Raw genomic sequence first — 53,686 nt, forward strand, 5'->3', positions numbered from 1 at the left:
ACGAAGACGAAGCGGGAATGCCCAACCTAAATTAAATGTAAGCGATATCTACGACATACTGATGCCCGAACCATCAGATCTCGTCGTTCAAGAGATCGCTGACATCGTGGAATGTGCAGAGCAGAGTGCGAATAAAGCCAATTTATATTACTCCCAGGCCAGGGATATAATTGAACTCGAGCTGGGGCTTGATAACAAAAATTATGATAAGTCCAGGGGCTACACAGCTCACTTGAGTGAGTCATTAGTCGAAGATCGGTTCGATGCTGACTATTTTCAGCCTCATTATCGCAACGTGGAGGCACTAATCAAAAATTATTACCAAGGCTACGAGCCTCTCATAGCTTGCTGCGATTCAATGAAACCCAATATCGATCCATCGTCGATTCCTTCCGGTCATTTTGATTACATCGAGCTTTCAAATATTAATTCATCACTCGGAATTGTTAATGGCAGCACTCAAGGTATGGGTTTTGACTTGCCTTCAAGAGCAAAACGGAAAGTTTCCAAAGGTGATATTGTCGCTTCGTCAGTTGTCGGGAGTATAGACAAGGCAGCTCTTATTTCTGAGGAACAAGACGGATTTATTGCGTCCACAGGGTTTTTTCATTTGAGGCCAAAATCGGTCACCTCTGAATTTTTACTCATGACTGTCAGATCGCAATGCGTTCGTACACAACTTCAGCAGCAGGCTACCGGAGGAATTTTGAGTGCGGTGCCGGACAATAGACTAAGGCACGTGATCATTCCAAAGGTGCCTGAAAAGCTGCAGCGAAGGATCTCAGATCTTGTGAAGAATGCTCATAGTGAGAAGTTGGCATCCCTTCAACTGCTCGATGAGGCTAAGTCTCGAGTAGCTCAGCTCATAGAAGAGGCGGTGCAGACATGAATGTTTCTGCGGAAGACAAGCGAGCCGGAGTTTGTTGTGATCGACCGCGTAAACAGCGATGCGTGTCTCGATTGGGGGCAGCTCAAGTTAGTGGCTGACGGCATGCTCAGCCCTGAGTGACCGGACCAGCGAATTGGAAAACAGAGAAGGCGCCGCCGAAGAGTTGTGGTGCTCTCAGAAAACTGCTCTCTGTTGCCACCTGCCCGGGATTTCGCGGGCCTAACTCGCGGATACTACGCGACAATCTCGCAAGGCTATATTTCTTAGCAAAAACAGGCGACTAGCTGGCGGACCGGGTAGGATTCGAACTCGTGGTCCGGTTAGCAAAATTAGCCTCTGATTTCACGAGAGAATTTCCGGCCTATCTCGCCAAATTGGCCTTTAGAGAAAATTGCCCGCGGTGGGTGCTAAGTCCAAGCCTTCAACTCAGTCTCTATGGTCCGCTTCGGCTTCCGTGTAGCCGAGCGATTAAGCGTCCGCATTCAGAAACGGGACGGCTGCCGCCAAAAGAGCATCTGGATTCTCTTCTGGTATGAAGTGTCCGGAATCGATCTCTGCGCCTGCGAGGTCATCGCTCCAGCCTCTCCAAAGCCCGAGCGGATCTCCCGTAATTCTCGGAAAGCCCAATTTCGACCAAACGAAAAGGAGTGGTGCCTTTATTTTTGTGCCTCGTGCTCTGTCGGCAACATCGAGCGACCTGTCTATGGACGCGCCAGCCCGATAGTCCTCACACATTGCATGGACCCTCGCAGGGTCGCGCATCTGTTCTCGATAGCTTTCCAGAGATCGCGGATCAAATACGTCGAGGTCATTGCCCTTCGCCCAGCTTCGAAGTGTCCACTCAAGGTAGAAGACTGGATCCCCTCCTATGAGGCTCTCGGGTAAGGGAGACGGCTGGGCCAAAAACGACCAATGGTAGGCCTTCATGGCCATCTCGGCGTCGAAAGCGCTCCACATATCGCTTGTGGGAACAACTTCAATGATCAATACGCGTCGGATCTTTGTCGAATGATCCAGAGCCATCCGATATGCGACCCGCGCTCCTCGATCGTGGCCCATCACACTAAAGTCGTTGTGGCCCATCGACGCCATCACTGACATGAGAAGCGCCGCCATTCGGCGTTTCGAAAAAGTCTCGTGATCAGGCACGTCCGCGGGAATGGAACTCGCCCCGTAGCCGGGAAGATCCGCAATCACGCAGGTAAAATGCCTTGCTAAGGGAGCTGCCAGTTTAAGCCACGCGGCGTGGTTCTGTGGGTAACCATGGAGCAGCAAGAGTGGCGTTCCGCTTCCTCCGACATGAACACTAAGCCTTTGGTCTCCGATGGAGACCATTTGATGCTCGTATCCTGGAAAGATCGACTGCCCCATCCATCCGGCTCATAGGCAATCGATTGGCCTGGGAATGATCAAAACTCAACAACCCGGTCCTGACGCAGGATCCAGCCTGCCTCACCGGCCTCCAGCTTGTACTGAATCTGCCGAGTGCCGCCCGTAGGTTGGGCGTTGGGATCGCCGTCCTTGTAGATCGGGAAGCGGCGCAGGAAAGCTCCCTCGCCGACTGCGAACTCGTCGTGACCCATGTACCCCTGCGAGATCGCGGGATCATCTTCAATCGAGGGCAGATAGATCTGGCTCAGCGATTTGTTCTGGTTCGAAGCGTAAGCAATCAGTGATCCATAAGACCCGCTGCCCGCTGAAGTGACATAGACATAAATCTCAGGGTAGCCGTCGGCGTTGATGTCCTCGATCTCGACGTTGGTAATGGTGCCGTCGGCCTCGGCCTCCATCTGACCTATCGGGCCTTCGGGGCCCTCGGCCCGAACAGTAACCTGATTGATCGAACTGTCGTTTGGGCTCTCGACTTGGAAGGTGACATCTCCAAGCACCATCTGAGCGAAGAACGGCTCAGCCTGGGCGCTGGCCTCATCGTTGTTGCTTCCGGCGTCACCGGCGGGTGTCGGGTCAGGTGCAGCTGCCGGCGGTGCGGTCTCGGTCTTTGCGGGGGGCGCCGCAGGCGCCTCAGCTTGTTCCTCGGAGCATGCGGTCAAGGCGAGGGTTAGGGCAATTGCGAAAATGCCAGTGAGAGATCTCATATCTTTACCTGCAGCTCTGAGTGATCGGTTTGAGACCTATGCATACCCGGATTTGTTGCCATTAAGCGAGAGTGGCACTTGCAACTGATGCGACCCTCAGTGCCGCCCAACCGGACCGCCGAATTCGAGAACAGAGAATTCGCTGCCTGAAAGCCGTGGTGCTCTCAGAAAACTGCTCTCTGCTGCCACTTGTCGGGGATTTCGCGGGCCTAACTCGCGGATATTACGGGACAATCGAGAAAGGCAAAAATTCTTCGTAAAAACAGAGGACTAGCTGGCGGAGAGAGAGGGATTCGAACCCTCGGAACGCTTGCGCGCTCAACGGTTTTCGAGACCGCCCCGTTCAACCACTCCGGCACCTCTCCGAGGTGGGTCATGTAGCTTGCCGGGAGGCCCGCCGCAAGCCGGGCAAGACGCCGAAATGCCGCGTCCGCCGGGCTTTTTTGAGGGGGTCCGGCAATTGACTTATGGGCCTTCGCCTCTATATTGCGCCGCTTATCGCTCCTTTAGAGGCGTGCCGGCCCCACGAAATTGTGCTGGCAGATCAAGCCCCAAGAGACGGATTGGAAAAGATGTTCGCGGTCATTCGCACGGGCGGCAAGCAATATCGCGTGGCGCCGGAAGACATTATCGAGATTGAGAAGATCGCCGGCCAGCCCGGCGATATCGTCCAGCTGGGCGAGGTTCTGCTGCTGGGCGGCGACGGTTCGCCCAAATCGGGCAGCCCGACCATCTCCGGCGCATCCGTGGCCGCCGAGGTGCTGGAGCAGAAGCGCGACGACAAGATCATCGTCTTCAAGAAGAAGCGGCGCCAAGGCTACCGCCGGACCAAGGGCCACCGCCAGGCTCTGACCGCGCTCCGCATCACCGAGATTCTGACCGACGGCAAGAAGCCGTCGAAGGCCGCCGCCAAGCCGGCCCCGAAAAAGGCCGAGACCAAGCCGGCTCCGAAGGCAGAGGCGAAGCCCGCTGCCAAGGCTCCGGCGAAGAAGGCGGCTCCGGCCAAGAAGGCTGAGACTAAGGCCCCGGCCAAGAAGGCCCCGGCCAAAAAGGCCGCGACCAAGGCGCCAGCCAAGAAGGCAGCCGCCAAAAAGGCCGCGCCTAAGAAGAAGAGCTAAAGGAACACCACCATGGCACATAAAAAAGCAGGCGGCTCCTCGCGCAACGGGCGCGACTCAGCTGGACGGCGCCTTGGCGTCAAAAAGTCGGGTGGGCAGCAGGTCATCGCCGGCAACATCATCATCCGCCAGCGTGGCACCAAGTGGCACCAGGGTGACAATGTCGGCATGGGCAAGGACCACACCCTGTTCGCGCTCAGGGACGGTGTCGTCGAATTCGCGACCAAGCAGAAGGGCCGGGTCTACGTCTCGGTGAAGCCAAGCGAGGCGTCTTAAAGCCCTCGTTTCCCTTCGTGCTAACCGTTTGCCGCGCGCCATTGGGCGCGTATAGCCTTTTGTCCCGTGCAGATCAAAACGCAAAGACTCATCTTGCGGCCGCCGGCGCTCGCCGATGCGGCGCGTATCGCCATGCTTGCGGGCGACTACGACGTTGCGTGCATGACGGGCACCATTCCGCATCCCTATAGCGAGCAGATGGCGGCCGAGTGGCTTGCCGGCGCGCTGAACGGGGAAGAGGGCGTGGTGTTCATGATCGAGCGCGACGGCACGCTCGTCGGCTGCACAGGCTACCGGGCCTTCGGTGCCGATCACGCCGAGCTCGGCTACTGGATCGGCAAGCCCTATTGGGGGCATGGCTATGCGACGGAGGCAGCCCGGGCGCTTATCGCGCACGCGTTCGATGCCGATGGGTTCGCCTATCTCAAAGCGGGCTACCTCGCGGATAATCTGAGATCCGAGCGGGTCCTGCAGAAGCTTGGTTTCGTGGCCGATGACGAGGAAATGCGCGATTGCGCGGCACGAGGCGACACCGTCCACTGCACCACCTACCGGCTGAGCCGGGCCGATGCGCAAGCCAGCCTTCGTCAGCCATAGGCCGGCAGGCTCAAGGCCGGTCCCCATAAGTGCCCACGGCTAGTGCAACGGTAAGACCTCTAATGCTAAGCCCTTCTGATGCAGTTTCTTGATTCCGCAAAGGTCTTTGTCCGCTCCGGCGATGGCGGCAACGGGTGCGTGAGCTTCCGGCGGGAGAAGTTTGTCGAGTACGGCGGCCCCAACGGCGGAGACGGCGGCAAGGGCGGCGACGTGATCGTGGAATGCGTGGCCAATCTCAACACGCTGCTCGACTTCCGCTACCAGCAGCACTTCAAAGCCAAGAAGGGCGGCAATGGCATGGGCCAGAACCGCACCGGGGCGAAGGGCGCGGACATCGTGCTGAAATTGCCGCCGGGGACGCAAATTCTCGATGAGGACGGCGAGACGCTGATCGCTGATCTCACTGAGCCTGGCCAGCGCCTTGTCTTGCTGACAGGCGGCAATGGCGGCTTCGGCAACGCGCATTTCAAGACGTCCACCAATCAGGCGCCGCGCCGGGCCAATCCAGGCCTGCCGGGCGAGGAGATGTATATCTGGCTGCGGCTCAAGCTGATCGGCGATGCAGGCATCGTTGGTCTGCCGAACGCGGGCAAGTCGACATTCCTTGCCGCGGTCAGCGCCGCGAAGCCGAAGATTGCCGATTACCCGTTCACGACGCTGCATCCCAATCTTGGCGTGGTGCGGGTGGGCGGCCTCGACTTCGTCCTCGCCGACATTCCCGGCCTGATCGAGGGCGCGCATGAGGGCGTCGGCATTGGCGATCGCTTTCTCGGTCACGTGGAGCGGACCGCGGTGCTGCTGCATCTCGTCGATGCGACGGCCGACGACCCTGTTGCGGCGTATGAGGTCGTGCGCGGCGAGATCGAGGCCTATGGCGCTGGGCTCGAAGTCAAGCCCGGAGTGTTGGCCTTGTCGAAAGTGGATGCCGTGGCTGACGACGAACTAAAGAAGAAATCGCGCGCGTTGAAAAAAGCCGCGGGCGTTACGCCGCTTCTCGTCTCCGCCGTCACGGGCGAAGGCGTGCAGGACGTGCTGCATGCGCTTGCGCGCGAGGTCGAGACGATGCGGGAACGCGAGACGGCCGACCTGTCGCGCAAGACGAGCCAAGGATGGCGGCCATGAGATCCGAATGGACAGGGGCGCGGCGCATCGTCGTCAAGATCGGCTCTGCCCTTCTGGTCGACAGCGCCGCCGGCAAGCTCCGCACCGAGTGGTTCGACGCCTTTGCCGACGACATCGCGGCGCTGCGTGCCGAAGGCAAAGAAGTGATCGTGGTGTCTTCCGGCGCCATTGCGCTGGGCCGCAATGCGCTGGGTTTGCCGAAAGGTGCGCTGAAGCTCGACGATAGTCAGGCGGCCGCTTCGGTCGGGCAGATCTCGTTAGCGCATGCGTTCGAGGACAGGTTCCGCGCGCGGGGAATGGTAGCCGCACAGATTCTTGTCACGCTTGGCGACACCGAAGAGCGCCGCCGCTATCTCAACGCGCGCAGTACCATGTCGACACTGCTTAAGCTCGGCGCGGTGCCGGTCGTAAACGAGAACGACACCGTGGCGACGAATGAAATCCGCTACGGGGACAACGACCGGCTGGCGGCGCGCATTGCCTCGATGATGAGTGCGGACTGCCTTGTGCTTCTATCCGACGTGGACGGGTTCTATACCGCGCCGCCCGGCATGGACGAGAACGCGCGGCGTCTCGACGAGGTGCCTGATATCACGGCTGAGATCGAAGCCATGGCCGGAGACGTCGGTTCGGAACTGTCGCGCGGCGGCATGGTCACCAAGATCGAGGCGGCAAAGATCGCGGTGCAAGCCGGTACGCACATGGTCATCGCCAGCGGCAAGGTGATAAAGCCTCTCCAGACGCTCGCCACCACTGGCGTTTGCACCTGGTTCCTGGCGCATTCCGATCCCGTTACCGCGCGCAAGCGCTGGATCGGCGGCTCTCTTGAGCCGCGGGGCGCCTATGTGGTCGATGCAGGCGCCGCGGCGGCCTTGGTCTCTGGAAACAGTCTCTTGCCCGCGGGCGTCACGCAGGTGGAGGGCGTGTTCGAGCGCGGCGATGCCGTGATCATCAGGACCGGCGATGGCGCTGAGGTCGGCCGTGGCCTCACGGCTTACGGGGCTGACGACGCCAGTGCCATTATCGGCCGCAAGAGCAGTGAAATCGCGGACATTCTCGGCTACCTTGGCCGCCCTGAGCTGATCCATCGCGATGATATGACCTTGAAGCGCAAAGGCTCTTAAGACATGCCACTGCCTGCCCAAGACCCGACTGTCAGCATTGAGCCCATGATGCTCTATATGGGAAGGCTCGCGCGCGAGGCGTCGACCGAGCTTGCGGTCGCCTCGACGGACGCGAAGAACGCGGCGCTCGGCCGCATGGCCGCGCGTCTTGATGCGGAGTCCGAGAAGATCATCGACGCCAACCACCAGGACCTGGAAGCCGCCGAGAAGAAGGGCCGCGACTCTGCATTTCTCGACCGCTTGCGGCTCGACCCTTTGCGCGTGGCGGCCATGGCCAAGGGCCTGCACGAGGTTGCCGCGCTGCCTGATCCGGTAGGCGCTACCATGGCCTCGTGGACGCGGCCCAACGGGCTTGAGATTTCCCGCGTGCGCGTGCCGCTCGGCGTCATTGGCATGATCTACGAGAGCCGGCCCAATGTGACGGCCGATGCGTCCGGTCTTTGCTTGAAGTCTGGCAACGCAGTGATTTTGCGCTCAGGCTCCGACAGTTTTCTGACCTCGCTCGTCATCGCCAATGTGCTGACCGAAGCGATCACGGCGTCCGGATTGCCGGCCGCATCGATCCAGATGGTTCCGTCCGTCGACCGCTCGGCGGTTGGCTTTATGCTCGGCGGTCTCGACGGCGCCATCGATGTCATCGTGCCGCGCGGCGGCAGGAGTCTCGTCGAGCGCGTGCAAGAAGAAGCGCGCGTACCGGTGTTCGCGCATTTGGAAGGCGTGTGTCACGTCTATGTGGACGAGAACGCCGATCTCGATATGGCGAAGGAGATTGTCGTCAATGCGAAGATGCGGCGCACCGGTATTTGTGGCGCGGCGGAGACATTGCTCGTTTCGCACGCAGCGGTTTCCACGCATCTAACGCCCATCGTCGATGCGCTGATCGAAGCGGGCTGCGAAGTGCGCGGCGATCCGGACACGCAGCGCACGGATAGCCGCGTCAAGCCGGCCACCGACGAGGATTGGGGTGCGGAGTATCTGGCGCCGATCATCGCGGTGAAAGTCGTCGACAGCCTCGACGACGCCATCGCTCATATTGCCGAATACGGGTCGCATCACACCGATGCCATCGTTACGAACGACCAAGACGCGGCAAGCACGTTTCTGTCGCGCGTCGACAGCGCCATCGTGCTGCATAACGCCTCGACCCAGTTTGCCGACGGTGGCGAGTTCGGCATGGGCGCGGAGATCGGCATCGCCACGGGGCGCTTTCATGCGCGCGGACCCGTTGGCGTCGAGCAACTCACCACGTTCAAATATGTGGTGCGCGGACAAGGCCAGACGCGGTCTTGAGCGTGAGCGGCCTCGCGCATCTCAAGGCGCCCGCCGCTGCATCCGGCATGCGGATCGGTCTCCTCGGCGGCTCATTCGATCCGGCACATGAGGCGCACCGGGAGATCAGTCTCGCGGCGTTGAAGCGCCTCGGGCTCGATCAAGTGTGGTGGCTGGTGACGCCGGGAAATCCCCTGAAGGACGTTTCCCAACTGCCGGATCTCAAGACGCGTGTGGCGGCGGCGGCGCGTGTGGCGAACCATCCGCGGATCGTGGTGACCGGCTATGACGGCTGCACCGGCAGCGGTTACACGATCGACCTCCTCAAGGCCCTGCGGCGGCGCTTTTCCGACGTCTATTTCGTGTGGCTGATGGGTGCGGACAATCTGGTGGATTTCCATCGCTGGAAGTCTTGGCCCGAAATCTTCTCGATGCTGCCGATCGCGGTGCTGGACCGCCCCGGCTACCGGCTGAAGGCAAAAGCGAGCCAGGCGGCCCAGCGCTTTGCGCCCTACTATGTGGACGAGACCGACGCAGGCGGCCTGGCGCTCCTCGAGCCGCCTGCCTGGACAATCCTCAGCCACAGACTGTCCGGCCTCTCGTCGACGGCCATTCGCGAAAATGTCTTGGAATCAGGGTAGATCGCTAGATAAGAGCAAGAAAAACCCCGGCAATACTAGCTATTGAAAGGCCCCGACCCAGCATACTATGTTTTAGGGGTGAAGCGGCAATCTAGGGGCTCCTCAAGCATTGTGCGCGAGACACGGCCAAGGCCGCTTCCAGGAGCAATGGTAGAAGGATACCCACGCAAACATGCGCACACCTAGAGAGGGTGCCACGCATGGCACGCCTCCAGCCGGACTTGCGTCATTCCGCGCCGATCCGGATAGACTGCTCAAGGTCGTGCTCGACACGCTCGACGGCTCGAAGGCCGAAGACATTGTCGTGGTTGACCTGAAAGGAAAGACCTCAATCGGCGATCACATGGTGATTGCCTCGGGTCGTTCGCAGCGGCATGTCGGTGCTCTCGCCGACCACCTCATCAAAAAGCTGAAGGATGAAGGTTATGGCCGCGCCCGCGTCGAAGGGCAGCCCCAAGGCGACTGGGTGCTGATCGATGCTGGCGATGTCATCGTCCATCTCTTCCGGCCCGAGGTTCGAGATTTCTACAATCTCGAAAAGATGTGGTCCGCTGACCGGCCCATGGAGCGGATGGTGGTCTGAGGAAAGACCGCCAGCGGCGGCATGTTCGCGAGGTGAGCCATGCGGCTCTTGATCGCCGCCGTCGGAAAGCTAAAGCAGGGACCTGAGCGCGAGCTCAGCACCCATTATCTCGGCCGCGCCGAGGCGCTTGGCCGGAGCCTATCTTTGTCACCCCTCTCATCGATCGAACTGGCCGAGTCCAGAGCTGCGAACGCGGCCCTACGCCGGGACGCGGAGGCGCAAGCGCTTCTCGCCAAGGTGCCTTCGGGCTCCAAGCGCGTCTGTCTGGATCCCGGCGGCAAGACGCTGTCGAGCGAGGATTTCGCTCAGGTGCTTGGCAGGCTCAGGGACGGAGGGGCCTCCGGTGCGGCCTTTCTCATCGGCGGCCCGGACGGCCTGGGGCGGGCGGCGCTGGATGGGGCGGAGCTGTCCCTCTCCCTAGGTCCGATGATCTTGCCGCACGGGCTTGCCCGGATCGTGTTGGCGGAGCAGCTCTATCGGGCCATGACGATTTTGGCCGGGCACCCCTACCACCGCGGTTGATCTCCTAAGGTTAAGGATTCGTAAGCGTTTTGCCTTGATTCTGCCGCTTCCCTCCGGTGCCATCGACGGAACGGCCAGGGCGTATGGCGCATTCCGATCTATTGGCTTTCACCAGACAAAAAACTCGGGTCGTCCTGCTCCTCGCCGGGCTGCTTTGCGTCTTGCCGTGGACCTCTTACGCGCAAGAAGATCTTTCGCGCGACGAGGCGAAGAAGCGTCTCGACGAGACCGAGCAGGAACTGCAGTCGAGCCGCGTCAAGGCGAAGGGGCTCACCAAGGACCTCACCGCCCTCGCAGAAGAACGCGCGCGGCTCAATAGTGCGCTGATCGAGGCCGGTACGCGTGTGCAGGCCAGCGAAGCGAAGCTGTCCGAGACCGAGGGCAAGCTGACCGAGCTGACCGAACAGGTCACGGTCATGCGGACCTCAATCGACGAACGAAAGGTCGCCATCGTTAAGATGCTGAGCGCGATGCAAAGGATTGGGCGAACGCCGCCGCCGGCCATCGTCACGCGCCGCGACAATGCGCTGGCCGTGGTGCGTGGCGCCATGTTGCTCGCCGAGGTGTTCCCCGAGCTGAAATATCAGGCGGACAATCTCTCGCACGAACTGGAGGGATTGGTCAGGCTGGAGAACGGCATCCGCACGCAGCGCGACGAGCAGAAGCGGGAGGCCGGCCGGCTCGCCGCTGAGCGTAAGCGGCTCGACGCGTTGCTCGAGGAGAGGAAGTCGAAGCAGGCGCAAGGCGAGATCGAGCTGACCCGGCTGGAGCAGTCCGCCGAGCAGCTGGCGACCGAGGTCACGACCCTGAACGAGCTCATCGAGAATCTCGACGTTCGAATTGCCAAGGCCGAAGTGGCGCAATACGACGCCGAGATCGCGGCTGAGAAGGCCTTGCGCGAGCGGTTGCAGCAGGAAGTCATGGCAACTCCGGCGAATGAGAATGTGATCGAGATCAAGCCCGAATCGACCAAAGTGGCCTTTGCCAGTCCCGATCGGCTGAAGCCGGCCATGCCGTTCGAGCGGGCCAAAGGCACGCTGAGGCTGCCCGCCCAGGGGCGCCAGACGCATCAGTTTGGCGACCCGGATGTCGCAGGTGCGGCCCTCCAGGGCCTATCTCTCCAGACCCGCAAGGAAGCGCGGATTATCGCGCCCTCGGACGGTTGGGTGGTCTATGCGGGGCCCTTCCGCTCCTATGGCCAACTCTTGATCATCAATGCGGGCGGGGGCTATCATATTTTGCTTGCGGGGATGAGCCGCATAGATGTGAGCCTTGGCCAATTCGTTCTAGCCGGCGAGCCCATCGCTGTAATGGGCAATTCAGCGGAGCCAGGCAGCAGCGGCGATACTAGTTCACGCCCCGTCCTCTATGTCGAATTCAGGAAGGACGGTCGGCCAATAGACCCCGGCCCATGGTGGGTTGGGGAATCCGGGAAGGTGCAAGGATGATGCGGAAAACCGAATACGCGCTTTTGGCGCTTCTGGTGCTGGCTGTGCTCGCCGCTGGGTCGACCATGGTGAGCTTTGCCCGAAGCCAGGCGGCATCCGCCACCAACTCCGAGATCTACAAGCAGCTCGACCTTTTTGGCGAGGTTCTGGAGCGCGTGCGCGCCGACTATGTCGAGTCGCCTGAAGACGCCAAGCTCATCGAGTCCGCGATCAACGGAATGCTGACCGCGCTCGATCCGCACTCCGCCTATCTCAATCCGAAGCACTTCCGTGACATGCAGGTACAGACCCGCGGCGAGTTCGGTGGACTCGGTATCGAGGTCACCATGGAGAATGGCGTCGTGAAGGTCGTGGCGCCGATCGAGGATACGCCGGCCGCGCGTGCCGGCTTGCTGAGCGGCGATCTCGTTACGCATCTCGACAAGGAGCAGATCCACGGTCTGACGCTGCAACAGGCGGTGGAGAAGATGCGCGGGCCGGTCAACTCGCCGATCACGCTGACGGTCGTTCGCAAGGGCGTCGAGGACCCCTTCGAGGTGAAGGTCGTCCGCGACATCATTCATATCAACCCGGTGAAGTACAACGTCGAGGGCGACGATGTGGGCTATGTCCGGCTCACCACCTTCAACGAGCAGACCACCGAGAACTTGCAGAAGGCCGTTGCGGACCTGAAGAAGAAGCTCGGTCCCAAGCTCAAGGGCTACATTGTCGACCTGCGCAACAATCCGGGCGGCTTGCTCGACCAGGCTATCTCGGTCTCGGATTCGTTTCTCGACCAAGGGGCCATCGTGCTTACGCGTGGGCGCAATCTCGAAGAGACGCAGCGCTCGAACGCGCGGCAGGGCGATATCACGGGCGGTGAGAAGATCGTCGTGTTGATCAATGGCGGCTCCGCGTCCGCATCGGAGATCGTCGCCGGCGCGCTGCAGGACCATCACCGCGCCACCGTCATCGGGACGCGCTCGTTCGGCAAGGGATCGGTGCAGACGATCATCCCGCTTGGCTCCAACGGCGCCTTGCGGCTGACCACCGCTCGCTACTACACGCCGTCAGGCCGTTCGATCCAGGCCAAGGGTATCGACCCGGAGATCGTGGTCGAAGAGGAGCTTCCCGAGGACATCAAGAAGAAGGAAAAGGTCCAAGGTACGCGCGGTGAGTCCAATCTGCGTGGCCACCTGAAGGGCGAGGTCGGCGAAGACAAGGAAGAGGAGCAGTCCGGAAGTTCGTCATACGTGCCCGAGGACAAGGAGAAGGACACGCAGCTACAATACGCCCTAGATATCTTGAGGGGCATCAAGTCGGTCGACACGGAAGTCAAAAAGCAAAAGGCGGAGGCCAAGCAAAAGGCCGAAGCCGAACAGAAGGCGGAAGCCAAAGCGGAAGCCAATTAGTCTTTCGGTGATCGAATTGCCCCGGAACGTAGGCGTGAGCCCCATAAGACGGCCGGGCATTGGGGGAGGACGAAGACGATGAAAGCCCTGGCCGTTGCTTCGGGGATTGTGTTTTGGACGTTGGTGCTGGGCGCCATCATTCTCATCTTTTTTCCCAGCGGCGATGAGGGCGAGCCCGTCGCCGTCCTGAACATCGAGACGGTTCCGAGCGCTGCGGCTCCCGTGACGACCGACGGTGTCGATCTTCCGCCCGGCTTTGCCGTCGCGCCGGCGGCACCTCAGCGCCCGGCAGCGCCGATGCTCGCGCCACCCGGCCAGGGCACGACGATGATGCCAACCATGCCTGGTCCTGGCACCACCATGACACCGCCGCCACCACCACCACCGCCGCCAGGTCCGAGCGGAGCGCTGGAGACGCCTGAGCGGCAAGGCGCACTGCCTGCGGCCAGCGTCGCAACAGCCAATCTCGCCGCTGGGATCGATCAGACCGGCGGTACGGCACTGGATGCCGTGGTCCCGGCGTTGATCGAGGAGTCGGACTACGGACCGCTTCCAAGGGTCGCGGCCGACGGCCGGCGGCCTGCGGATGTCTACGCCCGGCCGTCGCATTACGGTCGCGGCGCGGGCGGACCGCCGCGGGTGGCGGTACTGGTCAGCGGCCTGGCTGTTCCCGGTGCGCCGGACGCCGATATCATCAAGGGCCTGCCGCCGCCGGTGAGCGTCGCCTATGGCGCCTACGGGCGCGGCGTCCAGGAGTGGGTAGACAAAGCCCGCGCAGATGGCCACGAGGTCCTCCTCGCGCTTCCCCTGGAACCAAACAACTACCCGGCCGTCGATCCCGGCCCCCACACTCTGCTTACCACCCTCCCCACAGACGAAAACCTCAAGCGGCTGCAATGGCTGATGTCGCGCTACACAGGCTATGCCGGCGTGACCAACCATATGGGCTCGAAGTTCGTGACCACGCAGGCTGCGCTCCGGCCGGTGCTCAAAGAGATGAAACGCCGCGGCCTGATCTATTTCGACGACGGTAGCGTCGAAGGCTCCGCCGTCGGCGAGACCGCTGCGAGCCTGGGGGTCGACTATTCGACCGCTCATGTTCAGTTAGAGCCCGGCAAGATGGCGGAATCGCTCGCCGCGCTCGAAGCCGAGGCGAAGGCGCAAGGCGCCGCGATCGGCGTTGCCAAGGCCGAACCGTCTGCCGTGAAGCAGATCGCCAAGTGGGCCGGATCGCTCGAAGGCAAGGGTCTCGTGCTCGTGCCGGTAAGCACGGCCATGCGCTCCCGGCGGCAGGGCTAGTCGGCAAGGCTAATTGAACAAGGCAGATCTCCAACCATGACCGATCCGGCTACGCTGCCTTACCGTCCTTGCGTCGGCGTCATGCTTTTGAACGCACAAGGTCTGATCTTTGTCGGCCGCCGCGCCGAACGCAAAGGTGCATCTGAAGGCGAGGGCCAGTGGTGGCAGATGCCCCAAGGCGGCGTCGACGATGGTGAGGCGCCGGAGGACGCGGCCAGTCGCGAGCTTTGGGAAGAGACCGGCGTCCGCAGCGCTGTTTTCATCGCGCAAACCGAAGACTGGCTGCTCTACGACCTGCCGCCTGAACTGGTCGGCGTCGCATGGAAGGGGCGCTATCGGGGGCAGAAGCAGATGTGGTTCGCGGCGCGCTTCGAAGGCGAAGAGAGTGACATAGACTTGCGGCCCCGCCCCGATCACAAGGCAGAGTTCGACGCCTGGCGCTGGGTGCCCATGGCGGAACTGCCCGCGCTCGTGGTGCCATTCAAGCGCGACGTCTATGATTCGGTGGTCGCGGCATTCGCGCCGCTGATAAGGGGGTGAAACGTCAGCCTAGAGGTTCAGCGTCGCCTGAACTTGGCGAAGGTGCTCCAGCTTGGTCTGGGCCCGATCCTTGGCGTCGTTCTCCAAGTCGGCCACATCCTCCTCGGCATTCTTGATCGCTTGGGCCAGATCGTCGGCCTTCAGCTCATCGAGGTCGACGGCCGTCTCGGCGAGCACCGTCAGGCCCGCCGGGTTCACTTCGGCAAAGCCGCCACGGATGAAGAAGCGCTGGCTCTTCCCGCCGGGAAGCCCGATATCGAGCAGGCCGGGCCGGAGTGTGGTCAGCACGGGCGCGTGTCTGGCGAGCACGGTCATGTCGCCCTCGGCGCCCGGAACCAGAACCTGCTCCACCTCGCCGGAGATCAAGAGCTTCTCCGGCGACACGAGCTCGAATGTGAACGCATCGGGCATTAAGCGGCCTCGGCAGCAAGCTGCTCTGCTTTGGCGACGGCCTCTTCGATGGTGCCGACCATGTAGAACGCCGCTTCCGGAAGGTGGTCGTAGTCACCGTCGCAAAGACCCTTGAAACCCTTGATGGTGTCGGCCAGATCGACCAGCACGCCAGGCGAGCCGGTGAACACCTCGGCCACGTGGAAGGGCTGAGACAGGAAACGCTCGATCTTACGGGCGCGCGACACGGCAAGCTTGTCGTCTTCGGACAGTTCGTCCATGCCGAGAATGGCGATGATGTCTTGCAGCGCCTTGTAGCGTTGCAGGATCTCCTGCACTCGGCGGGCAACCTCGTAGTGCTCTTCACCGACGATGCGCGGGTCGAGCATGCGCGAGGTGGAGTCGAGCGGGTCCACGGCAGGATAAATGCCCTTCTCGGCGATGGAACGCGACAGCACGGTGGTCGCGTCAAGATGCGCGAACGACGTGGCCGGCGCAGGGTCGGTCAGATCGTCGGCCGGCACATAAATGGCCTGCACCGAAGTGATCGATCCCTTCTGCGTCGTGGTGATGCGCTCCTGCAGCGCGCCCATGTCGGTGGCGAGCGTCGGCTGATATCCAACCGCCGAAGGAATACGGCCGAGCAGGGCCGACACTTCGGAGCCCGCCTGCGTGAACCGGAAGATGTTGTCCACGAAGAACAGCACGTCCTGGCCTTGATCGCGGAAGTATTCGGCGACGGTCAGGCCGGACAGGCCGACACGGGCGCGGGCGCCGGGCGGCTCGTTCATCTGGCCGTAGACGAGGGCGCATTTGGATCCGTCGATCGAGCCCTTCTTCGGGTCCTTGTTCACGCCGGAATCGATCATCTCGTGATAGAGGTCGTTGCCTTCGCGCGTACGCTCACCCACGCCGGCGAACACGGAGTAACCGCCGTGCGCCTTAGCGACGTTGTTGATCAGCTCCATGATGAGCACGGTCTTGCCCACGCCGGCGCCGCCGAACAGGCCGATCTTGCCGCCCTTGGAGTAAGGCGCCAGCAGGTCCACGACCTTGATGCCCGTGACCAGAATTTCGGACTCGGTCGACTGATCGACATAGGCCGGGGCCGGTGCATGGATCGGCCGCTTATCCGTGGTCTCGATCGGGCCGAGCTCGTCCACGGGCTCGCCGATCACGTTCATGATGCGGCCAAGCGTGTTGTCGCCAACGGGAACGGCGATCGGCTCGCCGGTGTCCACGACCTCCTGGCCGCGCACCAGTCCGTCGGTGCTGTCCATGGCGACGGTGCGTACGGTGTTCTCGCCGAGATGCTGGGCAACCTCGAGCACGAGGCGTGTGTCCTGGTTGTCGGTCTCAAGCGCGTTCAAGATCTCGGGCAGATTCTCGTCGAACTGCACGTCGACGACAGCGCCGGTCACCTGAACGATGTGACCCTTCGCGCCTTTGCCTGCGGCGATCTTCTTCTCTTGCTTCTTGGTCTCAGCAACCACTGCTTTCCTTGCCATCGATACGTTCCTTTGAGGTGGCTAAAGCGCTTCGGCACCGGAGATGATCTCGATCAGCTCCTTTGTGATCTGGGCCTGGCGGGTACGGTTGTAGTTGAGCGTCAGCTTGCCGATCATGTCGCCGGCGTTGCGGGTCGCGCTGTCCATGGCACTCATGCGCGCGCCCTGCTCGGAGGCGCCGTTCTCAAGCAGCGCTTTGAAAATCTGCGTGGTGATGTTGAGCGGCAAAAGATCGGTGAGGATCTCCTCTTCGTCCGGCTCGTACTCGTAGACGGCGCCGCCCAGGTCAATGCTCGCGCCGTTCTCAGGGATGGAGGCGGGAATGACCTGCTGTGCGGTCGGGATCTGGCTGATCACCGATTTGAAGCGCGAGAAAAACAGCGTTGCCACGTCGAAGTCGCCTTCCTCGAACAGGGACCGGACTTTATAGCCGACCTGCTCCGCATTCGCGAAGGAGAGCTGCTTCACGCCGCGGAACTCGACCACGTCGATGATGAGAGGCTTGTATACGCGACGCAGCTGATCGTGGCCCTTCTTGCCGACGCAGAGGATCTTCACCTCTTTGCCCTCGGCCGTCAGGCGATTGACGTGCTCGCGGGCGAGCCGGACGATTGCCGAATTAAAGGCGCCGCACAGGCCGCGCTCGGACGTGCACACGATAAGAAGATGAACCTTGTCCTTGCCGGTTCCCACCATCAGCGGCGGGCCGCCTTCACGGCCTTCCAAGGCCGCAGCGAGGTTGGACAAAACCGCCTCCATGCGCTCCGCGTAAGGCCGCGCGGCCTCAGCGGCAGTCTGCGCACGGCGAAGCTTCGCCGCGGCCACCATCTGCATGGCCTTGGTGATCTTCTGGGTCGCCTTGACCGAGGCGATACGGTTGCGGAGCTCTTTCAGCGACGCCATGGATCAACTCACGCAAAGGCCTTGGAGAACTTGTCGACGGCTTTCTTCAGATCCTTGCCGGTCTCGTCCGAGATCTTCTTCTCGCTGCGGATCGTATCGAGAATGCCTTGATGCTCGGAACGCATGTAGCGGAGGAATTCTTCTTCGAAGCGGCCGACATCGGTGACCTTCAGGTCGTCGAGATAACCGTTCACACCGGTGTAGATCACGACCACCTGCTCCTCGACCTTTAGCGGCGAGAACTGCGGCTGCTTCAGCAGCTCGGTCAGGCGCGCGCCGCGGTTCAGTAGGCGCTGGGTGGTGGCGTCCAGGTCGGAGCCGAACTGCGCGAACGCGGCCATCTCACGATACTGGGCGAGTTCACCCTTAATCTTGCCGGCTACCTGCTTCATCGCTTTCACCTGGGCGGATGAGCCCACGCGCGACACCGAAAGACCCACGTTCACCGCAGGCCGGATGCCCTGATAGAACAGGTCCGTCTCAAGGAAGATCTGACCGTCGGTGATGGAGATCACGTTGGTCGGGATGTAAGCCGACACGTCGTTGGCTTGGGTCTCGATCACCGGCAACGCGGTGAGCGACCCGGAGCCGTTGTCGGCGTTGAGCTTGGCCGCGCGCTCCAGGAGCCGCGAGTGAAGATAGAACACGTCACCCGGATAGGCCTCACGTCCAGGCGGACGGCGCAGCAGAAGCGACATCTGACGGTAGGCGACGGCCTGCTTGGAAAGATCGTCGTAGTTGACGAGTGCATGCATACCGTTGTCGCGGAAATACTCGCCCATGGTGCAGCCGGTGAACGGCGCCAGGAACTGCATGGGTGCCGGGTCGGACGCGGTTGCGGCGACCACAATGGAATAGGGCAGCGCGCCGTTGTCCTCGAGCACCTTCACGAACTGCGCCACGGTCGAACGCTTCTGGCCAACAGCGACGTAGATGCAATAGAGCTTCTCGGACTCATCGCCGCGCTCGTTGACCGACTTCTGATTGAGGATGGTGTCGAGAATGATGGCGGTCTTGCCGGTCTGGCGATCGCCAATGATCAGCTCGCGCTGGCCGCGGCCGATCGGGATCAACGCATCCACAGCCTTGAGGCCGGTCTGCATCGGCTCGTGCACGGACTGGCGGGGAATGATGCCCGGCGCCTTCACGTCCACGCGGCGCTTCTCGTCCGCCTCGATCGGGCCTTTGCCGTCGATCGGGTTGCCGAGGGCGTCGACGACGCGGCCGAGCAGGGCCTTGCCTACCGGCACTTCAACAATGGCGCCGGTACGCTTGCAGATATCGCCTTCTTTAATGTTGCGGTCATCGCCGAAGATCACGATGCCGACATTGTCGACTTCGAGGTTCAGCGCCATGCCGCGCGTACCGTCGGCGAATTCGACCATCTCGCCGGCTTGGACGTTGTCGAGTCCGTAGACGCGAGCAATGCCGTCACCGACGGACAGCACTTGGCCGACTTCGGCAACTTCGGCGTCCTGCCCGAAATTTTTGATTTGATCTTTGAGGATCGCGGAGATCTCGGCGGCCCTGATATCCATTAGCCAACCTCTTTCATGGCGTGCTTGAGACTGTTGAGTTTGGTGCGAATTGAAGTGTCGATCATGCGGCTGCCGACCTTGATCATAAGGCCGCCGATTAGGCTCGGATCGACGAGCTGATCCAGCATGACGTCCTTGCCGAGCCCGGCCTTCAAGGCCTGCTTCAGCGCGGTAACTTGCGTGTTTGTCAGTTTCGATGCCGCGGTGACCGTGGCGCTCATCTCGCCGCGATGTTCGGCGAGCATGGCGCGATAGGCGCGGATCATGTCGGGTGTGGCGAACAGGCGCCGGTTCTTGGAGACAAGGAGCAAGAAGTTCTTGGTGAGGCCCTCGATTTTCAACTCATCGAGGATGGCGCCGAGCGCGCGGCCCTGTTCCTCGGTCGAGAACATCGGGCTTTTTACCAGGCGCTGGAGGTCGTCGGAGGCATCGAGTGCCTCGCCGAAGCGGCCCAGATCGGTCTCGATCTGTTCGAGCGCCTTCTCTTCCAGTCCGAGCTCGAAGAGGGCCGTGGCATAGCGTCCTGCAACGCCCGATACGGTATGCTCCTCGCTTGCCACTTCGTAACGCCTCTTGCTCAGGGGCGAGTTCTCACGTGAAGCCGTCCCACCCGTAAGACCCCGGAAAATGCTGGGATTGAAGCCTCCGCGTCGCCGGAGAAAACCCCCGAAAACAGTCCCCTCGGAAACCCCGCGGAGCCTGTAACACAGGGGTGACGGGCGCGCAATAAGTGGCAAGTCAACTGCGGCTCTGTGACCGCCGGATGACCTACAAGAAGCTGTACGGGTCGATGTCGACGGTGAGGCGAATGTCGCCCCGGGCCTTCGGGACTTGGCTCAGCCACAACCTCAAATAGGCCTGAAGATCGGCCTCGCGCGTCGCTTTCACCAGGAGCCGGTAGCGGTAGCGCCCCCGTATCACCGAGAGCGGCGCTTCCGCCGGTCCGAGGATCTGAATCTGGTCGGCGGGCGGAGCGGTGCGCGCCACCTCCCGCGCATAGCTTTCTGCCGCCAGCCGGTTGCCCGCGGTGACCAGGAGTGCGGCGAGGCGCCCAAAGGGCGGCATTCCGGCCTCCTCGCGGGCGGCGATCTCCTGGGCGTAGAACGTGTCCCGGTCGCCGGCGACGAGGGACGCGATCACCGGGTGCTCCGGCATATAGGTCTGCAGCAGGCCCCGGCCCTTGATGGCCTCACGTCCCGCCCGGCCCGTCACCTGGCTGAGGAGTTGGAAGGTGCGCTCGGCGGCGCGGGGGTCGCCTTGGGCGAGGCCGAGATCGGCGTCCACGACGCCAACCAGCGCCAGGCCCGGAAAGTGATGGCCCTTGGCCACGAGCTGGGTGCCGATGACGATGTCCACCTCGCGGTCCTCGATCTCGCGCAAGGTCTCGCGCAGCTCGGTGATGGAGGGGGCCACGTCGCTCGATAGGATCGCCCGGCGCGCCTCTGGGAATAGCTCTGCGACCTCCTCGGCGATGCGCTCCACGCCTGGCCCGCAGGCGACCAGCGACTCCTCCGCCCCGCATTCGGGGCATTCGTCGGGTAGAGGCGCGAACTTGCCGCAATGGTGGCATTCGAGGCGGTGGCGGAATCTATGCTCGACCAGCCAGGCGGAGCAGTTTGGGCACTCGAAGCGGAAGCCGCATTTGCGGCACAGCGTCACCGGCGCATAGCCGCGCCGGTTCAAGAACAGCAGCGCCTGTTCGTCGCGTTCGAGCGTCTCTGCCATGGCCTCGATGAGAACCGGCGACAACCATGCCCCGCGCTCGGGGGGGCTCTTTCGCATATCGATGGCTTGCAGCGCCGGCAGCCCCGCCGCCTTGTAGCGGGACTTGAGCTGGATATGCCGGTAGCGGCCTTGATCGGCGTTCACCAGGCTCTCAATCGAAGGCGTGGCCGAGCTCAGCACCACGGGGCAGTTTCCGAGATGCCCTCGCACCACGGCCATGTCCCGGGCCTGATAGGCGACGCGGTCCTGCTGCTTGTAGGCTTGATCGTGCTCCTCATCGACGACGATGAGGCCGAGATCGGGGAAGGGCAGGAACAGCGCCGAGCGCGCGCCGACCACGAGCTTCGCCTTGTTCTCGGCCACCGCGCGCCAGACGCGGCCGCGTACCGACGGCGTCACCCCGGAGTGCCACTCTGCTGGTCTTGCTCCGAAGCGCTCCTCGCAGCGCGTGAGAAAGGCGCCCGTGAGCGCGATCTCGGGCATGAGCACCAGCGCCTGCTTGCCGGCCTCCAGCGCTTTCGCAATCGCCTCGAAATAGATCTCCGTCTTGCCGGAGCCGGTGATGCCGTCGAGTAGCGTCACGGCGAAGCCGTCTGAGGTGTTAACGCAGAGGTCCTGCGCCGCGTCGCTTTGCGCTGCTGTGAGCTTGGCGCGCTCACGTGACGTGTCGAGTTGCTTGGCGTGCCAGTCGGGGAGGGGCTCTGCGACAAGCGTGCCCGCATCTACCAGGCCGTCGATCACGCCCGGGCTGACGCCTGCCGTCTGGGCCAGGGTGGACTTCACCCAGATGAGCCCGTTCTGCGCCGTCTCCAGCACCCGGGCGCGGGCCGGGGTCATACGTTCTGGGGGAGGGCCTTCGAGCCGCACCCCGTAGCGGGGCGCGGGCGGTTGGAAGGCGGCGCTTGCGCTCATCATCATGCGCAAGACCATGCCGAGGGGGCTCAAACTGTAATGCGCGACCCATTCGGCGAAATCCATGGAGACCGCCGGCAGCTTCGGCACGTCGTCGAAGATCTCAAGAATTTCCCGCAGTTTTTTGCGGGGTATCTTTGGCGCGTTTTCGCCGGCTGCGCGGCGCCACACTGCGGCGACATACTCGACGGTCCCCAGCGGCACGACGACGAACTCGCCCGGCTCCACATGGTCGCCTTCCGGCACGAGGTAGTCGTATGGCGCCGGCAGCCCCAGCGGCACGAGGACCGGCACGGTCTGGGGCGCGGCGCTCGACACAGGCAGCTTTGATTTGGAAGGCTTGGCCAGGGCGGGCTCTTCGGGGTTAAGTGGAGGTTAACGACTCACCGACCCATAGTAGCGCGGCAGCACTCTTGAGGGGCGGGATGGCCGGAAAGCCAAAGGCGAAAAAGGCGGCAAAGAAGGCGGCGGGGATTGGCGCCGCGCCGGACGTCGACCGCGCGGTCAACGCCTGGTTCGTCTATCTGATGACTGAGCGCCAGTTGGCGGCGCATACGGTCGAGGCCTATCGGCGCGACCTGTCGCAGTTCCTGCGCTTTCTCGGGGGGCATTGCGGCCGCCGGCCTGATCTCAAGCATCTCTTCTCTCTGTCGGCACGAGACGTGCGCGCCTTTCTCGCCGCCCGCCGCGCGCAAGATATCGGCAGCCGCAGCCTGTCGCGCACGTTGAGCGCGCTGCGCATGTTTTACCGCTTTCTCGAACGGCGAGGGTTAGGCAAAAACGATGCGATCCGCGCCGTGTCGCTGCCGAAGCTGCCGCACTCAGTGCCGAAGCCTCTCACCGAGCCGAAAGCGACCGCACTGGTCGACGGCACCGATATCGCACAGCCGGACGCGCCGGAATGGACGCTCGCCCGCGATACTGCGGTGCTGACGCTGCTCTACGGCTCGGGGCTTCGCATCTCCGAGGCCTTGTCGCTGCGTCTGAAGGATGCGCCAATCAAGGGCCGCGACATGCTGCGGGTCACCGGCAAAGGCGACAAGACGCGCGTCGTGCCGGTGCTGCCCGTCACGCGGCAAGCCATCGAGAACTACTTGAAGCTCTGCCCGGCGAAGCTCGGGCCTGACGATCCGCTGTTCATTGGTGCGCGTGGGAAGCAGCTTTCCCCCCGCATCATCCAACTGCGCATGGCGAAGGCCCGTGCCGCGCTGGGTCTGCCTGAGACGGCGACACCGCATGCGCTGCGGCACTCCTTCGCCACGCATTTGCTGGGCGCGGGCGCGGATTTGCGCGCCATCCAGGAACTGCTGGGTCATGCCAGCCTGTCGACCACGCAGGGCTATACGGAGGTTGACCGGGCGCATCTCCTGAAAGCCTACGATAGCGCCCATCCGCGGGCCTAAGCCTCACATATGGATGGGGCGTTTGTCGACGGCGAGCGCCGCTTCCTTGACCGCTTCGTTCAGCGTTGGGTGCGCGTGGCAGGTGCGCGCCAAATCCTCGGTGGAGCCGCCAAACTCCATGAGCACTGCGGCCTCGGCGATCATGGTGCCCGCGTCCGGCCCGATAATGTGCACGCCAAGCACGCGGTCGGTCGTCTCGTCGGAAAGAATTTTCACGAAGCCGTCCGTGGTGCGGTTCACCTTGGCGCGTCCATTGGCGGTGAAGGGGAACTTGCCGACTTTGTAAGACACGCCCTCGTCTTTGAGTTGTTCCTCGGTCCTGCCGACGGATGCCACTTCCGGCGCCGTGTAGACCACGGACGGGATCACCTCGTAATTCACGTGGCCGGCCTGACCCGCCAAGATCTCGGCGACGGCGACACCTTCTTCTTCGGCCTTATGAGCCAACATCGGTCCGTCGATCACATCGCCAATGGCATAGATGCCCGCGACATTGGTCTGGAAGTTACCGTCGACGACAACGCGGCCGCGGGTAAGCTCCACGCCAATATCGGCGAGCCCGAGGCCTTCGGTGTTCGGCACCCGCCCGATGGACACCAGCACCACGTCGCAAGTCAACTCTTCCGCCTTACCGCCACTGGCCAGCTCGATGGTGAGCTTCACCGTCTTGCCCTTGGTGTCGACCTTGGTGACCTTGGCGCCGAGTTTGAAGGTCAGCCCCTGCTTCTGCAGGATGCGCTGAAGTTGCTTGGCCACCTCGCCGTCGAGTCCGGGGGTGATCGTGTTCAGCATTTCGACAACGGTGACGTTGCTGCCGAGCCGCGACCACACGGAGCCGAGCTCGAGGCCGATATAACCGCCACCGATCACTACCATGCGTTTGGGCACTTCCGGGAGCGACAGTGCGCCGGTGGAAGAGACGATGCGTTTCTCGTCGACCTCGATGCCGGGAATGTGCGCGACTTCGGAGCCTGTGGCGATGACGACGGCCTTGCCCTCAACCACCTGTTTCTCGCCGTTGATGAACGTGACCTCCACCTTGCCTGTTCCCAAGATGCGGCCGGTGCCATGAAAATGATCGACCTTGTTCTTGTTCAAGAGGTACGCGACGCCGTCCACGTTGCCCTTTACGCCCTCGTCCTTAAAGGCAAGCATGGCCGCAAGGTCGAGTTCCGGTTTCACCTTGATGCCCATGTCGCCGAAGTGATCTGCGGCGTCGGCATAGGCCTCTGACGCATGCAGCAGCGCCTTGGAAGGGATGCAGCCGACATTGAGGCAGGTGCCGCCATGGGTGGCGCGCTTCTCCACCACGGCGACCTTCATCCCCAATTGCGCGGCGCGAATGGCGCACACATAGCCACCCGGGCCGGTACCGATAACAACGAGATCGAATTTGCTCATGCTTGATGTCTCAAAGATCCAGGACGAGGCGGGCGGGGTTTTCGAGAGACTCTTTGACGTTCACCAGGAAGGTAACCGCCTCTTTGCCGTCCACCATGCGGTGGTCGTAGGACAGCGCGAGATACATCATGGGCCGGGCGACGATCTGTCCGTCGCGGACCACGGGCCGCTCCTCGATGCGGTGCATGCCGAGAATGCCGGATTGCGGTGCGTTCAGGATCGGGGTGGACAGCATCGATCCATAGATGCCGCCATTGGAGATGGTGAAGGTGCCGCCTTGCATCTCCTCGAGGCCCAGCTTGCCGTCGCGGGCACGGGCACCGAAATCTGCAATTTGCTCCTCGATCTCGGCGAGGCTCAGCTCGTCGGCATTGCGCACCACGGGCACCACAAGTCCCCGTTCCGTGCCGACAGCGACACCGACGTGATAGTAGTTCTTGTAGACGATGTCCTGGCCGTCGATCTCGGCGTTCACCGCAGGAATTTCCTTTAGCGCATGAACGCAGGCCTTCACGAAGAAGCCCATGAAGCCGAGCTTCACGCCATGGCGCTTCTCGAACGCCTCGCGGTACTCTTTGCGTATTTTCAGGATCGCGCTCATGTCCACGTCGTTGAATGTGGTGAGCATGGCGGCGTTGTCTTGCGCTTCTTTGAGCCGCTTGGCGATGGTTTGGCGCAGCCGCGTCATGCGTACGCGTTCCTCGCGCTTCTCATCGGACTGCGCGACGGGTGCGCGGGGGGCAGGTGCCGGCTTCGGCGCCTTCTTGCGGGTCAGCAACGCCTTGGCGGCGCCCGCGATCACATCGCCTTTGAGGACCTGACCGCGGCGGCCTGAGCCCGCAATGTCGCCGGGCGCGAGCCCCGTCTCGGCCAGTAGCTTCCGTGCGGCGGGGGAGGGCGGCATAGCGTCGGGCTCGATCTCCTCGCGAATATACGGCTCGCGCTCCAGCGCCTTGAGCTCCACGTCGGGCAGGGGCGCCGGCGCCTCTGCCTTGGTAGTAGCTGGCGCTGGTTTGGCCGGCTTGGTTTTGGCTGCGGGGGCGGCGGACTTGCCGTCGCCGTCGGCGATGGCACCTAGAACGGCGCCCACCTCGACCGTATCGCCCGGGTTCACGGTGATGTCCGACAGAACGCCGGATACAGGGGCCGGGACCTCGACCGTGACCTTGTCGGTTTCAAGCTCGACCAAGGGCTCGTCGACGGCAACCGCGTCGCCCACCTCCTTGAACCATTGGCCGACCGTCGCCTCGACGACGGACTCTCCCAAGGCCGGTACCCGAATCTCTGTCGCCATGGCTTTGTTCGCCTGTTTCCTGACCTAACTCAGCGCCTCGTCGAGGAAGACCTTCAACTCGCGCTGGTGCTTACTCATCAATCCCGTGGCCGTCGCGGCCGAACTTGGACGTCCCGCATAGCGCGGACGTGTGTGTTTCGCGTCGATATGATCGAGCACCCAAGACAGGTTCGGCTCGACGAAACTCCACGCGCCCATGTTCTTCGGCTCCTCCTGACACCAGACCATCTCGGCGTCCTTGAAGCGGCTGAGTTCTTGAATGAGCGCGCGCGCCGGGAAGGGATAGAGTTGCTCCAGGCGCAGCAGGTAGATGTCATTGACGCCGCGCTTTTCGCGCTCCTCGTAGAGATCGTAGTAGACCTTCCCGGAGCAGATGACCACGCGCTTGATCCGATCGTCGGGAGCAAGCGTGATCTTCTGGTTGGGATGCGACTGGGCATGATCCCACAAGAGCCGGTGGAAGCTCGACTCCGGAGAGAAATTGTTCATCTCCGACACGACCTTCTTATGACGCAGCAGCGACTTCGGCGTCATCAGCACGAGCGGTTTGCGGAACTCGCGATGAAGTTGGCGCCGCAGCACGTGGAAGTAGTTGGCCGGCGTGGTGCAGTTGACCACCTGCCAGTTGTCCTCCGCACAGAGCTGTAGATAGCGCTCGAGCCTTGCCGAGGAGTGCTCCGGGCCCTGGCCTTCGTAACCGTGCGGCAGCAGGAGCACGAGGCCGGACATGCGCAGCCATTTGCGCTCGCCGGAGGAGATGAACTGATCAATGATCACCTGTGCGCCGTTGGCGAAGTCGCCGAACTGGGCTTCCCACAGCACGAGCGCGTTGGGCTCGGCGAGACTGTAGCCGTATTCGAAGCCCAACACGGCTTCTTCGGAGAGCATCGAATTGATGACCTCGAAGTCGCCCTGGTCCTTGGCGATGTGCTTGAGCGGCGTGTATTTGTTCTCGTTGGCCTGGTCCATCAGCACGCAATGGCGTTGGGAAAAGGTGCCGCGCTCCGAATCCTGGCCCGACAGCCTGACCCGGAATCCGTCGGCCAGGAGCGTGCCGTAGGCGAGCGACTCGGCAGTGGCCCAGTCGATTCCCTTGCCGTCCTCGATCATCTTGCGGCGGTTATCCATGATGCGGGCAATGGTCTTGTGGGGCGTGAAGCCCTCGGGGATCGTGGTGAGCTTGCAGCCGATCTCCCGCAAGACGTCGAGGTCCACGCCGGTGGTTCCGCGCCGCGCACCTTCCTCCGCAAAGCCAATGCCGGACCATTTGCCGTCGAGCCAATCGGCGCGGTTGGGGCGGTAAGTCTCGCCCGCTGCGAACTCCTCCTCCAGATAGGCTCGAAACTGGCCTTGGAGGCGGTCGATCTGCTCCTTGGTGTAGAGGCCTTCCTCGACGAGGCGGTCGGCATAGACATCCACCACGCGCGGATGCTTGGCAATGCGCCGGTACATCAGCGGTTGGGTGAAGGCCGGCTCGTCGGCCTCGTTATGTCCGTGGCGCCGATAGCAGAACATGTCGATGACCACGGGCTTGCCAAAGCGCTGCCGGAATTCCGTGGCGACCTTGGTGACGTGGACCACGGCTTCCGGGTCGTCGCCGTTCACATGAAAGATCGGTGCGTCGATCATCTTGGCGACGTCGGACGGGTAGGGCGAAGACCGCGAAAAGCGCGGCGCCGTCGTGAACCCGATCTGGTTGTTCACGATGAAGTGGATCGAGCCGCCCGTGCGGTGACCGCGCAGGCCTGACAGCCCCAAGCACTCAGGCACAACGCCTTGGCCGGCGAAGGCCGCATCGCCATGGAGCAGGAGCGGCAAGACCTTTTTGCGCTCCGCGTCACCAAACTGATCCTGCTTGGCGCGCACCTTACCCAGCACCACGGGGTCCACGGCTTCCAAATGCGAAGGATTGGCGGTGAGCGACAGGTGCACGCGGTTGTCGTCGAATTCCCGGTCCGACGATGCGCCCAAATGGTACTTCACGTCGCCGGAGCCTTCGACGTCGTCGGGCTGCGCCGAGCCGCCGCGGAACTCGTTGAAGATGGCGCGCCAGGGCTTCGCCATCACATTGGCCAGCACGTTGAGCCGGCCGCGATGGGGCATACCGATGACGATCTCCCGGACATCCAGCTGACCGCCGCGCTTGATGATCTGCTCGAGCGCCGGGACCATGGACTCGCCGCCGTCCAGCCCGAAGCGCTTGGTGCCCGTATATTTGACGTTGAGAAAGCGCTCGGCGCCCTCCGCCTCGATGAGCTTGGCGAGGATGGCCCGCTTGCCTTGCTCGGTGAAGCGCACCTTCTTGTCGACGCCCTCGATGCGCTCTTGGATCCAGGCGCGCTGCTCCGGATCGGAGATGTGCATGTACTCAAAGCCGATCGTGCCGGCATAGGTCTTGTTCAGAACATCGAGCACTTGGCGCAAGCTCGCGAATTCGAAGCCAAGCGCGCCGCCGATATAGATGGGCCGCGCATAATCCGCGGGAGTGAAGCCATAGGTTGCCGGGTTGAGTTCCGGGTGGTCGCCGCGCGGGTTGAGGCGAAGCGGGTCCAGTTGGGCGATGAGATGGCCGCGGGTGCGGTAGGCCCGGATCAGCATGCGGGCGCCCAGCGTGTCGCGCGCCGCATCGATGGCTTGCTGCTGGGTGAGGGCGCCAGCTTTGGCCGAAGCAGGCCGGGCGGGGGCTTGCGGCGCCCAGGAGGGGCCGGCTGCATCGGCCAACACAGCGGTCGCGTCATCGCCGAGGCTGGCGAAAAAGCTTCTCCATTCGGGATCGAGGGAGGCTGGGTCCGTCTCGTAGCGGGCATATAGCTCCGCCAAATAGGTGGCGTTCGCGCCATCCAGGAACGATGTGCGGGCAAACACTTCGTTCAGTTCGTGTCGTGTCATTGCACCAAAACCTGGCCGGTCAACCGTTCGACCACGAGCCTGCCGGGCAATTAAAGCGAGCTTTGGACGCCCGGCTCACCTTTTATCTAATAGCTGTGCAAGGGTCGTTCCAAGGGCTGCGGGGGACTGGGAAACGACAATGCCGGCCTCCTGCATTGCCTCAATTTTGCTCTTGGCGTCGCCTTTGCCGCCCGAAATGACGGCACCGGCATGTCCCATGCGGCGACCGGGGGGCGCGGTCGCGCCGGCCACAAAGCCCACGACCGGCTTCGTGTTGCCGGCATTGATCAGGAATTCGGCCGCTTCCTCCTCGGCGCTGCCGCCGATCTCGCCGATCATGATGATGGCCTCGGTGGCGTCGTCCTCCAGAAAGAGCGAGAGCGCATCGATGAAGTTGGTGCCGTTGACTGGATCGCCGCCGATGCCAATGCAGGTGGTCTGGCCGAGGCCCGTCGCCGTGGTCTGCGCCACGGCTTCATAGGTGAGGGTGCCGGAGCGCGAGACGACGCCCACCTTGCCGGGCGTGTGGATATGCCCGGGCATGATGCCGATCTTGCACTCGCCTGGCGTGATGATGCCGGGGCAGTTCGGGCCGATGAGCCGCGCGCCGCTGTCGCAAAGCGCCCGCTTGACCTTGACCATGTCGAGTACGGGCACGCCTTCGGTGATGCACACGATGAGGCCAATACCGGCGTCGATCGCTTCCAGGATTGCGTCGGAGGCAAAGGGCGGCGGCACGTAGATGGCAGACGCCTCCGCGCCCGTCGTCTCGACCGCATCGCGCACCGTATCGAACACCGGCAGATCCAAGTGGGTGGTGCCGCCTTTGCCGGGCGTCACGCCGCCGACCATCTTGGTGCCGTAGGCGATCGCTTGTTCTGTGTGGAAGGTTCCCTGCGAGCCGGTGAAACCCTGACAAATGACGCGTGTGTTCTTATCGACGAGAACAGACATGATGAAAGCTTAAGCCCATTCGTGGAAGGATTCGTGACAAATACTGAAAGTCGAAACTCAGGCGATAGAGGCGACGGCCTTCTTGGCCGCGTCGTCGAGGTCGTCAGCAGGAATGATTGCGAGGCCCGACTCCGACAGAAGCTCCTTGCCACGCTCCACGTTTGTGCCTTCGAGTCGCACAATCAGCGGCACGGCGATATTCGTCTCTTTCGCCGCGGCGATAACGCCTTCGGCAATCGTATCGCAGCGCATGATGCCGCCGAAGATGTTCACCAGCACGGCCTTCACATTCGGGTCGGACAGAATGAGCTTGAAGGCTGACGTGACCTTCTCCTTGGTCGCGCCGCCGCCGACATCCAAAAAGTTCGCCGGATCGCCGCCATAGAACTTGATGATGTCCATGGTGGCCATCGCCAGTCCTGCGCCATTGACCATGCAGCCGATATTGCCGTCGAGCTTGACGTAAGAGAGGTCGTGTTTGGAGGCTTCGACTTCCGCCGGGTCTTCCTCGTGGATGTCGCGAAGCGCCTCGATGTCGGGATGACGGAAGAGCGCGTTGTCCTCAAAGCCGATCTTGGCGTCGAGGCAGACAAGAGTGTCTTTCTTGGTCACGACCAGCGGATTAATCTCGATGAGGCTCGCATCCTTCTCAACGAACAGCGTGTAGAGCGTCTTGATGAGCTTGCCGCACTGTTTGGCCAGGTCGCCCTTGAGCTTCAGCGCGTCGGCGATGACGCGGCCGTGGAAGCCGCTCAAGCCGGAGGCCGGATCGACGTCGATGGTCGTAATCAACTCCGGCGTCTTCGCCGCGACTTCTTCGATGTTCACGCCGCCTTCAGTCGAAGCGACAAACGCAATGCGCCCCGTGCTCCGGTCCACCAGAAGCGACAGATAAAGTTCGCGGGCGATGGTCGTGTCTTCGACCAGGTAGACGCTGCGCACGACGCGCCCCTTCGGGCCCGTCTGCGGGGTGATCAGCGGCTTGCCGAGCAAGCGGTCGGACTCCGCGTGCAGCTCCTCGATCGTCTTGACGATCTTGATGCCGCCACCCTTGCCGCGTCCACCGGCGTGGATCTGCGCCTTCACGACGTAGATCTCCCCGTTCAACTCCTTGGCGAGCTCGGCCGCTTCGTCGGCGCTTTTGGCAACGACACCTTTGGCCACAGGGGCGCCGTAGGCCTTGAGCAGGTCTTTGGCCTGGTACTCGTGAATGTTCATGGAAGTCTCCGGAAGGCGCTCTTACGACGACGCGAGGTTTGGCGCGATCCGCTGGCACAGTTCGACGAGAGCTTTCACCGACTCGACGGAGTGCACGAAGGCGTCTTTCTCCGCCGACGACAGGTCAAGCTCGATGACGCGCTCCACGCCCTTGGAGCTGATGATCACGGGCACGCCGGCATAGATGCCTTTGACGCCGTATTCGCCGTTGAGATAAGCGGCGGCGGGCAGCACTCGCTTTTTGTCCTTGAGGTAGGACTCCGCCATGTCGAGCGCGGCCGCGGCCGGCGCGTAATAGGCCGAGCCGGTCTTGAGCAGGCCCACGATCTCGGCGCCGCCGTTGCGCGTGCGCTGCACGATCTCATCCAGACGCTTCTGCGTGATCCAGCGCATCTTGACCAAATCGCCGAGCGGAATGCCGGCAACCGACGAATAGCGGATCAGCGGCACCATGGTGTCGCCATGGCCGCCAAGCACCATCGTGTGAATGTCCTGCGGGCTGACGTCGAATTCCTGGGACAGGAAGAAGCGGAAGCGGGCGCTGTCGAGCACGCCGGCCATGCCGACTACCTTGTTGCGGGGCAGACCGGACGTCTTCTGCAGGGCCCAGACCATGGCGTCGAGCGGGTTGGTCACGCAGATGACGAAGGCTTCCGGAGCGTATTTGCGGAGCCCCGCGCCCACCTGCTCCATCACTTTCAGGTTGATCTCGAGCAGGTCGTCGCGGCTCATGCCGGGCTTGCGGGGCACGCCGGCGGTGACGATCACCACGTCGGCGTCCTTGATCTCGGCATATTCGTTGGCGCCTGCGAGTTTCGGCGCGTAACCCTCCACGGGTGAGGACTGCGACAGGTCGAGCGCCTTGCCTTGCGGTACGCCGTCCACCACGTCGAAGAGAACGACCTCACCAAGCTCCCGAATACCGGCCAGGTGGGCGAGCGTGCCGCCGATTTGGCCGGCGCCGATCAGTGCAATCTTACTGCGCGCCATGAAAACCCCCTGTTGAATACGCTGACTGAAATGGGCCGCATCTGAAGCAATTTCGGGCCCGCCTGAACTCGCTGGTTGGTTAAATGCAATTGGGCCGTCGCGCAAGGTGGCGAATCGTATGAAAGCGGGCGCCCAATCGGCTAGGCTGCCAGAGGAGCCGCAAGATTTGAGGGAGCCACGGGGTCGAGGAGCATGGGGGAGAAGCCGCTGGCCAAAGCTGCCCAAAGCCACAAGGACGCTGAGAGGTCAGTGCCCACGGACGAGGAGCTGGATGCGACCCCGCCTCTGCCGGCCGTGGTCTGGGCGGCGCGGTTCAGCGCCTATTTCCTGGCGTTGGGCGGCATCATGCTGATCACCTATCTTTTCTATGGCTTCGACACGGATCCGCGGAGCTTCCCGCCGGGCTTTCGGCTGAACCCCCTCCAGGCCGGGGTCAACTTCATCTGGGGCTTGGTAGGGACCGCGGTCGGCTTCTTCCGGCCGCGCTTCGCCACCGCCTTCGTGCTCGCCTTCGCGGCCTTCTACACGCTGGTTGCAGGGCTCGGCACGTTCGCCGGCTCCGCGCTCGGCATGGAGCTGGGCGCACCCGCCAAGGTCTATTACTGGATCGTGGTGGCGCTGGCCTGGGCCGCCGGCCTCTCAGGGCTGCTGCGCAAACGGCGCGCCTGACGGCTCAAGGCTCCGGATAGGCGCCTGCCTTGGGCACGTCGGGTTCTGCGGCCTTTGATTTCGGCCAAACCAGATCGGTCAGCGGCGCATCCTTCGGCTTGATACGGACCACGTAGATCTTGGCCGGCTCGGTCTTGCTCGCATTCCAGCCGCGATGCACCACGTCCGGAGCCAGATAGTTGGTCTTGCCGGCCTCCAGCGGGTAGGGCGGTTTGCCCTCCTCCTCGATCATCAGCGTGCCCTGGAGCCCATACTCGATCTCGTGCGCGCCGGGGTGGGTATGCCACGGCACCGCGCTCCCCGGAGGAAAGGTGTAGACCTGGATGTCGATCTGCTTGCCCGGCTCGCCTTCGAGCGGCTTGGTCAGAAGGTGCTGCGCCTCGACCTTGGGCGGGGGGACGTCCTCGCGCGCGAAGATCTCGGGGGCGCCACCAATACTTGCCAGCATTATGACAAGGAGGGCGGCAACAATCCGTTTTGCGGTCATGGGTGCAAGCCTACGTGCCGGGCTCCGCGCGGAACAGTGAATTTCGCGAGATGTGAAGGGGCCTCGCCGCCGCTGAGGCTGGATAGGGCGAGGTGCCCCAAAGCCCTCGCAATCTGGCGCTAGGGCCTTTTCCAGCTTATGAAAAGGGATGGATGTGCGTGGACGTGGGGCAAAGGACCTGATGAGGGAACTTTCCCGAGCCAAAGCTGCGGTTCTGGGCGCCCTTGGTGCGGCCGCCCTGCTGACCGCTTGCGGCGGTGGCGGGTCGGGCCCGGAGGACGCCATCAGGGAGCTCAACCGCGTCGATCACGGCAAGCCCTATATCGGCATGAGCAAGGCGGACGTGCTGCGTTGCGCCGGCCAGCCCCGCTCGCGCATACCGGCCGGAACGAACGCCGAGACGCTGATCTATCACTATAGCGGCCCCGGTCCCGTGCCGGGCGCGGACATCAAGAACGCTGAGTGTACGGCGAGCCTCACCATGGATCGGGGCAAGCTGGCGCGGGTGAGCTATGCGCATATGAACGTGCGAAGCCCCTATCAATGGCAAAGCGAGCGCGATCCGGAGAAGGCCAAAGAGCTGCGTAATACGCCGGTGCCGAGCTGCACGTTCTCGCTACCGCGCTGCCCGCGCTAGCGGGTTTAAGTCCGCTCCACCATCTTGCGCTTGATGTTGGCGATGGCCGCGGCCGGGTTGAGCCCCTTGGGGCAGGCCTTGGTGCAATTCAAAATGGTGTGGCAGCGATAGAGCCGGAACGGATCCTCGAGATCGTCGAGCCGCTCACCGGTGCGCTCGTCGCGGCTGTCCTCCACCCAACGATTGGCCTGTAACAGGACGGCCGGGCCGAGATAGCGGTCGCTGTTCCACCAATAGGACGGGCAGGCGGTCGAGCAGCAGGCGCATAAGATGCACTCGTAAAGCCCGTCGAGCTTTTCGCGGTCGTCGTGACTCTGGCGCCATTCCTTTTGCGGCGTCGGGCTGTCGGTCTGAAGCCAAGGTTCGATGGCGCGGTGCTGCGCGTAAAACTGCGTCATGTCCGGCACGAGGTCTTTGACCACCGGCATATGCGGCAAAGGATAGATGGCGATCGCGGCGCCCTTGGCGTCGTCGGCGTGCATGGTGCAGGCGAGCGTGTTGGTGCCGGCGACGTTCATGGAGCAGGACCCGCACACGCCTTCGCGGCAAGAGCGGCGGAAGGTGAGCGTCGGATCGACGGTGTTCTTGATCCACAGAAGTGCGTCGAGAATCATCGGCCCGCACTCGTTCATGTCGACCCAATAGGTATCGACGCGCGGGTTCTCACCGGTCTCCGGGTCGTAGCGGTAGACGCGGTATTCGCGCCAGCGGTCCTTCGCATCGCCCGCGGGCGGCGGATTCCACTCCTTGCCCTTTTTGATTTTCGAGCTCTTGGGAAGTGTGAACTGGACCATGTCTAATACACCCGCTCTTTGGGCTCGATGTAGCTGACCTCGTTCGACAGCGTGTAGGTGTGCACCGGCCGGAAGTCGAGCGTGACCGTGTGCGTGCCGTAGCTCGCGTAAGACAATGTATGCTTCATCCAGTCCTTGTCGTCACGCTTCGGAAAGTCCTCGCGGGCATGCGCGCCGCGAGATTCTTCGCGGGCCAGCGCGCCCTGCACGGTGACGGCGGCTTGGCTGATGAGATTGTCGAACTCCAGCGTCTCGATGAGGTCCGTGTTCCAGATCAGCGAGCGGTCGGTAACGGCGATGTCCTCGGCGTCGTCCCACACCTTCTTGATGTTCTCAACGCCCTCGGCGAGCACTTCCTTAGTGCGGAACACTGAACAATCGCGCTGCATCGTCTTTTGCATCGCCAAGCGAAGCTCGGCGGTCGGCGTGCCGCCGTCGGCATAGCGGAAGCGATCGAGGCGTGCGATGGCCTCGTCGCCCGCGCCTTTCGGCAGTTCGGGAATTGCGGTGTCCTTGCCCACGATCTCGGCGCAACGCAGCGCTGCGGCGCGTCCGAACACCACGAGATCGATCAGCGAGTTCGAGCCCAAACGGTTGGCGCCATGTACCGACACGCAAGCCGCTTCGCCGAGCGCCATGAGGCCGGGCACGACAGCGTCTTTGTCGTCGCCGCGCGGGGCGATCACTTCGCCATGCATATTGGTAGGAATGCCGCCCATATTGTAGTGGCAGGTCGGAATGATCGGGATCGGTTCGTTGCGCACATCGACGCCGCCAAAAATGCGGGCGATGTCGGTGATGCCTGGCAGCCGTTCGGCCAGCATGTCCTCGTCGAGATGATCGAGATGGAGATGCATGTAGTCCTTTTCGGGACCATGGCCGCGGCCTTCGCGGATTTCGATGGTGATGGCGCGGGAGACCACGTCGCGCGACGCAAGATCCTTGGCGGACGGTGCATAGCGCTCCATGAACTTCTCGCCCTCGGAGTTGCGCAAGAAACCACCCTCGCCGCGCGCACCTTCGGTGATGAGCACGCCGGCGCCGTAAACGCCGGTGGGATGGAACTGTACGAACTCCATGTCCTGCAGCGGGAGCCCTGCGCGCAGCACCATGGCGTTGCCGTCGCCGGTGCAGATATGCGCCGACGTGCAGGAGAAATAGGCGCGACCATAACCGCCCGTGGCGAGGATCGTCTGATGCCCGCGGAAGCGGTGGAGCGAGCCGTCCGACATGTCGATGGCGATGACGCCCCGGCAGCGGCCTTCGTCGTCCATGATCAGGTCGATGGCGAAATACTCGATGAAGAACTCGGCCGACTGGCGCAGCGCTTGGCCGTACATGGTGTGCAGCATGGCGTGGCCGGTGCGGTCGGCGGCGGCGCAGGTGCGTTTCACCGGGCCCTTGCCGTAATCCATGGTCATGCCGCCGAACGCGCGCTGCAGGATTTTGCCGTCCGCGGTGCGCGAAAAGGGCACACCCCAGTGCTCGAGTTCGTAAACCGCTTGCGGCGCGTTGCGGCAGAGATATTCGATAGAGTCCTGATCGCCGAGCCAGTCCGACCCCTTCACGGTGTCGTACATGTGCCAACGCCAATCGTCCGGCCCCATATTGCCGAGCGCCGCAGCGATGCCGCCTTGCGCCGCTACGGTGTGGGAGCGCGTGGGAAACACTTTGCTGATGCACGCGGTGCGCAGGCCCGCCTCGCTCGCGCCCACAACGGCGCGAAGGCCCGAGCCGCCGGCGCCGACGACGATGACGTCATAGGCGTGGTCGATGATCTCGTAGGCGCGGCCGTTCACGGCGACGGCGTTGTGCGGCGTATCTTGTGACGTGGCGTCTTCAGGCATTACGCGTCAACTTCCGAGAGTGATCTTCAAAATAGCAAGCGTGGAGGCGATACCGACCAGTGCGGCAAAAAAGGTCACGAGAATCAGCGAGGAGACTTTGCACAGCTTGTTGTGCAGATAGTCCTCGATGATCTCTCTGAGACCGATGCGCATGTGGATCGCCGCGGACCAGATCAGCGCCAGCATGAGCACGGCAACGATCGGATTGGAGAGGCACTCCTTCATCTTCTCGTAGCTCGCGCCGACATGTTCGACGAGGAACCAGATGAGGAAGATCACGAGCGGCACGTTGGCGACGGCCGTGAGGCGCTGACGCCAGAAGGTCTCCGTTCCGTGATGGGCGGCGCCGAGGCCGCGGACGCGCTTAAGCGGTGTGGCCATGGCTAGAGCCCTCCCATCCGGCAATAGCCCAGGACCCAGACCAGGATCGTGAGTGCGGTGGAGCCGACAATCGTCGCCCAAGCGAAAATTTCGATGGTGGTCTTGTCGAGGCCGGCGCCGGTATCCCAGATCAGATGGCGGATACCGCCGAGCATGTGGTGGATCAGCGCCCAGGTAAACATAAAGAGAAGCGCGCGGCCGACCAGGCTCCCGAAGAAGCTCTGAACGCAATCATAGGCGCCGGGGCCCATGCTGACCGCGACTAGCCACCAGGTCAGAAGTGCGAAGCCGACGGCCAGCGCCGCGCCAGAGATGCGATGCGCGATCGACATCATCATGGTCAGCATCGGCCGATAGATTTGCAGATGCGGGGAGAGCGGACGCTCTGCCTCTAGCTTATTTGACATTGGTTATTAGCGCGTGTTGCCCAGTCGAGTCCTTTGAATAGCTCAGTCAACGGGCAGGGGCAATCGGGCGGACCTGCTTCCTTTGGTCTGGGCCCGGCGCGCTCTTTCGGATCTTCTTCGTGGGTGAGGGCTAAGCGGGCGTCGCGATTTCGAATCCGGCGTTCATATCGTCCGTGAATCCGGACAGGATCCAGGTGTTGCCGCCATCGACTGTTTCCCAGACATGCGAGCCGATAACATAGGCCGTGCCGCCCCAGTCGCCTTCGTACGGGCCGTCCATGCTTTAAGTCCCCCAACGCAGTACGAATCGTGAGGCTCAGCATGGTGCCCAAATATTTGACAGAAAGTTTAATTCGGGAGGCCTGGGGCCTCTTCGCCGGCTATTCGGCGATGACACCGCAAGCGATGCGGGGCCCGGCGTCGCCGGCCGGGTTCGACTTATAGTCGTCACCCTTCTGGTGGACGACGATGGCGGTGCCTTCCCCGCCGAGTAGGCCGCCGAGGCTCACCATCTGGTTGAGCACCTCGATATGAAGCTCGCCCGATTCGGGCACATGGATATTCGGCATGTCGCCGCCATGGGGCCCCGCGGAATTCTCAAGCCCGTGCTCGTCTTCTTCCGGATTGAAATGCCCGCCCGCCGACTTGAAGCTCGGCGGCTCGCACTTGCCCGTGCCGTGGATGTGGAATGCGTGGTCGCCAGGCGGAAAGCCGCTCAGCTTGGTATCGAGCAAGACACCCGTTGGGACGGCCCGCAGCGTCACGGCGCCCACGTCCTTGCCCTCCGGGTCCTTCAGGACAGCCGTTGCCGTGTCGGCGGCAAGCGCAGGCGAGGCGATGGCGCTCAGAGCCAAGGCAGCCGCTGCAACCCTTGCTTTCAGTTCCATGGGAGACACTCTTGTTCTCATCGTCCAACAACTCCCGTCGATGCAGTAGACTTAGAACATGACACACCTGCGGCCGTTGGAACAGACAGCCTGCACATCGCCTCGGGAAAGGAATGTCGATGACCAAGAAGCGCGCAGCGATCTGCCTCATCCTCCATAAGAAGTCCTGCACACGGCCTGAGGTCAAGGCGGCGGTCAAGCACGTTCGGCAGTCGGTAGACTTCGAGGTCTACATTCCGTGGCGTGGAAAGGACCTCCGCCGGTTCGTTCGGCAAGCAATTGCCGATGGTGCACAGCGGATCGTAGCGGGCGGCGGTGACGGCACCCTGAACGCCGTCGTCAACGCGATGCTACGAAAGGGCAAGGCGCCGAAAGCATCGCTCGGGATACTGCCTTTGGGGACCGCCAATGACTTTGCAAGGGGTGCGGGCATTGCAGCGGGCGACTTGATAAGCGCTCTTGAGTTGGCCTGTTCAGGAAAGCCGACCAGCATCGATATTGGCTCGATGAACGGACAGTATTTCATCAACGTCGCCAGCGGAGGCTTTGGGGCCGAGATCACCGCGACGACGCCCCAGGACATGAAGAAGGCCCTTGGCGGCGCGGCCTATTCCATCATGGGCTTTGTCAAGGCATTCCAGCTTCAACCTTATAAGGGCCGGCTGATCCTCGCCGACGGTGCGGTGAAGGAAGGATCGATGCTGGTCATGGCGGTCGGCAACAACCGGTTCGCTGGTGGCGGCTACGACGTCGCGCCAAAGGCTTGTCTAACGGACGGGCTGCTCGACATTGCTGTCGTGAGCGGCGAAAGGCCCGAACGGCTCGGTGATCTGACTGAAGAACTAAAAGATCCGACAAGCCCCAAGAACAAGCACCTGTTCTATAGGCAACTGCCATCGTTCACGATTGAGACGGACAGACCGCTCCACGTGAACCTTGACGGCGAGCCCATCCAGAGTCGTCGTTTAGAATTCAGAGCTTGCCCGAAAGCCCTGTCCGTCGTGTTGGGAACGGCTAGCGCCTAGCGTGGCAGGGCCACCCAATAGTCCATGTCGAGCACGACGCCCTCTTCGAGTTTGCCGTCGTCCTTGACGCCCGGGAAGTCCGCGCAATTGCGGTCCTTCACGGCGAAAGTGCGCAGGCGCAGCGCGCCCATGTCGGAGCGGCCCGGAAGCTCGGCTTTGTCGAGCACTTCGCTCCAGGCGTAGATGGTGTCGCCGGCGAAAGACGGCGCGGCATGGCGCGCGCTATTCAGCCCGAGAACATGGAAGGCGTTGGCCAGCCCGTTGAAGCTCAACGAACGAGCAATCGAGATGATATGCCCGCCATAGACGAGGCGGCGACCGAAGCGCTCTTGGGATTCCCGGTGCTGGTTGAAATGCACGCGGGCCGTGTTCTGGTAAAGCCGCGTCGCCATCTGGTGCTCGGCTTCCTCGATGGTCTGGCCGTCCACATGGTCGATCTTCTCGCCGACCTGGTAGTCCTCCCAGCGGCGTGGGCTTCCGGCCAGCGCGTAGTCGTAGACCGTGAGCTTCAGCGGCGGGAGCGCCTTGCCGAAGCTGTCGGGCTGCACCTCTTTGTCGAGTTCGGGAATGACGGTTTCCGGCGCCGGTAAGTCGAGGTCGCGCTTTACGACCATCACCCAGCGCTTGAAGCTCAGCACCACCTCGCCCTTCTGGTTGCGCCCCGTGGTGCGCACATAGACGGTGCCGTTCTTGCCGCTGGAGTTCTGCTTGACGCCGATCACCTCGGATACGGACGCGATCGTGTCGCCCGGGTAGACGGGCGTCTCGAAGCGGAACTCGGCATAGCCAAGATTGGCGATGGCGTTGCGCGAGATGTCCGGCACGGTCTTGCCGATGACGAAGTGGAACACGAGCATGTCGTCGATCGGCGAGCGCGGATAGCCGATGCCTTGGGCAAAGGCGTCCGAGGACTGCACGGCGAACCGGCCGCCATAAAGGGCCGTGTAGACGCTCACATCGCCGACGGTCACCGTGCGCGGGGTCGCGTGCACGATCTCCTGGCCGAGCGTGAAATCCTCGAAATAATTGCCGGTGATGGTCCGGTCGATCTTGTCTGTGGTGTCGGTCATTTTGTTGCGAGTTTCAGTCCGATGATGGAGCCAATAAGCGTGGCGATGAAGAACAGGCGCAACGCCGTGGCCGGCTCCTTATAGACGAGGATGCCGACCATGGCAGTGCCCGCGGCGCCGATTCCCGTCCACACGGCGTAGGCCGTGCCGATGGGGATGTCCTTCAGCGCCCGGTTGAGGAGCACGAAGCTCAAGATAATGCAGACTGTGAATATCAAGGTTGGCCAGAGCTTTGTGAAGTTCTCTGTCAGCTTCAGCGTGGAGGCGAAGCCGACCTCGAATAGTCCTGCAAGCACAAGCAAGGCCCATGACATGGGGTCACCTCTGGGTCGCACCATTTCGAGTTGGCGGGGAGGCGGCCCGTTTAAGGACGAAAGCGCGCCTGACGAGGCGGACCATAAATTCGGGAGGGGTCTCTGTCACCCCACCGGATGCGGTGACGGGCAGGGGTGCGTCTAAAGCGTGCGTCAAAAACGAATGGCGGCCCCGCTATTCGCTGGGGCCGCCATTGCAGCAAAACAAAAAGGCTTCGCGTCTAATTAGGCGCGGTCGAGCTCAGCCGGAAGATAGGAGGTAACCTCCATGCCAGCTTCGGATTCGGTAACCTCAGGCTTCATCCACTCTTTCATGATGCGTCTCCTTTTCTAAAGTTGCTCACTGAATATGGGCCTTGGCGATGAGAACCGCATGAAGCGCTCATGAACGCAATCTGACAGCCAGATTAGCGGAATCTGACAGGATGTCGCAGGGGGGAGGCGCCGAAGGCGGGACGGATGGCGAGCGCCCAAACGAAAATGGCGGCCCCGCTATCGCTGGGACCGCCATTTCGAAAACTTGCTAGATCAGCGCGAATTAAGCGCGGTCGAGCTCAGCCGGAAGATAAGAAGTCACTTCCATACCAGCTTCGGACTCGGTGATCTCGGGCTTCAGCCACTCTTTCATGATCGTCTCCTTCGGTGAACTTCAAGACGAGATAATGGGGAGCTAGGATGAGAACCGCATGACTCGCGCATTAACAGATTCTGAATAGAATAATCATTGTAGAACAATGCACTAGCTGAATTACCGCTACCAAACCGGCTGCTGAACGGGCCAGATTCACGCCAGATTCATGGGCTCAACGTCGCTACTGGAACAGCAGGGCCGCCTTGGACAGGGTGTTGAGCACGCCCCAGATGAGGGGAATGCCGACAAAGGACCAGGCCAGGGCGAGCTTGATCGTATTGGCGCCGGAGACGTTCTCCTGTTCGGTTGGCTCGCTCATCATCCCTCCATTGAGGCTTTGAGTTCCGCCTCGGTCATGTGGTGCTTCTTATCCACGGGGGTCATCAGCCAGTTCAGCAGGAAGCCCACCAGGAGCAACCCGGCCATGATGTACATGGTGACCGAATAGGCGTCTGCTTTGGGCACGCCGTTATTGATCTGGTACTCGCGGATGTAGTTCACCAGCACGGGCCCGAGGACGCCGGCTGTGGACCAGGCGGTCAAGAGACGCCCATGAATGGCGCCCACATAGCGGACGCCGAAGACATCCCTGAGATAGGCGGGGATGGTGGCGAAGCCGCCGCCATACATGGTCATGATGATGCAGTAGAAGGCGACGAACAGGATGATCGAGCCGGTCTCGCCCGTCCAGGGCACGGCGGCGTAGAGCGCCATGCCCAGCGCAAAGAAGATCATGTAGGTGTTGCGCCGGCCGATATAGTCCGAGGTCGAGGCCCAGAAGAAGCGGCCGATCATGTTGAATAGGCTCAACAGGCCGACAAACCCGGCCGCCGCCGCCGCCGTGATCTTGCCGGGGAACATCTCCTGACTCATGGCGGAGGCCTGGCCCAGCACGCCAATACCCGCCGTCACGTTCAAGCAGAGCACGCCCCACAGGAGGTAGAATTGCGGGGTCTTCAGCGCTTCGTCCACATGGACATGGGCGGTGGTGACCATCTTCTTGGACTCAGCCGGCGCCACATAGCCCTCAGGTGCCCATCCTTCGGCAGGTACGCGCACGATGGTGGCGCCTACCAGCATGAAGAACATGTAGATGAGCCCCATGGTGATGAAGGTTCCCGTGACGCCCACATCGGTGGGGCTGGAGAAGTAGTCCATCAGCCAGACCGAAAGCGGCGAGGCGATCATCGCGCCGCCGCCGAAGCCCATAATGGCCATACCGGTGGCCATGCCCGGCCGGTCCGGGAACCAGGTGATCAGTGTCTTCACCGGCGAGATGTAGCCGAGGCCGAGCCCGCAGCCGCCGATCACGCCATAGCCGAGATAGACGATCCAAAGCTCGTGCAGATAGACGCCGAGCGCGGAGATCAGAAAACCGCCGCCGAAGCACAGGGCCGCGGTGACCATGGCTTTGCGCGGGCCGACGCGGTCGAGCCAGGTGCCCGTGAACGCCGCCGCCAGCCCGAGGAACACAATGGCGATGGAGAAGATCCAGCCGAGCTCGGTCAGCTTCCAGTCGTCAGGGGCGGACTCGGTGATGCCGATGAGTTTGGTCATCGGCAGGTTGAACACGCTGAAGGCGTAAACCTGGCCAATGCACAAATGCACGCACAAGGCGGCGGGCGGCACGAGCCAACGGCTGAAGCCGGGCTTGGCCACGGTGTGCGATCGGTCCAGCCAGTGAAGAAGGCTCCAAGAATCCGCCTGCGCTGCGGTCGCCATGCGTCAAATCCCCCCTAGAACATCGTTTTATGCGCTTGCTGCGCTTGTTGGCCGGTAGTCTGGCCGGGCTTTGCGCATATCGCAAGGGCTCTTGGCGCGCCAATCTTACTCGCGCCGGTTGACCGGCGCGTTCCGTGCGATCATGACAGGGTGGTGACAGGTGCAGCCATACGGACGCATCGCCATAATCGGTTGCGCCGCTCAGTTCTGCCCCAAAGTCCTGCTGGACGCTGACGGCTTGGGCTGGAATCTTGAAGCGTTTGATTATCTGAGGATTTGTCTTGTTTTGAGGATTTGTCTTGCCCCTACCAAAATCACTTCTTGAAGGATATCGACGTTTCCGCAGCGGCCGCTATGCGCAGGACGAAGCGCGTTACCGGAAACTCGCTGGTGGCCAGTCGCCTGGGGCCATGGTGATCGCCTGCTGCGATTCCCGCGTGGACGTCTCGGCGATTTTCGATACGGACCCGGGCGATCTGTTCGTCATGCGCAACGTCGCCAACCTCGTCCCAACGTTTGAGCCGGACAGCGGTCTCCATGCCACTAGCGCGGCAGTGGAATATGCCGTCACCGCGCTCAACGTGCCGAACGTCATCGTGCTCGGCCATTCGCAATGCGGGGGCGTTGCCGCCTATCGCCAAACGCTCAAGGGTAAAGCCGACGAGACGCGCTTCATCGGCCGCTGGCTCACGGTCCTCGATGGGCTCGATGTGCATAAGGGCGATCTCGACGCGTTCAGCGAGGAGACAGCGTTCGAGCTCGCCGGCGTCCGGCAGTCGCTCGCTAATTTGCGCAGCTTCGATGCGTTGAAAGAGCGCGAGGCGGCGGGCCTGCTCAAACTGCACGGGCTCCACTTCGATATTGGCAGCGGGACGGTTCTGGCGCTCGACGAGAAAGCCGATAGTTTCGCGCCGCTTCCTGAAGACGGCTGCGCTTAAGCGGCCTTCTTCAGCAGGTCGCGCTCGATCATGGCCTCGGCGATCTGGATCGTGTTGAGCGCCGCGCCTTTGCGCAAATTATCCGAGACGCACCAAAGCGACAGGCCATTGTCGACGGTCTGGTCGTCGCGAATGCGGCTTACGAACGTCGCGTAGTCGCCAACGCATTCCACGGGGGTGACATACCCGCCCGGCTCGCGCTTATCGACCACGAGCACGCCTGGTGCCTCGCGTAAGACCTCGCGCGCTTCCTCGGTGGAGAACGGCGTCTCGAACTCGATGTTAACCGCTTCGGCGTGGCCGACAAACACCGGCACGCGCACGCATGTCGCGGTCAGCTTGATCTTGGGATCGAGGATCTTCTTGGTCTCGGCCACCATCTTCCACTCTTCCTTGGTCGAGCCATCGTCGAGGAAGACGTCGATATGCGGGATGACGTTGAAGGCGATCTGCTTGGTGAACTTCTCCGGCTCGGGAGGTTCGGTGACGAAAATCCCCTTGGTCTGATTCCACAGCTCGTCCATGGCGTCCTTGCCCGCGCCAGAGACGGATTGGTAGGTGGAGCAGACCACGCGCTTGATCTTCGCGGCGTCGTGCAGCGGCTTCAGCACCACGACGAGCTGGGCCGTCGAGCAATTCGGATTGGCGATGATGTTCTTCTTGGTGAAGCCGGCGATGGCGTCGGCATTCACTTCCGGCACGATCAACGGCACGTCCGGGTCATAGCGCCAGAACGACGAGTTATCGATGACCACGCAGCCCTGCGCGCCGATCTTGGGCGACCATTCCTTAGAGATGGCGGAGCCCGCCGACATCAGTGCGAAGTCGACGCCGGTAAAGTCGAAATTCTCCAGGTCGCGGCACTTCAGGCGAGCGTCGCCGTAGGAAACTTCGACGCCGATGGAGCGGCGCGAGGCGAGCGGAATGACCTCGTCGGCGGGGAATTCCCGCTCGGCCAGAATATTTAGCATCTCGCGCCCGACATTGCCGGTCGCGCCGATGACGGCGACTTTGTAACCCATGATCAAAACTCCTTGGGCCGTCTTAAAGGGCAAGGGGCAGGGAAAGTAAAGGTGGCCTTGCCTGCGCTAGTTGACGCGCCGCCCGGGCAGCTTGTCTCTCACCGCCGCACAGTCCTTGCGGACGAATTTGTTGATCTGGTGCACGAACTCCGGCCCCAGAAAATTGGTCTTGTTGTCGAGCCCCGTCGCGGCATAGAGCCCCGGGTAGATCGCCGCGGGCGCCGACACATCGCCCCATTTGACCTTGGCTTCCGTCGCCTTGCCGTTCTTGAACCTGAATGTGGGTTCAAGCTCGATCTCGACTACGTAAGGCTCGCCGTCCTGCTGCAGGTCGCAGTGAATTGTATGCGGTGCGACCCTGATCGTGGCCTGGGGCGCGCTCATGGCCTTGGCGATCGCCGCGCGGTCTAGACGCAGGTCCGATTGGCAGGTGATCTTGCCCCAGGCCCAGTCGAGCCGGCCCGCCATCGCCTCGGCGATTTCGTCGGTGCGCCACGTCCAGCCGATATCGCACGAGATGTCCGGCCCTTGCCGCTCGCGGGTCTCGATGATGTCGCAGATCTCGATCCTGCAGGCCTCGCGGGCCGCCTTCTGCGCCCGCTCTTGCGGCGTCGGCCCGCGGTTGGAGTTGACCTGCGGTCCGAGGTCCTCGGCGGCGAGCGTGTCAGCACTCACGCCAAGCAGGAAAATCGCAATCACAGCCAGGCCGAAATGCTTTGTCATGGCTCTCAACTGCCAATGTTTAGCGCCCCAATGATGGCATCACCCATTTCGCGCGTCCCGACGGTCTTGCAGCCGTCCTGGCGGATATCGCCGGTTCGCAAGCCCTGATCTAGCACATCCGCGATCGCTTTCTCGATTCTATCGGCCGCCTCGCCGAGATCGAAGGAATAGCGCAGGCACATGGCGAAGCTGGCAATGGTGGCGATGGGGTTCGCCGCGCCTTGGCCCGCAATATCGGGCGCGGAGCCATGGACCGGCTCGTATAGCGCGCGGCGCCGGCCGGCGTCGTCCTCAGCGCCAAGCGACGCGGAAGGCAGCATGCCGAGCGAGCCCGTGGCCATGGCGGCTTCATCGGACAACACGTCACCGAACAGATTGTCGGTGACGATCACGTCGAACTGCTTGGGCGCGCGCACCAATTGCATGGCGCAGTTGTCGGCGAGAATGTGCTCCAGCGTCACGTCCGCGTATTTGTCCTTGTGGACCTGTGTGACGACCTCGTTCCACAGCACGCCCGTCTTCATGACGTTCCGCTTCTCGGCGGAATGCACGAGATTGCCGCGCTTGCGCGCCAGGTCGAAGGCGACAGCGGCGATGCGTTCGATCTCGTAGGTCTCGTAAACTTGCGTGTCGACCGCACGCTTCTGGCCGTCCCCGAGGTCGGTGATCTCTTTGGGCTCGCCGAAATAGACGCCGCCGGTCAGCTCGCGCACGATCATGATGTCGAGGCCGTCGACCAGTTCGCGCTTCAAGGACGAGGCGTCGGCCAGCGCCGGGTAGCAGATGGCGGGGCGCAAGTTGGCGAACAGCTCCAGGTCCTTGCGCAGGCGCAACAGCCCGGCCTCGGGCCGCTTGTCGTACGGAACGCCGTCCCATTTGGGGCCGCCCACGGCGCCCAGCATCACTGCGTCGGCGTCGTGCGCGGTCTTCATGGCGGCGTCGGAAATCGCCTCGCCATGAGAGTCGAAGGCGCAGCCGCCGACCAGGTCCGTCTCGGTCTCGATTGAAGCAAGGCCAGAGCCGTTCACCCAATCGACGAAGCGCTCCACCTCGCCCATTACCTCGGGCCCGATGCCGTCGCCGGGCAACATTAAGACTTTGTATGACGCCATGAATTGAAATCCGTCTTGTGCTAAAGCATCACGCTAATCGCGCCGGAACCAGCCGGCGGCTTTGGGTAACGGGAGTGAGACATGCTGACAAGAGTGCTGTTTGCCGCCCTTTTGATCCTGGGAGCCAGTAGCGGGTCTTTGGCACAGGATACCACCGTCGTGGCGCTTGGCCTTGCGGACCATCCGGTCTCCGAGGCGGAGCTGGAAGGGGGCGCGACGCCGGCGGCCCCGAAATTGGACACGGGCGGCGTCGCCTATGTGCTGGTCGCCCATGCCAAGAAGGGCGACAAGGTCGAGGTCCATCTCAACAAGGACGGCAAGTCTCTGATGCATAATGCGCGCGAGCTTGAGGCGGACGAGGACGCCTTGCTGCTCCAGGCGGGCAAGACCGGCGTCCCGGCCGGCGGCTGGCCGAAAGGCAGCTATACGGCAAAGGTAACGGTCACCCGCGGCGGCGAGAGCATCGCCGAGCAGGAGACCGACGGCATTCCCTTCGAGTAGCGGGCGGCTTGAGCCCTTACGCCCAGGGGCGGCTTAAGGCCGAGCCCTTCTCGAACTTATCGATGTGCTCGGACTTCTCCAGGGTGAGGCCGATATCGTCGAGCCCTTCGATGAGGCAGCGCTTTCTGTGCGGGTCGACGTCGAATTTGATCGCGCCGCCGTCGGGACCGCGGATCTCCTGGGCCTCCAAGTCGACGGTGAGCCGCGCATTGTCGCCGCGGGCCGCGTCGTCGATCAGCTTGTCGATCTCTTCTTGCGGCAGGGTGATCGGCAAGATGCCGTTCTTGAAGCAGTTGTTATAGAAGATGTCGGCGAAGGACGGGGCGATGACGCAGCGGAAGCCGAAGTCGAGCAGCGCCCAGGGTGCATGCTCGCGCGACGAGCCGCAGCCGAAATTCTCGCCGGCGATGAGGATCTTCGCGTCCGTGTAAGGCGCCTGGTGCAGCACGAAGTCGGGCAGCTTCTCGCCAGCCTCGTCGTAGCGCAACTCAGCGAACAGGCCTTCGCCAAGGCCGGTGCGCTTGATCGTCTTCAGGTACTGCTTGGGGATGATCATGTCGGTGTCGACATTGATCATCGGCAGGTGGGCGGCGATGCCCGTGAACGTTGTGAATTTTTCCATCGCTGTCCTCTTATGTGAGCCATATAGCGGCTCAGGGCCCGCGTTTCCACCGTCACGTATCCGCGCTTTTCTCAGGCCATGGTGCGGCTTAAGGTCCTCAGCCCAACGGGAGGCAACAGAATGGCGGGAGAGGTTATCTACGAGGCGCATCCGGCGATGTTCCGGGCGCATCCTTTCTGGTTCATTTTGTTCGTGCTCCTGATTGCCGCGTTCGGGATCGGCCTCTTCATTTTGCTGTATTGGTACATCACGACCCGCGCCACGGCGCTTTCGGTGACGGAGCACTCGCTCCTCTACGAGCGGGGCATTTTGAGCAAGGAGCGGCTGGCGGTGTCGCTGCGGCATGTGCGCTCGGTGCAGGTGAGCCAGGGTTTCATCAACCGCATTCTCGGCGTCGGCACGATCGAGATCAAAACGGCGGGCGACGAGCCTGAGTTCACCGTCGACGACTTGCCCGATCCGCACCAGGTGCGCGAGGCGATCAGCCGGGCTCAGGCCATGGCCGGGGACAATTAGGACGGAGGCTGCATGGCAGGCGAGGGAGACCGGCAAGACCGGAAAGAGGCGACCAAGCTCTTCATCGCCGGCGCGCTGGCGCTGATCCTCTTGGTGGCGATGGGTGCGGCCGGGCTCTACTACGCCACCAATATGATGGGCGAGGCGGATCCCTTCTCCGAAGGTCTCGGGCTGAAGAACGCCGCGGTCATTTCGTTCGCGGTGTCCTTCGTGGCGATCCTGGTGATGACCGTGGCCTCGGGTGGCGATGCCATTTTAGGCGAGCTGCCCTTCACCATTGTCGGCTTCCTGATCTTTTTTGTGGTGTTCTGGTTGATAATCGCCTGGATCTTCTAGGCGTCCGTGCGGCTTTCGCCGCGAAGCGTTCCGCTAGTTGGACGGACCCAGTGTCGTGGGCCGCCAATTGGAACTGGTGCCGGCCCGATGCTGATCGTTGCCGGCGACCAGCTGACGATAATAGGTGCGCATCGTCTCGCATCGCTGCGTTCCAGGCGGGTGCACCGCGTCACCTTTGAGCTTGGAGATAAAGATGCAGATCTCCTCGAGCCCTTGCGCGTTCAGCCAGCCCCATTTGACGCCACGCCGGATGGCGAACAAGTCGGCCTTCGTCTCGTTAGCGCCGATGAACTGGTGACCGCATTCGTGGGAGTAGATGTAGAGCTTCACCTGGGTGGAGAGCCCTTTGATCTTCTTGGTGTTGAGAATGAGGAAGCCCGGGAAGGCGCCGCCCCAGGAGTCGAAATTGGGGTTCAGCACCGTCGGCCGCTTGCCGCAATTGACGGACTTGCCGTCGAGCTTGAGCTGGCCGTGGGGAATCTCTTTTCCGGCGGGCCCGATTTGCTCCAAATATTGTGCGACGGTGGGGCCGGTTGCGCTGTTGCCGCGGTAGACGAACTCCTGCGCGCGCACAGGTGAGCCGCCGCTCGCAAAGACCGCAAGCGCGAGGCCGAAAGCCGCAGAAAACTGGTAGATCGCCCGCCTGGGAAACATGATGGGTCCTACTCTATGCGCCGAAAGGTATCCGCGCAATTACCGCGCGGCATCTGTTGCTCAAGGCGCGTCACCTGTTGCCTTCCGGCCTCAGTGTGGAGGAAGCCTGCAAATTCCGGCAGACTTTGGGCTAGGCTGTGGCCTCGGATTCGATGCGCTCCATGTCGTCGTCCGACAACCCAAAATGGTGGCCGATCTCGTGCACCAGCACGTGGGTGATGATGTCGCCCAGCTTTTCCTCGTGCGATGCCCAATAGTCGAGGATGGGGCGGCGATAGAGAAAAATCATCTCTGGCAAAGGCGAAACGTCGAGAATGCTCTGCCGCGTAAGGTCGACACCTTGGTAGAGGCCGAGCAGCCCGAAGGGCGAGTCGATGCCAAGGGAGTCCAGGACCTCGTCGGTGGGGAACTCCTCGATGCGAATGAGGACATCCTTGGTCATGTCGCGGAATGCCGCCGGCAGGCGCTTGAATGCGGTATTGGCGATGGTCTCGAACTCGGTGAGGCTCGGCGCGCGATGCTTGTTCAGATCGATCATCGATGGGCCTCTGCCGGCTTCTGCGCGATCACGATCGCTTCACGCAAAGTGAAGGTCAGCCCGTCCGTCGTCTCGCGTGGGTGCAAGAGCTCCCGCAACGGCTCTCCGGTCAGTATCTCCTTCAGTCGCGCGATCACGGCATCGGTGCAGCGCATGCGCGCAACCCACGGATCGAAGGCGATGTCCTTGTCCAGCACTTCGGCCGAGGTAAGCGTCAGCCCCGCATCCTCGATCAGCGTGCTCCACTCGGCGAGGCTGAGGCAGCGGCCGTGGCGCGGATCGCGCAAGCTCTCAAAGGCGTTGTAGGCGGAGGCCAGCGCCTCGTCGCTCGGCGAGATGTTGTCGACAAACGCGAACGTGCCGCCGGGGATCATCACCCGCGCGGCCTCCGCAACGAAGCTTCTCGGATTGGCGAAGTGATGCGCGGCGAGCCGGCAGGTCACCAAGTGGAAGCTGGTGTCGGGGAAGGGAAGGTCTTGGGCGTTCGCTTGCCGCGTCGCCACATTGCCGAGGCCGCGTTTCTCGGCGGCCTTCCGGACCTCCTGAAGCATTTCCGGCGTGATGTCGCTCGCGGTGACCTTGGCCACTTGGTCGGCGAAGGCGAGCGCAGTGTGGCCGGCGCCTGTCCCGACGTCGAGATGTCGCCAGGTGGGCTCCGGTGCGATGAGTTCGGCGAGCCGGGCGAGCGAAGGACCTTCCGCATGCGTGGACGAGCCTGCGTAGTCGGCGGCGGCCTCTCCGAACTTTTTTTGAGACAGGGACGTCACGTGAGCTCCCAGCGACGGGGATCGGCTAGGACGTCTCGCGAACGTCGACGAAGCGTCCGGCAATCGCGGCGGCCGCGGCCATTTGCGGCGACACCAGATGCGTGCGGCCAAGGCGGCCCTGGCGGCCTTCGAAGTTGCGGTTCGAGGTGGACGCACAGCGTTCGCCAGGGCTGAGCTTGTCGGGGTTCATGGCAAGACACATGGAGCAACCCGGCTCGCGCCACTCAAAGCCCGCCGCTTTGAAGATCGTGTCGAGACCTTCTTCCTCGGCTTGGAGCTTCACCAGACCCGACCCCGGCACGATCATGGCGTTCAGGTTCTCATTGACGTGCTGGCCTTCGACGATTTTCGCCACGGCGCGCAAGTCTTCGATACGGCCATTGGTGCATGAGCCGATGAAGATGCGGTCCAGCGCAATGTCGGTGACCTTTTCACCGCCCTTCAGGCCCATATAGTCAAGCGCGCGCTCCGCGGCTTTACGCTTGGTTGGGTCGTCGATCTCGGAGGGAACCGGAACGCGGCCGGCAACGGAGACGACTTGCTCCGGGCTTGTTCCCCAAGACACGATAGGCGGCAGGTTCTCGGCGCGCAGTACCACTTCGGCATCGAAGTTGGCGCCCTCATCGGAGTAAAGCGCCTCCCAGTGTGCTTTCGCTACCTCGAAGGCGCCGCCTTTGGGCGTGCGCGGCCGGCCTTCGATATAGGCGAAGGTCTTTTCGTCGGGTGCGATGAGCCCGGCGCGGGCGCCGCCCTCGATCGACATGTTGCAGACGGTCATGCGCCCTTCGATCGAGAGGTCACGGATGGCCTCGCCGGCATATTCGATGACGTGCCCAGTGCCGCCGGCCGTGCCGATCTCGCCGATGATGGCGAGGATGATGTCCTTGGCGGTGACGCCTTCGGGCAGTTTGCCGTCGACGCGCACCAGCATGTTCTTGGCTTTCTTCTGGATTAGCGTCTGGGTCGCGAGCACGTGCTCCACCTCGGAGGTGCCGATGCCATGCGCCAAGGCGCCAAAGGCCCCGTGCGTCGAGGTGTGGCTGTCACCGCACACGATGGTGGTGCCGGGAAGCGTAAAGCCTTGCTCGGGGCCGACCACGTGGACGATGCCCTGGCGCTTGTCGAGCTCGTGGTAGTAGTCGATGCCGAAATCTTCCGCGTTCTGCGCCAGCGCGTCGATCTGGATCTTGGATTCAGGATCGTCGATGCCTTTGGAGCGGTCCGTCGTCGGTACGTTGTGATCGACCACGGCAAGCGTCTTTTCGGGGCTGCGCACGTTGCGGCCCGCTATGCGCAGGCCCTCGAAGGCCTGCGGGCTCGTCACCTCATGCACCAGATGACGGTCGATATAGATCAGGCTGGTGCCGTCCGGCGCCTCGTGGACCAGGTGTTCGTCCCAGATCTTGTCGTACAGGGTGCGGGGCTTCGCCATGTTTTCAGGGTCTCGTTTCGGACGTTGTCGTAAGCGTCAGATAGCGATTGAAGGGCCGCTTGCCAACCATGCGTCATGCCCGGGCTTGTGCCGGGCATCCACGTCTTGGGGCCTGTCGGCGGGAAATCGTGGATGGCCGGGACACGCCCGGCCACGACAGCGATGAAACGCTAGTCCTGTTTCTCGGACTTTTCGGCTTCCGCTTCCGCCGGAGCCGCTTCGCCTTCGTCGGCGGCGGGAACCTCGTCGGCCGTGGTCTCGGCCATCAGCGCGACGGCCTTCGCCGACCAGTCGTCTTTCTCGATCTTGTCGCCAAGGGAGAGGGCATCGTCGACCTGTGCGATCTCGTCGTCGGTTAGGTTGGCGATCTGCTCGAACTTGGTGAGCCCCAGCTTGTTGAGCTTCTTCTCCAGGTCCTCGGTGATGCCGGCGATCAGCTTCAGATCGTCAGGTTGGCCCTTGGGCCTGGTGAAGCCCTTGAAGGCCTTGCCCTTCTGCTTCTTGGCGCGCACGTCTTTGCGCTCGGGGATGCGGGCGGCCTTACCGCGGCGGCCACGCAGGTAGTAGAGCTTGGCGCGGCGCACACGGCCGTGGCGCACCACCTCGATGGAGTCGATCAGCGGCGAATGGATCGGGAACACACGCTCCACGCCCTCGCCGTAGGAAATCTTGCGGACGGTGAAGTTCTCGTGGATGCCGCCGCCGGCGCGGCCAATGCATACGCCTTCATAGGCCTGAATGCGCGAGCGCTCGCCTTCTACGACTTTCACGTTGACGCGGACGGTGTCGCCGGGTCCGAACTCCGGCACGGAGCGCTTATCAAGGCGCTCGGCGACCTGCTCTTTCTCGAGCTGGGCGATAATATCCATCTTTTATGCCTTTCACGGGCGCCTGCCGAGGCCTTTGGCCCCTCACGTACGCCATTCTTTTTGATTGATCGAAAGTACCGGGTGCGTGGCAAAATCCAGCAACCAGCGGGGCTTTCCTAGCCCAGCTTCTCGCCCTTGTCGATGGATTTTCCTAGCAGAATCGCTCCCCTCGCAAGGGGAGGCAGGCTGGACGCTCACCCGCCCTTGAGGCTGCGGATATAGGCGACCACGTTTCGCATGTCGTCCTGCTCCAAAATGATGTTGGGCATGGTGGGGTGGGAGCTCTGCAGCCAGACGGTGAGCGCCAATTCGGTCATGCCCCTTGTGTTGGCGACCTCCTGGAAGGGCGTCGCTGCGAGAAGCGGCGAGACCTCCTCGTCCGGCAGAATTGCGTGGCAGGCGGCGCAGATCGTCTCGGCATAGGCCTTCCCGGCGGCGATATCGGCGTCCTGAGCCGCCGTTCCCTGGGGGAGCCCGGCCGCCATGGCGGCAGCGAGCAGCGTCATCGCTTTCATGCCCAACTCCTTCTTTTGCAGCGAGTTTGGGCGTTGCAGGCGCCGCCGCCCTGACTTCGATCAAGATTGGGATTTGCCGCGCTTGGCCCAAAGATCCGGCCTTCGGGCCTTGGTCAGGGCTTCGGCCTGTTTTCGGCGCCATTCTGCGATTTTTTCGTGGTCGCCGGAGAGCAGCACCTCGGGGATGGCCCGGCCTTCCCACTCCCGGGGCTTGGTGTAGTGCGGGTACT

Annotated in this window: 60 protein-coding genes and 1 tRNA gene (1 of these 61 cut by a window edge); 22 read left to right on the forward strand and 39 right to left on the reverse strand. The window is 62.5% G+C overall.

All coding sequences use genetic code 11. The annotated features are described in order from the left end of the window. A partial coding sequence (locus tag ABY454_RS00005; protein ID WP_372928103.1) for a hypothetical protein occupies positions 1-889 on the forward strand: 889 nt, incomplete at its 5' end. Between the two features lie 468 nt (positions 890-1,357). Here ABY454_RS00005 and ABY454_RS00010 read toward each other — a convergent pair. From ABY454_RS00010 to ABY454_RS00020, 3 genes are all read right to left on the reverse strand, one after another. Continuing rightward, positions 1,358-2,260: an alpha/beta fold hydrolase gene (locus ABY454_RS00010; protein WP_372928104.1), complete on the reverse strand. Its 903-nt coding sequence runs from the start codon at positions 2,258-2,260 to the stop codon at positions 1,358-1,360. A gap of 38 nt (positions 2,261-2,298) precedes the next feature. Continuing rightward, positions 2,299-2,985 carry a PliI family lysozyme inhibitor of I-type lysozyme gene (locus ABY454_RS00015; RefSeq protein ID WP_372928105.1) on the reverse strand — a complete coding sequence of 229 codons (687 nt, stop codon included), beginning with the start codon at positions 2,983-2,985 and terminating at the stop codon, positions 2,299-2,301. Positions 2,986-3,260: 275 nt separating this feature from the next. After that, positions 3,261-3,350 (reverse strand) — tRNA-Ser (locus ABY454_RS00020). Between the two features lie 207 nt (positions 3,351-3,557). On the opposite strand from ABY454_RS00020, the gene rplU reads away from it, so the two are divergent. The 13 genes from rplU to ABY454_RS00085 all read left to right on the forward strand — a co-directional run bounded on the left by rplU (position 3,558) and on the right by ABY454_RS00085 (position 14,915). Next, positions 3,558-4,103, forward strand: a complete 546-nt coding sequence (gene rplU, locus ABY454_RS00025) for a 50S ribosomal protein L21 (RefSeq protein WP_372928106.1) — start codon at positions 3,558-3,560, stop codon at positions 4,101-4,103. A 12-nt stretch (positions 4,104-4,115) separates the two neighbouring features. After that, positions 4,116-4,379 (forward strand): 50S ribosomal protein L27, encoded by a 264-nt coding sequence (gene rpmA, locus ABY454_RS00030; protein ID WP_372928107.1) that lies wholly within the window; start codon positions 4,116-4,118, stop codon positions 4,377-4,379. Between the two features lie 66 nt (positions 4,380-4,445). Continuing rightward, positions 4,446-4,976, forward strand: coding sequence for a GNAT family N-acetyltransferase (locus ABY454_RS00035; protein ID WP_372928108.1), 531 nt, complete (start codon positions 4,446-4,448; stop codon positions 4,974-4,976). A 78-nt stretch (positions 4,977-5,054) separates the two neighbouring features. Continuing rightward, a complete protein-coding gene (gene obgE / locus ABY454_RS00040; RefSeq protein ID WP_372928109.1) occupies positions 5,055-6,098 on the forward strand; it encodes a GTPase ObgE in 1,044 nt (347 codons plus the stop codon). Continuing rightward, positions 6,086-7,222 carry a glutamate 5-kinase gene (gene proB / locus ABY454_RS00045; protein ID WP_372928110.1) on the forward strand — a complete coding sequence of 379 codons (1,137 nt, stop codon included), beginning with the start codon at positions 6,086-6,088 and terminating at the stop codon, positions 7,220-7,222. The genes obgE and proB overlap by 13 nt, the downstream gene beginning before the upstream one ends. A 3-nt stretch (positions 7,223-7,225) precedes the next feature. Beyond that, positions 7,226-8,512 (forward strand): glutamate-5-semialdehyde dehydrogenase, encoded by a 1,287-nt coding sequence (locus ABY454_RS00050; protein WP_372928111.1) that lies wholly within the window; start codon positions 7,226-7,228, stop codon positions 8,510-8,512. Positions 8,513-8,514: 2 nt separating this feature from the next. Then, a complete protein-coding gene (locus ABY454_RS00055; protein ID WP_372928233.1) occupies positions 8,515-9,132 on the forward strand; it encodes a nicotinate-nucleotide adenylyltransferase in 618 nt (205 codons plus the stop codon). 172 nt (positions 9,133-9,304) lie between these two features. Continuing rightward, positions 9,305-9,715 carry a ribosome silencing factor gene (gene rsfS, locus ABY454_RS00060; RefSeq protein WP_372928112.1) on the forward strand — a complete coding sequence of 137 codons (411 nt, stop codon included), beginning with the start codon at positions 9,305-9,307 and terminating at the stop codon, positions 9,713-9,715. A 39-nt stretch (positions 9,716-9,754) separates the two neighbouring features. Then, complete coding sequence (gene rlmH / locus ABY454_RS00065) at positions 9,755-10,237, forward strand: 23S rRNA (pseudouridine(1915)-N(3))-methyltransferase RlmH (protein ID WP_372928113.1); 483 nt, start codon at positions 9,755-9,757, stop codon at positions 10,235-10,237. Positions 10,238-10,320: 83 nt separating this feature from the next. Next, positions 10,321-11,685 (forward strand): murein hydrolase activator EnvC, encoded by a 1,365-nt coding sequence (locus ABY454_RS00070; protein WP_372928114.1) that lies wholly within the window; start codon positions 10,321-10,323, stop codon positions 11,683-11,685. Next, positions 11,682-13,076 (forward strand): S41 family peptidase, encoded by a 1,395-nt coding sequence (locus tag ABY454_RS00075; protein ID WP_372928115.1) that lies wholly within the window; start codon positions 11,682-11,684, stop codon positions 13,074-13,076. The genes ABY454_RS00070 and ABY454_RS00075 overlap by 4 nt, the downstream gene beginning before the upstream one ends. Before the next feature lie 78 nt (positions 13,077-13,154). After that, positions 13,155-14,375: a divergent polysaccharide deacetylase family protein gene (locus tag ABY454_RS00080; RefSeq protein ID WP_372928116.1), complete on the forward strand. Its 1,221-nt coding sequence runs from the start codon at positions 13,155-13,157 to the stop codon at positions 14,373-14,375. A gap of 36 nt (positions 14,376-14,411) precedes the next feature. Next, positions 14,412-14,915, forward strand: coding sequence for an RNA pyrophosphohydrolase (locus ABY454_RS00085; RefSeq protein ID WP_372928117.1), 504 nt, complete (start codon positions 14,412-14,414; stop codon positions 14,913-14,915). A gap of 9 nt (positions 14,916-14,924) precedes the next feature. On the opposite strand, the gene ABY454_RS00090 is transcribed toward ABY454_RS00085, so the two are convergent. The 6 genes from ABY454_RS00090 to ABY454_RS00115 all read right to left on the reverse strand — a co-directional run bounded on the left by ABY454_RS00090 (position 14,925) and on the right by ABY454_RS00115 (position 22,215). Further along, the gene (locus ABY454_RS00090) at positions 14,925-15,326 is read right to left on the reverse strand and encodes a F0F1 ATP synthase subunit epsilon (protein WP_372928118.1); all 402 of its coding nucleotides are present in this window, start codon (positions 15,324-15,326) and stop codon (positions 14,925-14,927) included. Beyond that, on the reverse strand, positions 15,326-16,813 hold the full coding sequence (atpD, locus tag ABY454_RS00095; RefSeq protein WP_372928119.1) for a F0F1 ATP synthase subunit beta: 1,488 nt from the start codon (positions 16,811-16,813) through the stop codon (positions 15,326-15,328). Before atpD ends, ABY454_RS00090 begins: the two co-directional genes overlap by 1 nt. Positions 16,814-16,834: 21 nt before the next feature. Then, a complete protein-coding gene (locus tag ABY454_RS00100; RefSeq protein WP_372928120.1) occupies positions 16,835-17,716 on the reverse strand; it encodes a F0F1 ATP synthase subunit gamma in 882 nt (293 codons plus the stop codon). Between the two features lie 8 nt (positions 17,717-17,724). Further along, positions 17,725-19,254 carry a F0F1 ATP synthase subunit alpha gene (gene atpA / locus ABY454_RS00105; protein ID WP_372928121.1) on the reverse strand — a complete coding sequence of 510 codons (1,530 nt, stop codon included), beginning with the start codon at positions 19,252-19,254 and terminating at the stop codon, positions 17,725-17,727. Continuing rightward, positions 19,254-19,814, reverse strand: a complete 561-nt coding sequence (locus tag ABY454_RS00110; RefSeq protein WP_372928122.1) for a F0F1 ATP synthase subunit delta — start codon at positions 19,812-19,814, stop codon at positions 19,254-19,256. The genes atpA and ABY454_RS00110 overlap by 1 nt, the downstream gene beginning before the upstream one ends. A gap of 208 nt (positions 19,815-20,022) precedes the next feature. Further along, the gene (locus tag ABY454_RS00115) at positions 20,023-22,215 is read right to left on the reverse strand and encodes a primosomal protein N' (RefSeq protein WP_372928234.1); all 2,193 of its coding nucleotides are present in this window, start codon (positions 22,213-22,215) and stop codon (positions 20,023-20,025) included. A 101-nt stretch (positions 22,216-22,316) separates the two neighbouring features. On the opposite strand from ABY454_RS00115, the gene ABY454_RS00120 reads away from it, so the two are divergent. Continuing rightward, entirely contained in the window at positions 22,317-23,294 is a 978-nt protein-coding gene (locus ABY454_RS00120) for a tyrosine recombinase XerC (protein WP_372928123.1), read from the forward strand. A 3-nt stretch (positions 23,295-23,297) separates the two neighbouring features. Here ABY454_RS00120 and lpdA read toward each other — a convergent pair whose 3' ends face one another. From lpdA to mdh, 6 genes are all read right to left on the reverse strand, one after another. Continuing rightward, positions 23,298-24,695, reverse strand: a complete 1,398-nt coding sequence (gene lpdA / locus ABY454_RS00125; RefSeq protein WP_372928124.1) for a dihydrolipoyl dehydrogenase — start codon at positions 24,693-24,695, stop codon at positions 23,298-23,300. A gap of 10 nt (positions 24,696-24,705) precedes the next feature. Then, positions 24,706-25,989 (reverse strand): 2-oxoglutarate dehydrogenase complex dihydrolipoyllysine-residue succinyltransferase, encoded by a 1,284-nt coding sequence (odhB, locus tag ABY454_RS00130; protein ID WP_372928126.1) that lies wholly within the window; start codon positions 25,987-25,989, stop codon positions 24,706-24,708. A 24-nt stretch (positions 25,990-26,013) separates the two neighbouring features. Next, positions 26,014-28,878, reverse strand: coding sequence for a 2-oxoglutarate dehydrogenase E1 component (locus ABY454_RS00135; protein WP_372928127.1), 2,865 nt, complete (start codon positions 28,876-28,878; stop codon positions 26,014-26,016). 75 nt (positions 28,879-28,953) lie between these two features. Beyond that, complete coding sequence (sucD, locus tag ABY454_RS00140; protein WP_372928128.1) at positions 28,954-29,832, reverse strand: succinate--CoA ligase subunit alpha; 879 nt, start codon at positions 29,830-29,832, stop codon at positions 28,954-28,956. Positions 29,833-29,889: 57 nt separating this feature from the next. Further along, positions 29,890-31,050 carry an ADP-forming succinate--CoA ligase subunit beta gene (gene sucC / locus ABY454_RS00145; RefSeq protein WP_372928129.1) on the reverse strand — a complete coding sequence of 387 codons (1,161 nt, stop codon included), beginning with the start codon at positions 31,048-31,050 and terminating at the stop codon, positions 29,890-29,892. A 21-nt stretch (positions 31,051-31,071) separates the two neighbouring features. After that, positions 31,072-32,040: a malate dehydrogenase gene (gene mdh, locus ABY454_RS00150; protein WP_372928130.1), complete on the reverse strand. Its 969-nt coding sequence runs from the start codon at positions 32,038-32,040 to the stop codon at positions 31,072-31,074. Between the two features lie 192 nt (positions 32,041-32,232). On the opposite strand from mdh, the gene ABY454_RS00155 reads away from it, so the two are divergent. Next, on the forward strand, positions 32,233-32,709 hold the full coding sequence (locus tag ABY454_RS00155) for a hypothetical protein (RefSeq protein WP_372928131.1): 477 nt from the start codon (positions 32,233-32,235) through the stop codon (positions 32,707-32,709). 4 nt (positions 32,710-32,713) lie between these two features. Here ABY454_RS00155 and ABY454_RS00160 read toward each other — a convergent pair whose 3' ends face one another. Then, positions 32,714-33,196, reverse strand: coding sequence for a cupin domain-containing protein (locus ABY454_RS00160; RefSeq protein ID WP_372928132.1), 483 nt, complete (start codon positions 33,194-33,196; stop codon positions 32,714-32,716). Between the two features lie 181 nt (positions 33,197-33,377). Between ABY454_RS00160 and ABY454_RS00165 the strand changes: the two genes are divergently transcribed. Then, entirely contained in the window at positions 33,378-33,833 is a 456-nt protein-coding gene (locus ABY454_RS00165; RefSeq protein ID WP_372928133.1) for a hypothetical protein, read from the forward strand. 5 nt (positions 33,834-33,838) lie between these two features. Here ABY454_RS00165 and ABY454_RS00170 read toward each other — a convergent pair whose 3' ends face one another. The 6 genes from ABY454_RS00170 to ABY454_RS00195 all read right to left on the reverse strand — a co-directional run bounded on the left by ABY454_RS00170 (position 33,839) and on the right by ABY454_RS00195 (position 38,149). After that, positions 33,839-34,627 carry a succinate dehydrogenase iron-sulfur subunit gene (locus ABY454_RS00170; RefSeq protein ID WP_372928134.1) on the reverse strand — a complete coding sequence of 263 codons (789 nt, stop codon included), beginning with the start codon at positions 34,625-34,627 and terminating at the stop codon, positions 33,839-33,841. A gap of 2 nt (positions 34,628-34,629) precedes the next feature. After that, a complete protein-coding gene (gene sdhA / locus ABY454_RS00175) occupies positions 34,630-36,474 on the reverse strand; it encodes a succinate dehydrogenase flavoprotein subunit (protein ID WP_372928135.1) in 1,845 nt (614 codons plus the stop codon). 6 nt (positions 36,475-36,480) lie between these two features. After that, positions 36,481-36,855, reverse strand: coding sequence for a succinate dehydrogenase, hydrophobic membrane anchor protein (sdhD, locus tag ABY454_RS00180; RefSeq protein ID WP_372928136.1), 375 nt, complete (start codon positions 36,853-36,855; stop codon positions 36,481-36,483). 2 nt (positions 36,856-36,857) lie between these two features. Then, a complete protein-coding gene (gene sdhC, locus ABY454_RS00185) occupies positions 36,858-37,262 on the reverse strand; it encodes a succinate dehydrogenase, cytochrome b556 subunit (RefSeq protein ID WP_372928137.1) in 405 nt (134 codons plus the stop codon). A 130-nt stretch (positions 37,263-37,392) separates the two neighbouring features. After that, positions 37,393-37,542: a hypothetical protein gene (locus tag ABY454_RS00190; RefSeq protein WP_372928138.1), complete on the reverse strand. Its 150-nt coding sequence runs from the start codon at positions 37,540-37,542 to the stop codon at positions 37,393-37,395. A 100-nt stretch (positions 37,543-37,642) separates the two neighbouring features. Continuing rightward, positions 37,643-38,149 (reverse strand): superoxide dismutase family protein, encoded by a 507-nt coding sequence (locus ABY454_RS00195; RefSeq protein ID WP_372928139.1) that lies wholly within the window; start codon positions 38,147-38,149, stop codon positions 37,643-37,645. A gap of 119 nt (positions 38,150-38,268) precedes the next feature. On the opposite strand from ABY454_RS00195, the gene yegS reads away from it, so the two are divergent. Next, complete coding sequence (gene yegS / locus ABY454_RS00200) at positions 38,269-39,174, forward strand: lipid kinase YegS (RefSeq protein WP_372928140.1); 906 nt, start codon at positions 38,269-38,271, stop codon at positions 39,172-39,174. Here yegS and ABY454_RS00205 read toward each other — a convergent pair. The 6 genes from ABY454_RS00205 to ABY454_RS00230 all read right to left on the reverse strand — a co-directional run bounded on the left by ABY454_RS00205 (position 39,171) and on the right by ABY454_RS00230 (position 42,911). Further along, complete coding sequence (locus tag ABY454_RS00205; RefSeq protein WP_372928141.1) at positions 39,171-40,244, reverse strand: MaoC family dehydratase; 1,074 nt, start codon at positions 40,242-40,244, stop codon at positions 39,171-39,173. The two genes, yegS and ABY454_RS00205, sit on opposite strands and share 4 nt — an antisense overlap. Beyond that, positions 40,241-40,558, reverse strand: coding sequence for a multidrug efflux SMR transporter (locus ABY454_RS00210; protein WP_372928142.1), 318 nt, complete (start codon positions 40,556-40,558; stop codon positions 40,241-40,243). The genes ABY454_RS00205 and ABY454_RS00210 overlap by 4 nt, the downstream gene beginning before the upstream one ends. A 225-nt stretch (positions 40,559-40,783) precedes the next feature. Continuing rightward, on the reverse strand, positions 40,784-40,873 hold the full coding sequence (gene pqqA / locus ABY454_RS00215) for a pyrroloquinoline quinone precursor peptide PqqA (RefSeq protein WP_372928143.1): 90 nt from the start codon (positions 40,871-40,873) through the stop codon (positions 40,784-40,786). Between the two features lie 223 nt (positions 40,874-41,096). Beyond that, a complete protein-coding gene (pqqA, locus tag ABY454_RS00220; RefSeq protein ID WP_045363338.1) occupies positions 41,097-41,186 on the reverse strand; it encodes a pyrroloquinoline quinone precursor peptide PqqA in 90 nt (29 codons plus the stop codon). Between the two features lie 184 nt (positions 41,187-41,370). Beyond that, complete coding sequence (locus tag ABY454_RS00225; RefSeq protein ID WP_372928144.1) at positions 41,371-41,508, reverse strand: hypothetical protein; 138 nt, start codon at positions 41,506-41,508, stop codon at positions 41,371-41,373. Beyond that, positions 41,508-42,911: an OFA family MFS transporter gene (locus ABY454_RS00230; RefSeq protein WP_372928145.1), complete on the reverse strand. Its 1,404-nt coding sequence runs from the start codon at positions 42,909-42,911 to the stop codon at positions 41,508-41,510. The genes ABY454_RS00225 and ABY454_RS00230 overlap by 1 nt, the downstream gene beginning before the upstream one ends. Before the next feature lie 299 nt (positions 42,912-43,210). Here ABY454_RS00230 and ABY454_RS00235 point away from each other — a divergent pair, with 299 nt between their 5' ends. After that, positions 43,211-43,849 carry a carbonic anhydrase gene (locus ABY454_RS00235; RefSeq protein WP_372928146.1) on the forward strand — a complete coding sequence of 213 codons (639 nt, stop codon included), beginning with the start codon at positions 43,211-43,213 and terminating at the stop codon, positions 43,847-43,849. On the opposite strand, the gene ABY454_RS00240 is transcribed toward ABY454_RS00235, so the two are convergent. The 3 genes from ABY454_RS00240 to leuB all read right to left on the reverse strand — a co-directional run bounded on the left by ABY454_RS00240 (position 43,846) and on the right by leuB (position 46,706). Continuing rightward, complete coding sequence (locus ABY454_RS00240) at positions 43,846-44,871, reverse strand: aspartate-semialdehyde dehydrogenase (protein ID WP_372928147.1); 1,026 nt, start codon at positions 44,869-44,871, stop codon at positions 43,846-43,848. The two genes, ABY454_RS00235 and ABY454_RS00240, sit on opposite strands and share 4 nt — an antisense overlap. A gap of 66 nt (positions 44,872-44,937) precedes the next feature. Then, positions 44,938-45,594: a hypothetical protein gene (locus ABY454_RS00245; RefSeq protein WP_372928148.1), complete on the reverse strand. Its 657-nt coding sequence runs from the start codon at positions 45,592-45,594 to the stop codon at positions 44,938-44,940. A 5-nt stretch (positions 45,595-45,599) separates the two neighbouring features. Next, complete coding sequence (gene leuB, locus ABY454_RS00250) at positions 45,600-46,706, reverse strand: 3-isopropylmalate dehydrogenase (protein ID WP_372928149.1); 1,107 nt, start codon at positions 46,704-46,706, stop codon at positions 45,600-45,602. A gap of 81 nt (positions 46,707-46,787) precedes the next feature. Between leuB and ABY454_RS00255 the strand changes: the two genes are divergently transcribed. Then, positions 46,788-47,207, forward strand: coding sequence for a hypothetical protein (locus ABY454_RS00255; protein WP_372928150.1), 420 nt, complete (start codon positions 46,788-46,790; stop codon positions 47,205-47,207). 16 nt (positions 47,208-47,223) lie between these two features. On the opposite strand, the gene leuD is transcribed toward ABY454_RS00255, so the two are convergent. Next, positions 47,224-47,829, reverse strand: a complete 606-nt coding sequence (gene leuD, locus ABY454_RS00260) for a 3-isopropylmalate dehydratase small subunit (protein WP_372928151.1) — start codon at positions 47,827-47,829, stop codon at positions 47,224-47,226. A 120-nt stretch (positions 47,830-47,949) separates the two neighbouring features. Between leuD and ABY454_RS00265 the strand changes: the two genes are divergently transcribed. Next, positions 47,950-48,345 (forward strand): PH domain-containing protein, encoded by a 396-nt coding sequence (locus tag ABY454_RS00265; RefSeq protein WP_372928152.1) that lies wholly within the window; start codon positions 47,950-47,952, stop codon positions 48,343-48,345. 12 nt (positions 48,346-48,357) lie between these two features. After that, a complete protein-coding gene (locus tag ABY454_RS00270) occupies positions 48,358-48,681 on the forward strand; it encodes a hypothetical protein (RefSeq protein WP_372928153.1) in 324 nt (107 codons plus the stop codon). Between the two features lie 33 nt (positions 48,682-48,714). Here the strand turns inward: ABY454_RS00270 and ABY454_RS00275 are convergent, their stop codons facing one another. From ABY454_RS00275 to trmD, 7 genes are all read right to left on the reverse strand, one after another. Then, on the reverse strand, positions 48,715-49,335 hold the full coding sequence (locus tag ABY454_RS00275) for a hypothetical protein (RefSeq protein ID WP_372928154.1): 621 nt from the start codon (positions 49,333-49,335) through the stop codon (positions 48,715-48,717). A 130-nt stretch (positions 49,336-49,465) separates the two neighbouring features. Continuing rightward, a complete protein-coding gene (locus tag ABY454_RS00280) occupies positions 49,466-49,873 on the reverse strand; it encodes a metallopeptidase family protein (RefSeq protein WP_372928155.1) in 408 nt (135 codons plus the stop codon). Next, positions 49,870-50,640, reverse strand: a complete 771-nt coding sequence (locus tag ABY454_RS00285) for a class I SAM-dependent methyltransferase (protein WP_372928156.1) — start codon at positions 50,638-50,640, stop codon at positions 49,870-49,872. The genes ABY454_RS00280 and ABY454_RS00285 overlap by 4 nt, the downstream gene beginning before the upstream one ends. 25 nt (positions 50,641-50,665) lie before the next feature. Then, positions 50,666-52,072 carry a 3-isopropylmalate dehydratase large subunit gene (gene leuC / locus ABY454_RS00290; protein WP_372928157.1) on the reverse strand — a complete coding sequence of 469 codons (1,407 nt, stop codon included), beginning with the start codon at positions 52,070-52,072 and terminating at the stop codon, positions 50,666-50,668. 170 nt (positions 52,073-52,242) lie between these two features. Next, positions 52,243-52,941, reverse strand: coding sequence for a 50S ribosomal protein L19 (gene rplS, locus ABY454_RS00295; RefSeq protein ID WP_372928159.1), 699 nt, complete (start codon positions 52,939-52,941; stop codon positions 52,243-52,245). 194 nt (positions 52,942-53,135) lie between these two features. Beyond that, positions 53,136-53,456, reverse strand: coding sequence for a cytochrome c (locus tag ABY454_RS00300; protein WP_372928161.1), 321 nt, complete (start codon positions 53,454-53,456; stop codon positions 53,136-53,138). Between the two features lie 60 nt (positions 53,457-53,516). Beyond that, on the reverse strand, positions 53,517-53,686 hold the 3' end of the coding sequence (trmD, locus tag ABY454_RS00305; RefSeq protein ID WP_372928162.1) for a tRNA (guanosine(37)-N1)-methyltransferase TrmD. It continues 535 nt past the right edge of the window; only the last 170 of its 705 coding nucleotides appear in the window; the start codon falls outside the window, past its right edge — the gene reads right to left on this strand; it ends in the stop codon at positions 53,517-53,519.

The sequence above is a fragment of the Methyloceanibacter sp. genome (genome assembly GCF_041573655.1).
Lineage (GTDB): Bacteria > Pseudomonadota > Alphaproteobacteria > Rhizobiales > Methyloligellaceae > Methyloceanibacter.

What these genes read in the sequence shown, in the direction of transcription:
- proB (WP_372928110.1), top strand. Translation starts at nt 6,086, where the DNA reads ATGGCGGCCATGAGATCCGAATGGACAGGGGCGCGGCGCATCGTCGTC.
- rplU (WP_372928106.1), top strand. Translation starts at nt 3,558, where the DNA reads ATGTTCGCGGTCATTCGCACGGGCGGCAAGCAATATCGCGTGGCGCCG.
- rsfS (WP_372928112.1), top strand. Translation starts at nt 9,305, where the DNA reads ATGCGCACACCTAGAGAGGGTGCCACGCATGGCACGCCTCCAGCCGGA.
- ABY454_RS00120 (WP_372928123.1), top strand. Translation starts at nt 22,317, where the DNA reads ATGGCCGGAAAGCCAAAGGCGAAAAAGGCGGCAAAGAAGGCGGCGGGG.
- ABY454_RS00170 (WP_372928134.1), bottom strand. Translation starts at nt 34,627, where the DNA reads ATGGTCCAGTTCACACTTCCCAAGAGCTCGAAAATCAAAAAGGGCAAG.
- ABY454_RS00225 (WP_372928144.1), bottom strand. Translation starts at nt 41,508, where the DNA reads ATGAGCGAGCCAACCGAACAGGAGAACGTCTCCGGCGCCAATACGATC.
- ABY454_RS00080 (WP_372928116.1), top strand. Translation starts at nt 13,155, where the DNA reads ATGAAAGCCCTGGCCGTTGCTTCGGGGATTGTGTTTTGGACGTTGGTG.
- atpD (WP_372928119.1), bottom strand. Translation starts at nt 16,813, where the DNA reads ATGGCAAGGAAAGCAGTGGTTGCTGAGACCAAGAAGCAAGAGAAGAAG.
- ABY454_RS00210 (WP_372928142.1), bottom strand. Translation starts at nt 40,558, where the DNA reads ATGTCATGGGCCTTGCTTGTGCTTGCAGGACTATTCGAGGTCGGCTTC.
- yegS (WP_372928140.1), top strand. Translation starts at nt 38,269, where the DNA reads ATGACCAAGAAGCGCGCAGCGATCTGCCTCATCCTCCATAAGAAGTCC.
- ABY454_RS00090 (WP_372928118.1), bottom strand. Translation starts at nt 15,326, where the DNA reads ATGCCCGATGCGTTCACATTCGAGCTCGTGTCGCCGGAGAAGCTCTTG.
- ABY454_RS00280 (WP_372928155.1), bottom strand. Translation starts at nt 49,873, where the DNA reads ATGATCGATCTGAACAAGCATCGCGCGCCGAGCCTCACCGAGTTCGAG.
- ABY454_RS00160 (WP_372928132.1), bottom strand. Translation starts at nt 33,196, where the DNA reads ATGACCGCAAAACGGATTGTTGCCGCCCTCCTTGTCATAATGCTGGCA.
- sdhC (WP_372928137.1), bottom strand. Translation starts at nt 37,262, where the DNA reads ATGTCAAATAAGCTAGAGGCAGAGCGTCCGCTCTCCCCGCATCTGCAA.
- ABY454_RS00135 (WP_372928127.1), bottom strand. Translation starts at nt 28,878, where the DNA reads ATGACACGACACGAACTGAACGAAGTGTTTGCCCGCACATCGTTCCTG.
- leuD (WP_372928151.1), bottom strand. Translation starts at nt 47,829, where the DNA reads ATGGAAAAATTCACAACGTTCACGGGCATCGCCGCCCACCTGCCGATG.
- ABY454_RS00195 (WP_372928139.1), bottom strand. Translation starts at nt 38,149, where the DNA reads ATGGAACTGAAAGCAAGGGTTGCAGCGGCTGCCTTGGCTCTGAGCGCC.
- ABY454_RS00245 (WP_372928148.1), bottom strand. Translation starts at nt 45,594, where the DNA reads ATGACAAAGCATTTCGGCCTGGCTGTGATTGCGATTTTCCTGCTTGGC.
- sdhD (WP_372928136.1), bottom strand. Translation starts at nt 36,855, where the DNA reads ATGGCCACACCGCTTAAGCGCGTCCGCGGCCTCGGCGCCGCCCATCAC.
- ABY454_RS00100 (WP_372928120.1), bottom strand. Translation starts at nt 17,716, where the DNA reads ATGGCGTCGCTGAAAGAGCTCCGCAACCGTATCGCCTCGGTCAAGGCG.
- leuC (WP_372928157.1), bottom strand. Translation starts at nt 52,072, where the DNA reads ATGGCGAAGCCCCGCACCCTGTACGACAAGATCTGGGACGAACACCTG.
- ABY454_RS00190 (WP_372928138.1), bottom strand. Translation starts at nt 37,542, where the DNA reads ATGGACGGCCCGTACGAAGGCGACTGGGGCGGCACGGCCTATGTTATC.
- ABY454_RS00165 (WP_372928133.1), top strand. Translation starts at nt 33,378, where the DNA reads ATGAGGGAACTTTCCCGAGCCAAAGCTGCGGTTCTGGGCGCCCTTGGT.
- rplS (WP_372928159.1), bottom strand. Translation starts at nt 52,941, where the DNA reads ATGGATATTATCGCCCAGCTCGAGAAAGAGCAGGTCGCCGAGCGCCTT.
- odhB (WP_372928126.1), bottom strand. Translation starts at nt 25,989, where the DNA reads ATGGCGACAGAGATTCGGGTACCGGCCTTGGGAGAGTCCGTCGTCGAG.
- rlmH (WP_372928113.1), top strand. Translation starts at nt 9,755, where the DNA reads ATGCGGCTCTTGATCGCCGCCGTCGGAAAGCTAAAGCAGGGACCTGAG.
- ABY454_RS00300 (WP_372928161.1), bottom strand. Translation starts at nt 53,456, where the DNA reads ATGAAAGCGATGACGCTGCTCGCTGCCGCCATGGCGGCCGGGCTCCCC.
- pqqA (WP_372928143.1), bottom strand. Translation starts at nt 40,873, where the DNA reads ATGAAAGAGTGGATGAAGCCTGAGGTTACCGAATCCGAAGCTGGCATG.
- rpmA (WP_372928107.1), top strand. Translation starts at nt 4,116, where the DNA reads ATGGCACATAAAAAAGCAGGCGGCTCCTCGCGCAACGGGCGCGACTCA.
- ABY454_RS00155 (WP_372928131.1), top strand. Translation starts at nt 32,233, where the DNA reads ATGGGGGAGAAGCCGCTGGCCAAAGCTGCCCAAAGCCACAAGGACGCT.
- pqqA (WP_045363338.1), bottom strand. Translation starts at nt 41,186, where the DNA reads ATGAAAGAGTGGCTGAAGCCCGAGATCACCGAGTCCGAAGCTGGTATG.
- sdhA (WP_372928135.1), bottom strand. Translation starts at nt 36,474, where the DNA reads ATGCCTGAAGACGCCACGTCACAAGATACGCCGCACAACGCCGTCGCC.
- atpA (WP_372928121.1), bottom strand. Translation starts at nt 19,254, where the DNA reads ATGGATATCAGGGCCGCCGAGATCTCCGCGATCCTCAAAGATCAAATC.
- lpdA (WP_372928124.1), bottom strand. Translation starts at nt 24,695, where the DNA reads ATGAGCAAATTCGATCTCGTTGTTATCGGTACCGGCCCGGGTGGCTAT.
- obgE (WP_372928109.1), top strand. Translation starts at nt 5,055, where the DNA reads ATGCAGTTTCTTGATTCCGCAAAGGTCTTTGTCCGCTCCGGCGATGGC.
- ABY454_RS00075 (WP_372928115.1), top strand. Translation starts at nt 11,682, where the DNA reads ATGATGCGGAAAACCGAATACGCGCTTTTGGCGCTTCTGGTGCTGGCT.
- ABY454_RS00050 (WP_372928111.1), top strand. Translation starts at nt 7,226, where the DNA reads ATGCCACTGCCTGCCCAAGACCCGACTGTCAGCATTGAGCCCATGATG.
- ABY454_RS00085 (WP_372928117.1), top strand. Translation starts at nt 14,412, where the DNA reads ATGACCGATCCGGCTACGCTGCCTTACCGTCCTTGCGTCGGCGTCATG.
- ABY454_RS00255 (WP_372928150.1), top strand. Translation starts at nt 46,788, where the DNA reads ATGCTGACAAGAGTGCTGTTTGCCGCCCTTTTGATCCTGGGAGCCAGT.
- ABY454_RS00270 (WP_372928153.1), top strand. Translation starts at nt 48,358, where the DNA reads ATGGCAGGCGAGGGAGACCGGCAAGACCGGAAAGAGGCGACCAAGCTC.
- sucD (WP_372928128.1), bottom strand. Translation starts at nt 29,832, where the DNA reads ATGTCTGTTCTCGTCGATAAGAACACACGCGTCATTTGTCAGGGTTTC.
- leuB (WP_372928149.1), bottom strand. Translation starts at nt 46,706, where the DNA reads ATGGCGTCATACAAAGTCTTAATGTTGCCCGGCGACGGCATCGGGCCC.
- ABY454_RS00230 (WP_372928145.1), bottom strand. Translation starts at nt 42,911, where the DNA reads ATGGCGACCGCAGCGCAGGCGGATTCTTGGAGCCTTCTTCACTGGCTG.
- ABY454_RS00205 (WP_372928141.1), bottom strand. Translation starts at nt 40,244, where the DNA reads ATGACCGACACCACAGACAAGATCGACCGGACCATCACCGGCAATTAT.
- ABY454_RS00240 (WP_372928147.1), bottom strand. Translation starts at nt 44,871, where the DNA reads ATGGGTTACAAAGTCGCCGTCATCGGCGCGACCGGCAATGTCGGGCGC.
- ABY454_RS00015 (WP_372928105.1), bottom strand. Translation starts at nt 2,985, where the DNA reads ATGAGATCTCTCACTGGCATTTTCGCAATTGCCCTAACCCTCGCCTTG.
- ABY454_RS00265 (WP_372928152.1), top strand. Translation starts at nt 47,950, where the DNA reads ATGGCGGGAGAGGTTATCTACGAGGCGCATCCGGCGATGTTCCGGGCG.
- mdh (WP_372928130.1), bottom strand. Translation starts at nt 32,040, where the DNA reads ATGGCGCGCAGTAAGATTGCACTGATCGGCGCCGGCCAAATCGGCGGC.
- ABY454_RS00275 (WP_372928154.1), bottom strand. Translation starts at nt 49,335, where the DNA reads ATGTTTCCCAGGCGGGCGATCTACCAGTTTTCTGCGGCTTTCGGCCTC.
- ABY454_RS00070 (WP_372928114.1), top strand. Translation starts at nt 10,321, where the DNA reads ATGGCGCATTCCGATCTATTGGCTTTCACCAGACAAAAAACTCGGGTC.
- sucC (WP_372928129.1), bottom strand. Translation starts at nt 31,050, where the DNA reads ATGAACATTCACGAGTACCAGGCCAAAGACCTGCTCAAGGCCTACGGC.
- ABY454_RS00010 (WP_372928104.1), bottom strand. Translation starts at nt 2,260, where the DNA reads ATGGGGCAGTCGATCTTTCCAGGATACGAGCATCAAATGGTCTCCATC.